Source organism: Streptomyces sp. NPDC050528 (assembly GCF_044457795.1).
Lineage (GTDB): Bacteria > Actinomycetota > Actinomycetes > Streptomycetales > Streptomycetaceae > Streptomyces.
The window spans coordinates 172147-229183 of record NZ_JBITHH010000006.1 but is presented as its reverse complement, the minus strand read 5'-3'; the positions used below and the strand labels follow the sequence as shown (position 1 = coordinate 229183).

Here is a 57037-nt window from a genome sequence, read left to right as displayed (position 1 = left end):
CGGCACCGCGTCCGCCCTCTCAGGAGTCCTCTCGGACGAGGGCCTGCACCGCATCGAGCGCGACGCCGACCTGCCCCGCACGGAGGTCGGCGACGACGTCGCGGTCGGCGAGTACGTGGCCGCACGCCTGGGCCGCGAGGTCGTAGACCGCCTCGTCGAACCCCTCCTGGGCGGTGTCTACGCGGGCGACGCGTACCGCATCTCGATGCGCTCGGCCGTCCCGCAGCTCTTCGAGGCCGCGAAGACACACGACTCCCTCACCGAGGCCGTCCGGGGCATCCAGGAGCGCGCCGCCGCCGCACAGCAGACCGGCCCGGTCTTCATGGGCATCCAGGGCGGAGTGGGCCAACTCCCGCTCGCCGTCGCGGAGTCGGCACGCGCGCGGGGCGCCGAGATCCTCACCGGAACACCGGTGACGGAGCTGCGCCGCACCGGGACATCGGGCTGGCGGGTCGTCGCCGGAGACCGCGTGCTGGACGCCGACGGAGTGATCGTCGCCGTCCCCGCCCCGGTCGCCGCCGAGCTGCTGCGCCCCGAAGCACCGGGCGCCGCCGCCGAGTTGGCCGCCGTCGAGTACGCCTCGATGGCTCTGATCACCCTCGCCTATCGCCGCGCGGACATCGAACTCCCCGAAGGCAGCGGCTTCTTGGTGCCCCCGGTCGACGGCCGCACCATCAAGGCGTCCACCTTCGCCTCCCAGAAGTGGGGCTGGATCGCCGACGAGAACCCGGACGTGCTGGTCCTGCGCACCTCGGTGGGCCGCTACGGCGAGACGACGATCCTGGAGCGCGACGACGCCGGCCTGGTCGACGTCTCCCGGCACGACCTGCGCGAGGCGACGGGCCTGGACGCCGAGCCCCTCGCGACCCGCGTCACCCGCTGGACGGACGGCCTGCCCCAGTACCCGGTGGGCCACCACGCGCGCGTGGCCCGCATCCGCGACCACGTGGGCAAGCTCCCCGGCCTGGCGGTCTGCGGCGCGGCGTACGACGGCGTAGGCATCCCGGCGACCATCGCGAGCGCGTACGCGGCCGTGGAGCGGCTGACCGGTGACCCGGTGCCGAGCGCCTCCGGCGGAGCGGGAGAATAGCCCCATGAGCGACGACGCCCCCACCACCGAGTCCGGCCGTGTCCCGAACAAGGGCAAGCTGGCCAAGGACCTCAACGAGGTCATCCGCTACACCCTGTGGTCCGTCTTCAAGCTGAAGGACGTACTGCCCGAGGACCGCGCCGGATACGCCGACGAGGTCCAGGAGCTGTTCGACCAGCTCGCCGCGAAGGACGTGACCGTCCGCGGCACGTACGACGTCTCGGGCCTGCGTGCCGACGCCGACCTCATGATCTGGTGGCACGCCGAGACCGCCGACCAGCTGCAGGAGGCGTACAACCTCTTCCGCCGCACGAAGCTCGGCCGCGCCCTGGAGCCGGTCTGGTCGAACATGGCGCTGCACCGCCCCGCCGAGTTCAACCGCTCGCACATCCCGGCCTTCCTGGCCGACGAGACCCCGCGCAACTACATCAGCGTGTACCCGTTCGTGCGCTCCTACGACTGGTACCTGCTCCCCGACGAGGACCGCCGCCGTATGCTCGCCGACCACGGCAAGATGGCCCGCGGCTACCCCGACGTCCGAGCCAACACGGTCGCCTCCTTCTCCCTCGGCGACTACGAATGGCTCCTCGCCTTCGAGGCCGACGAGCTCTACCGCATCGTCGACCTCATGCGCCACCTCCGAGCCTCCGAGGCCCGCATGCACGTCCGCGAGGAGGTCCCCTTCTACACGGGCCGCCGCAAGGACATCGGCGACTTGGTAGCCGGCCTCGCGTAGTCGTTTTGTCTTTAGGGGCGCGGGGCTGTGTCGATTTGCGGCTCCGCCGCGTGGGCGCGACCAGCCCCCACCGGCCGGCAGACTACTTACTACCTGACCGCGCAGGACTAGGCTTCGGCTCCTGATGCGGCGCGCAAGCCGCACGCCGCTCAGGCAGCCGCCCCTCCAACAGATACGCGTCCAAGTACCCGTTGACACACTTGTTGGACCCCCCGGCGATCCCATGCGTCCCCGCATCCCGCTCAGTCACCAACACCGAGCCGGACAACCGCCGTTGCAACTCCAACGCCCCGTCATACGGCGTAGCCGCATCCCGCTCAGCAGCCATGATCAGCACCGGCGGCAACTCACCAGGACCGGTCCGCACATCGAGGGGCTGCTGACGCGGCGCGGGCCAGTACGCGCACGGCAGATTCATCCACACGTTGTCCCACGTCTCGAACGGCGCCACCCGAGCAAGCCGCGTGTTGTCCCGGTCCCAGACACTCCACTCGGTAGGCCAGGCCGCGTCATTGCACTCGACGGCCGTGTACACCGCGTTCCCGTTCTCCGCCTCGACGGCCGCCCCCGGCGTGGGCCCGGCTTGCTGGATCAACAGCTTCGGATCGCCCTTCAGATACGACGACAAGGCAGCCGCACTGTGCGGCCAGTAGTCGTCGTAGTACCCGGCGGACAGAATCGCGCCCTGCAACTGCGCAGGACCCACCTTCCCGCCCGCGGGCTTCTCCGCGAGCCGCGCCTCCGCCTTGCGGTAGCTGCCGAGGACCTTCTCCTCCGTGTCACCGAGCCCGTACACGTCGTCGTGCTTGGCGATCCACTCCCGGAAATCCGTCCAGCGGCCCTCGAACGCGGCCGACTGGTCGAGGTTGTTGCGGTACCAGATCTGCTCGGGGTCCGGGTTCACCGCCGAGTCGAACACCATCCGCCGTACGTGCGAGGGGAACAGCGTCGCGTACAGCGCCCCGAAGTAGGTCCCGTAGGACGCGCCCATGAACGTCAGCCGGTCCTCGCCGAGCGCGGCGCGCAGGACGTCCAGGTCGCGGGCGTTGTTGAGGGAGGTGTAGAAGCGGAGCTTGCTGCCGGAGCGCTTGGCGCAGCCGCGGGCGTAGGACTTGGCCTCCGCGATGCGTTCCTTCTTGTACGACTCCGAGGGGTAGGTCGGTGACTGCGAGGGGGCCTTGAAGAAGTGCTTGGGGTCCTCGCAGGACAGGGGTGCCGACTTGTCGACTCCGCGTGGGGCGTAGCCGACGAGGTCGTAGGCCGACGCGATGCGCTTCCACTCGGGGAGCATGCCGATCAGCGGGAAGTAGAGGCCGGAGGCGCCGGGGCCGCCGGGGTTGTAGACCAGGGAGCCCTGGCGGGGGACTCTGCGCTTGCTGTTGTGCGGGTCCTTGTGGGTGGCGCGGGCGCGGCTGACGGTCAGTCTGATCTGCTTGCCGTCGGGGTGCGCGTAGTCGAGCGGGACGGAGACGGTTCCGCACTCCATGGTGCCGGGCAGGTCCTGCGCGTCGGGGCACTTCCCGAAGGTGATGCCCGCCGACCGGGCGTGCGCGGCGGCGAGCGCGGTGCCGGTCGACTCCGCGGCGCCCGGGGCACTGGTGGCCGGGGCGGCGGCGAGGGTGGTCAGGAGCAAGGACCCGGCGGCCGAGTACAGGGCGGCGGCTCGCATGGTGGGGTATCCCTTCGGAGCACGGCAGCAACAAAAGGGATGTTTCGTTCGGCTGTTGGCGAAGGCAAGCACCGACGGGCGGTGTCGGCCCCAATGACCCCCGTGCGCCCCCGGGGAGCGCCTTCACGCTGTGGTCAGCGGCGCCACTCGTCGAACTGGCCGCGGTACTGCTCACGATGCGCGAACGCCGCCCGCAGATCCGGCTCGCCGACCGCGCGGATACCGCGTACCGCGACGGACGTCAGATACATACGGTCGTCCCCGCCGCCCGCGTGCCGCGCCAGCGTGCCCAGCAGCCGCTGACCGGCCGGGGAGGCCCAGCGCGAGTACGGGTGCACCTCGACCCGCGCGATGGCCAGACAGCTCAGCGTGAGGGCCAGCGGCAGCCCGAACCAGAGCGCGACCAGCCCCCGCGGCATCTCGGCCCCCGGCGTCAGCAGCGCGACCGCGCCCAGCGCGAGCACGACGAGCGCGGCGGCCCGCACCTGCCGTACCCCGGACGCAACCGTCGTACTGCTGCCGTCCGGTACGGCCAGACCCGCGTCGACGAGCCGGTCGGCGACGTCGCGGACCGCGTCCGTGGCCGCCGCGGTGGCCCGCACCGGGCCGATCCGGGACTGGCCCTCGGGCCCGATCGCGCCGATCACCGACCGCTCGATGGCGTCCCGGCCGCGCGGGTCGACGACGGTCGCCCAGCCGGTGTGCGCGAGCAGCAGCCGGTGCTGCCGCGCCATGGAGACCAGCGTCAGATCGGCGACCCGCGCGGGACCGCCGGACAGGAACGCAGCCTCGTAGAGCGTCAGATCATGTCCCGTGCCCGCGTCGTCCGCGTCGACGGCCGCCGCTCGCACGGCGGCCAGGCACAGCCGCGTGCACGCGGTGCCGGCGACGGCCCAGGCCAGGAGCAGAAGAAGGACCCAGAACATGCCAAGTTTCTATGCCAAAGGCCCAGTGCGACGCCATGCCTTGTTCACAATCCGGACGGAGCGTTGTCGGTATGTGACGTTCCGAATGTCCGGAAACGGACCACGGCCGAAACGGTTCTACGGCTGCGCGGACGGCTGGGGGCTGGAGGCGGCCGGCGGGAGTGTGTAGGTCGGCGAGACCGACGGGGCCAGCGGGACCACCTGACCGGGGTCTGCCGCGGCGGAGACGCTGGGCGCCGGCGAACTCGACGCCGCCATGTCCCGGGCCAGCTGGGCGAAGTCGACGTACCCGGTGGCCTCCAGGACCTTGATGTGGTCCAGGACGGTCGTGTTCGCGTCGTCGGCGAGGGCGCGGACCAGGGAGTTCTGCGTGGTGGCACGGACCTGCGCGACCACCGTGAAGACCCTGCCGTGCGCGAGGCGCAGGATGTTGGCGAAGTCGCGGTCGAAGTTCACGCCCTGCGCCGCGTTCAGCGTGGCGAGCCACTGCTGTTGCTGCGCGTTGGGCTGGTTGGGCAGCGGCACCCCGAGCTGCGCGGCGACGTCCCGCACCCGCTCGTCGAGGAACGTGTGGCCCTCGATGAGGTGCTGCCCCGCCGTCCGTACGGCAGCGGTCGTGCCCTTCTCCTCGGCCTGCTGCCCGGCCGGCAGCTCCCAGAGCCCGGCCAGCCGGACCTTGGTGACGAAGTCCCGGTCCAGCGCGGACAACGGCCCGTACCGCGTCGTCACGGTCTGGTCGCTGAGCACGTTGGCAGCGGTCGTCCCGGACCGGTCGGCGTAGGACCAGACCGGGAAGATCAGCGCGGCCAGGGTCGCGGTCAGGCCCATGACGATGACGCCGGTGCCACTGAATATCCCTCGGCCCTGTACGGGGGGTCGCGGTCTCATGGGGTGCCTCCTGTTACGGCACCGCACGGGAGTGTGCTTTTCGTGCGCCTCTCGTGCGGGACCGCAATATTACTGTGGAGTCACTGTCACCTTCCAAGGCCCCTGGTCGGCGCCGCCCGAGCCCCTAACGGCGCAGCAGCACCCGCCGGGTGGCACGCGCGAGCCGGACCGCGGGCCGCGTCGAACGCGGGACGGGCCCCGACCGCTCCAGCCACCACTCCCGCAACTCCCGCCGCACCTCCGCGTCCTCGGGCCCGCCCGACAGCAGCAACTGCCCGGCGAAGTCCAGCGCGTCCCGCCGGTAACCGCCGGTCATCGGGTGCGAGTGCGCGTACGCGAGGAACGCCGGCCGGTACAACTCCCCAAGAATCTCCGGCAGTTCGGGAGCCACCTTCGCCACGACATCGGCCCGCTTCACCCCGAGCGCCCGCGCCTGCACACCGAGCCGCACACGGTCGAACCCGTCGGGGACGGGGGTCCCGGCGACCAGGGCGGAGAGGAGGGCGGTCTGGCCGAGGGCGAGGCGTTGGCGGGCGCAGTCGGAGATCCGGGGTGCGGCCGGGGGAGCGAGTGCCGGTGCCGGTGGTTCTACGGTCCGTACGGCCTGCGCTTCCCGCACCCGCACCCTGCTCGCGGCCGACCGCGCCCACCCCTTGGTCAGCGCTCCCTGAATCGCCTCCAACTCCCGCTCCAGCTCGGCCGGTTCGGGGAAGTTGTCGTCGCGCTCCAGCAGCACGCCGGGCGGGGAGACGCGGGACGCGAGGTCGGTCAGGATGGCGAGGACCGGGGCGGGGACGGGGTGCGCGTGGGTGTCGTGCCAGACGCCGTCGCGTTCGACGCCGCCCGCGACATGGACGTACGCGATGGCCTCGACGGGGAGTTCGGCGAGGGCCTTGGCCGGGTCCTCGCCGCGGTTGACGTGGTTGGTGTGCAGGTTGGCGACGTCGATGAGGAGCCGTACACCGGTGCGGTCGGCCAGGTCGTACAGGAACTGGCCCTCGGTCATCTCCTCGCCGGGCCAGGCGAGGAGCGCGGCGATGTTCTCGACCGCGAGCGGGACGGGCAGGGCGTCCTGGGCGATGCGGATGTTCTCGCAGAGCACGTCGAGGGCGTCGCGGGTGCGCGGTACGGGCAGCAGGTGGCCGGCTTCGAGGAGCGGGGAGGCGGTGAGGGGGCCGCCCGCGCGGACGAACGCGATGTGCTCGGTGACCAGCGGCGATCCCAGCGCCTCGGCCCGTTCGGCGAGCGCCGTCAGCCTGGCCTCGTCCGGGCGGTCGGCGCCGCCGAGGCCGAGGGAGACGCCGTGCGGGATCACGGTCACGCCGCGTTCGCGCAGCCGTAGGAGGGAGTCGGGGAGGTGGCCGGGGCAGACGTTCTCGGCCACGGCCTCGACCCAGTCGATGCCCGGCATGCGTTCCACGGCGTCCGCGATCTCCGGCCGCCAGCCGATGCCTGTTCCCAGTCGCTCCATCGTCCGTCCCCGTCCTCCAGGAAATTCATCAACTCCGTAGGGCCGCTGTTCCGGCGTGACGGAGGTATCGCCCCGGCGCCGGGCCCCGAACCCCGCTCGCGTCACCTTCAGAGCAACATTTGAGGTTCGGGGAGCGGTCTCCTAGCCCAGGACGCCGTTCGAGTCGACCGGATCCGGGCGGCCGGTGTTCACCGTGCCCGGTGCCGCCGGGGACGGCCGCGAGGTGGTCCGGATGTTCGGGCTCGCCTCGGCCACGGGGGCCGAGGGCGCCACCTGGCCGGGCGCCGGCGCGGCGGGGCCGGTCGGGCTGGCGGTCGAGGCGTTGGCGATCTCGTTGGCGATGGCGTCGAAATCGACCCGGCCGGTCTTCTCCAGCACCGTGATGTGGTCGAGCACGGTCTGGTTGGCGTCCGAGGCGAGCTGCCGTACGAGCGTGTTCCGCGTGGTGTTCCGTACGGCGCCGATGGCCGGGAAGATCTTGCCGTGCGCGGCGCGCAGCAGGTTGGCGAACTTGTACTCGTACTCGGCGCCGGTCGCCGCGCTCATCTCCCGCAGCCAGCCCTGCTGTTGCTCGTTCGGCACGTTCGGCAGCGCGACCCCGAGCTGGGCCGCGATGATCCGCACCCGCTTGTCGAGGTCGGTGTGGCCGACGATGAGGTGGTCACCGGCCTCCTTGATCGCCTGGCTGGGCGCCCGCTCGATCGCCTGCTGCCCGGCCGGCAGCTCCCACAGCCCGGCCAGCCGCACCCGCACGATCAGATCCCGGTCGGCGGCCGTCAACGGCCCCCACTCGGTGTTCACGGTGCCCGCCGCCACGTTCGCCTGCCCGGTACCCGCCCGGTCGGCGTACGACCACACGGGAAAGACGAGGGCACCGGTGGTGGCGAAAATGGTGGCGATGAACACAGCCGTACCGTTGATACGACGCATGGGAGCCTCCCGGGGGAACCAACTGGTCGTTGGAGAAGTTGACGCGTGGCCAGTGCCAGGAGGTACGCGCGGGCATGTCCCCTTGTTCAAAGGGAGGTCGGCTTTGCTCAAAGGGCAGGCAAAGGAAGCGAGTTCGGCAGCCCTTCGCCGGTCCTGTCGTCAGCCCTTCGTCGGCCAGTCCTCCGGCGTCCGGCCCAGCAGTCGCAGCGCCTCGTCGAGCGGGCCGGCGTCCGGCGGTATGTCGAGCGGCGGGGCGAAGGCGAACTCCGGTCCGCGTACGGCCGGTTCGATGGGCACCAGTCGGGCCACCACCAGGGCGATGTCCAACACGTCGTCCGACAGGTCCAGTTCTACGCCGAGGGTGGCGGCGACGTCCCAGGCGTGGACGACGTAGTCGATGAAGTGGAAGCCGATCGCCGTCCGGCCGGGGAAGCTCGCGCCCAGCTCCGGCAGCGCGAACTCCCGCCCGGTGGCGCCGGGTTCGGCGAACGCGGCTAGGACGGCGGTGGCCGCCGCGCGATGCGTCCGGGCCGGCTGGCTCATGTCCTCGGGCTCCCGCCAGTACGCCCTGTCCTGACCCGCTCCTCGCGCGGCGGCCGCGAACCCGTGGTGCTGCGCGGCCATGTGCGCCACGAGCCGCCGCAGGTCCCACCCCGCGCAGGGGGTGTCCCGCTCCCAGTCCTCCTCCTGCGCCAACTCCACTACGCGCAGGGCCTCGTACACGGCGATTCGGTCGAGCTCGACGATGTCCGTTCCGGTGGTGGTCATGAGGCTTGAGCCTAAAACTGTGCGAACGGTCGTGCTACTTGTTTTCGGCCGAAGTGGGGAGAGGGGAAAAGCGTTGGGTGCGGGGAGGTGAAATGCCGTGTATGTCAGGTGACTTGGGGGGCCGTCGAAGGATCCGTGGCCGCACATCGAAGCCGGGCCGCTATGCCGACGCGGGCCCGGCGGTACACGGTCTCCTCGTCGTGCAGTACGGAGAACGCGTTGGACGTCTCCATCAATGCGACGATCTCGAAGGCGAGTTGGGGTATGTCGGTGTCGGCCCGCAACTCGCCGGAGTCCCGGGCCTCGGCGGCCGTCCGCTCCACGAGGGCCATCCAGTCGCGCTGCGCACGGACCATCGCGTCGTGCACCGGCCCGGAGCGGGCGTCGAACTCGGCGATGACCCCGTAGAAGAAACAGCCGCCGGGGAAGACCCGTCCCCGCGAGTACTCCAGCCACAGCTCGCACAGCCGCCACAACCTGCCTACGCCGACCGGGACTTCGGCGGCGGGCCTGATGACCTTCTCCGTGTAGATGCGGGCGGCCTCGCGCACGGTGGCCAGTTGCAGCTCCTGCTTGGAGCCGAAGAGCGCGAACACCCCGCTCTTGCTGAGCTGAAGTTCGGTCGCCAACCGGCCTACGGAGAGCGCCTCCAGGCCCTCCACGGAGGCTATGTCGACGGTGCGGCGCAGGATGAGCCGCCGGGTGCGGTTGCCCCGCTCGACCCGGCCGTCGAGTCGTGTCATCGGCGCATCCCCGTCAGGTGTCCTTGTCGCTCCGCCCGCTCTCATGGTGGTCCACCCTAAGCAACACGGGGGAAACGGACCCTTCTTAGGATGCGGCACGTGCACCTGATCGTCCTGGACGCCCCCACCGAGTGGAGCCGCTTCGCCGAGGGCTCCGTCGAACGCCGCATGCTGCTCGCGCTCGGCGACCACCTCGGCACGCCGCTGCGCCCGAAGCCGCTCATGCTGCCCGACGGCAGCCGGGTCGAGGTCGAGGGCATCGACGCCGCATGCCGCGTGCTCGTCCAACTGGTCGGCAATCAGGGTGCGTACAAGCCCGCCTACCGCAACAAGGTCATGGCGGACATGTTCAAGCTGCTCTGGCTGCGGGAGTCCGTGCCGACCGCCGAGCGTGCGGTGCTGCTGGTCAGCGAGCTGATCGTGCAGGCGCTCGGCGGCTGGGTGGCGCGGGCCGCGGCCGACCTCGGGATCGAGATCCACGTCTTCGACGGCAGCGCGGTCGCTCCGCTGCGATCTTCCGCGAAGCCAGACGTAAAACGCCCGTAACAGTCAACTGCGCCGACCCGAAACACAATCTTCCTACGGTCGGGGGCACCTAAGCGGATTTCCGCGTGGCAGTCAGTCGCACTCGCTACGCACGCTCTCCGACTTCCAGGATCGGGCACTTGTGCCCGCGACATGGATGGGAGCGTGAAGGTGACTGGTACGCCAGCACTCGAACTGCGGTCGGTACGACGGGTCTACGGCTTCGGGTCCACCGCGACCACGGCCCTCGACGACGTCCACCTGACGGTGCCGTCGGGCCGTTTCGTCAGTCTCATCGGCCCCAGCGGCTGCGGTAAGTCCACCCTGCTGCGGCTCGTCGCGGGCCTCGAACAGCCGGACCTCGGCGAGGTGTTGGTGCACGGGGTGACGCCGGCGGAGGCGTGCGCGGCCAAGATGATCGGCCTTGTGCCGCAGAGCCCGGCGTTGCTGCCCTGGCTGTCCGTTCTGCGCAACGTCACGCTGCCGCAGAAGATCAACCGGGGTGCGGGGAAGCGGCGTGAGCGCATCGCCGACTTCGCCGAGCGGGAGACGGCGGTTCCCGACATGGAGGAACTCCTCGTCAAGGCCGGGCTCGGCGACGCCCTGCACAAGCTTCCGGCCCAGTTGTCCGGCGGCATGCGCCAACGCGCCGCGATCGTGCGGGCGTTCGGGCTGCAGCCGGATGTGCTGGTCATGGACGAGCCCTTTTCGGCGCTGGACGAGTTCACCCGCGAGAGCCTTCAGGACCAACTCCTCGATCTGTGGGAGGAGTTGCGGACGACCGTGCTGTTCGTCACCCACTCCGTGTCCGAGGCCGTACGGCTCTCCGACACCGTCGTCGTCATGGCGCCCAACCCCGGTCGCATCGTCGAGAGCATCGATGTCGATCTGCCTCGGCCCCGCGGTGAACGGCTCTTCGGAGAACGGCGGTTCCACGAGTACGAGGACCTGGTTCGAGAGCGGCTGCGGCGCGCGTGGAGCAGTGAAGCGGCGTGAGTGGGGGCGTGAGGGACGTGACCGTTGCCGACGAACGCACCACGGAAGCTCCGGCGGGCGGGACGACCGGCAGGGCCGGGAAGCGGCCGCCTGTCGAACCGTCCCGGTTCAGTCTGAAGCACCCCAGGTCGCGGATCGCGTGGGTTCGGCCGGCCGTGTGGTTGCCGCTTGTCGTGATGCTGGTGCTGCTGGGCGGGCTGTGGCATTGGGGAGCTGAACAACTTCCGTATTTGCTGCCGCCGTTGTCCGATGTCGGTGGTTCGCTGTCCGATCAACTCGGTTACTACGTCCACAACGCGCTTGTCACTCTTGGTGAGGCTACGGCCGGGCTGGGGATGGGGTTCGTCGGGGCGTTCGTCCTCGCGGTGCTGACGAGTGAACTTCCGTTGGTGCGGCGGGCGGTGATGCCGATCGCTGTTGTTCTCAATGTGACGCCGTTGGTTGCCATTGCGCCGGCGCTTGTCGTGGCTTTCGGGTTCGGGCTCATGCCCAAGCTGATCATCACTGGGCTGATCTGTTTCTTTCCGATTCTCATCAACACGGCTACGGGGTTGCGTTCGGTGCCGCAGCAGGTGTTGCAGGTGTATCGGACGATGGATGCGAGCCGGGTTGAGTTGTTGTGGCATGTGCGTGTGCCTCATGCTCTGCCGTATCTCTTTGCCGCGCTGCGGATTGTCTTTCCGCTGTCGATCATTGGGGCGGTTGTCGCGGAGATGTCGGCGTCCGGGTCTACGGGGGGACTGGGTACCGCGATCAGCGTTGCCTCCTCCATGAATCAACTTCCTGTTGTTTACGCCTCGATCCTCGTGCTCGCGGTGATGGGCGTGCTGTTGTTGCTCGCGGTGACTGTCGTTGAGCGGCGTGTGCTGCATTGGCACGACAGTACGGATTGAGCCTGACAGCACGGTTTTTGTCTGCGGGCCGGTGGGGGCTGGTCGCGCAGTTCCCCGCGCCCCTAAAAGGGGCGCCTGTCTGGGCCCTCGTTCATCAATTCACCGGCTCTTCAGCCAGTTTGGAGTCCGCTCATGCCTTGCTATCGCCTCACCAGATCTGCCCTCGTCGCCGCCGTTATGGTGCTCGGAGTCGCCGGATGTGGATCCGGGTCGGACGACAGTACGTCCGCCGGTTCGGCAGGTTCCGCTATCTCTGCGAAGCGGTGTGCGGAGAACAAGGCTGCCGGGAAGATCACGTATCTCTCCGGGTATCAGTTCCAGTCCTCCGTCTCGATTCTTGAGTACATCGCGGCCGCCAAGCTCGGCTACTTCAAGGACCTTTGCCTCACCGTCGATCTCAAGCCCGGTAGCGGTGACACCGCGCAGAACACCAAGCTGCTTGCCGGTGGGCAGGCGACCGTGTCTGCGATCTCCGAGCAGGATCTGATCCAGGCGCAGGCCAACGGGATTGACATCAAGGGGATTTCCTCTTACTCGAATGCCGGGCTCGATATTTTGATGACCAACAAGGACATCACCGATCTGACCCAGTTGGACGGGAAGGTTGTCGGGCACAAGGGGTATGTTCCCGCTGCCGTTGAGGCGATGTTGGTCAAGGCTGGTGTGAAGTGGGACTCGCTCAAGTTGGTCAAGGAGGGGTACGACCCCTCTGTGCTGCCGCGTAAGCAGGGTGGTCTTGAGGCGCTCACCGGGTTCATTTCCAACGAGCCGAATCAGCTGAAGGCGGCCGGCAAGGACGTCACCGTGTGGAAGCCGGTCGACTACAAGATTCCTAGTTCGATCGGGGCGATGGCGGTCAACCCGGCGTTCGCCAAGGCGCATCCGCATGCCGTCGAGGACATTCTGCGGGCCGCGCTGCACGCGTACGCGTACTGCTCCGCCAGTGAGGCGCACATCACCGAATGCGTTGGGTACGCGGCCAAGTTGTCCGGGCCGACCTACGACAAGAAGCTGAACGCGACGATCTGGAAGACCGAGACGCAGGTCGTCAAGGAGAACCCGACGCCCGGGCAGCCGCTGGGCGGTGTCGATCCCGACAACGTGACCCAACTCGTCGCCATGCTGCACCAGTTCAAGATCGTGCCGAGCAGCGTGACCGCGGCCAAGGCCACGGGGTGGTTCGACACCTCGTTCGTCAAGGACATCTACAGCGGCGGCAAGCTCGTCTGGCCCGCGCCGTAACAACGCAAGAAGCCCGCAGAGCCGTAGAAAGGTCCGTGACGTGCCCGCGAAAGAGTATGGAATCTTCCTTCCCATCGGGAACGGCGGCTGGATGCTGTCCACCACCGCGCCGCATCCCGAGGCGACCTACGCGTACAACAAACGTGCCGCCGTGCACGCGGAGAGCATCGGGCTCGACTTCGTGATGTCGATGGCCAAGTGGCGTGGTTTCGGCGGGAGTACGGACCACTGGGGCCGTTCGCTGGAGTCGATGACGATGATGGCGGCGCTCGCCGAGGCGACCAGTCGGGTCAAGATCTGGGCGACTCTGCACGCGAACGTCCACAATCCCGCGATCGCGGCGAAGATGCTCACCACGCTTCAGGACATCTCCGGTGGTCGCGCCGGGATGAACATCGTGAACGGGTCGTACGCGGGGGAGTTCGAACAATTCGGGGACTGGGACCCGGAGTTGAGCCACGAGGACCGTTATCGGATGACGGAGCTGTGGACGGAGGCGGTCACGCGGCTGTGGACCGAGGACTCCGTCACGCTGCGCACGCCGTACTTCGACCTCGTCGACTGCGAGTCCCGGCCGCATCCGGCGAGCCGGCCGACCCTCATCAGCGCGGGGCGGTCCGAGGACGCGCGGCGGTTCCAGGCGCGGTACGCCGACGGTGCGTTTCTCGCCGCCGACAGCCTCGACGACATGCGGTCGCTCTCGGCCGACGTGCATGCGCGGGCGAAGGCCAACGGCCGTGTCTGCAAGACGTATTCGATGCTCACCGTCGTCCAGGACGACACCGACGAACTGGCCGTCAAGAAGGTCAAGGAGTGGGGTGTCGGCGTCGACCGCGAGGCGCTCGCCCATATGCGGCACACCTGGGGCGTCCCCGCCGATCAGGCCCGCGCCTGGGCCGACGGCGCCGACGGGGAGGCGGCCTTCCAGACGCCGTATGTCGCCGGCAGTGCCCGTACGGTCACCGAGCACATCGAGTACATCGTGCGGGAGGCCGACCTCGACGGACTCATGCTGATCTTCCCGGAGTACGACGAGGACATGCTGCTGTTCGGCGACACCGTACTGCCCGAGCTGCGCGCCCGCGACGAGGTGGCGGCCTGATGTCCGACCTGCGGGACAGACAACTCGCCCAGCTCACCGGGCCGTTCAACGGGCCCGCGCTCGTCGTGGTCGACGTCCAGCGCGACTTCGCCGACCCTGAGCGGCTCGGGGCGTACGGCCTGACGGACGCGGCGCTGGAGACCCTGGAACGGACCGTCACCCGGATCGCCGAACTCGTCGACACCGCGCGCTCCGCCGAAGTGCCGGTCGTTTGGGTCGAGTTGGGCAGCGACCCGGCACGGCCCTGGCGGTCCAGCAACTGGCTGCGCGAGGGCGACTACGACGCACCCATGAGCCCGGACGAGCCGTGCCGGGTGGGAACGGTCGGCGCCGAGTGGTATCAAATGCAGCCGAAGGAAGGGGAGTTGCGGGTCGTCAAGCGCGGTTACAGCGGCTTCCTCGGCACCGATCTCGACGCGCGACTGCGCGCCGCCGGCCACGACTGGCTCACCGTCGTCGGTCTGACGAGCGAGTGCTGTGTGTACGCCACCGCGCAGGACGCCGTCCAACTCGACTGGCCCGTCGTCGTACCGCAGGACACGACGACCGCCTACGACCAGCACGTCAACGCCGCCGCCCTGTTCCAACTGGGCCTCAACGTGGCCGTATTGAGCGACGCCGACGAAGTGGCCGAGCTGTGGAAGAAGGCCGCGCGATGACCGGAATGCACATCGGCTACGACCTCTCCTTCACCCACACCGAGGGCGCCTGGGCGCGTCAAGGCTCTTGGATCGGGCGGGACTTCCCGGACGTCCGGATGTTCATGGAGCTGGCGCAGACCGCCGAACGCGCGGGCGTGGGGCTGCTGTTCTTCGGTGACGGCAGCGGTATCCCCAGCACCTGGCGGGGCAGCATCGCACCGGCCGTGGAGTGGGGCATCCAGTGGCCGCGCCACGACATGGCGCCGGTGATCGCCGCGATGTCCACGGTGACGGAGAAGGTCGGCTTCGGGCTGACGTACTCCTCGACGTTCATGCATCCCTTCTACGTGGCACGGCTGTTGAACTCGCTCGACCATGTGACCGGCGGCCGGATCGCCTTCAACGTGGTCGCCTCGACGCGCGGCGCGGACGCGGCCAACTACGGGTTCGCCGAGCTGATGGACCACGATCTGCGGTACGAGCGGATGGAGGAATTCGTCGACGTCTGCCGGGCGTTGTGGGACTCCGTCGCGCCGGACGCCATCGTCCGCGACCGCAGCACCGGACGGTTCGCCGACCCCGCGAAGGTGCACCCCATCGACCACGACGGGCGTTTCTTCACCGTCAAGGGACCGCTCGCCTCCGTACCCGGTCCGCAGTACCACCCGCTCATCGTCCAGGCGGGCAACTCGCCCCGGGGCATTGCCGCTTCGGCCCGTTTCGCCGACCTCGTCTTCGGCTTCGGCGGCAACCTCGCAGGGCAGCAGCGCCACCGCAAACTGCTCGACGAGGCCCTCCTCGCCGAGGGCCGGGACCCCGAACACGTCGGCATCCTCTGGGCGACCCAGGTGATCGTCGGCCGCACGAAGGCCGAGGCGTCGGCGCGGTGCGAGGCGGTGCACGAGTTCTGGAACGAGGAGGCAGTCGCCACCTACCTCTCGCACAACGCCGGCTACGACTTCTCGACGCTTCCGGCCTCCTTCCAACTGGGGGAGCTGCGCGACGAGTTGGCCGCCGCCAACGCGAGTCCCGCCGGGATCGTCGGCTCGCTCGTCACGGAGTTCGGCGCGGACCACACCATGAGCCGTAGCGATTTCTTCGAGCACGGGCGGGGGAGGGCGACGGGGGTGGACCACAGCATCGTCGGCGATCCGGCCGCCGTAGCGGACGCGTTGGAGGAGAACTTCGACGCGACGGGAGCACGTGGTGGCTTCATGTTCTCCAGCCCGCTCGCCATGCCCTCCGGCTTCGCCGCGATCAGTGAGCTGCTGCTGCCCGAATTGCGTCGTCGCGGTGCGCTCGCGCCGGCGTACCAGGGGCCAACTCTCCGCGAGAACCTGGCAGTTTGATATGCCCGCGGTGAGTGTGGGCAGGGAGGAGGGTGCGGGCGCGCGGCGTGACTGGCTCGCTCTCGGCAGCCTCTGCACCGGGTTCTTCATGCTCCTGCTGGACAGCACGATCACCTCGGTCGCGCTGCCGTCCCTCATCACCGGACTGCACACCGACGAGACCGCCGCGATGTGGGTCAACAGCGGCTATCTCATCGCCTACGCCGTGCCGTTGGTCGTCGCGGGGCGGTTGGGGGATCGCTACGGGCATCGGCGCGTCCATCTGGTCGGTCTTGCGGCCTTCACGCTCGGGTCGCTGCTGTGCGCAACGGCCGCCTCCATCACGGCACTTGTGGCATGGCGGGTGGTGCAGGGCGTCGGTGCCGCGCTGATGACACCGCAGTGTCTGACGCTCATCAAGGCGTTGTTCCGGCCGCCGCGTCTTGCCATCGCGCTCGGTGTGTGGGGTGCGGTGGGTGGAGCGGCGGTGGCTGTCGGGCCGTTGCTGGGCGGGTTCCTTGTCGCCGCCGGAGGTTGGCCCGCTGTGTTCTGGGTCAACGTGCCGGTCGGGGTTGGTGCGTTGGTGGCCGTGGCCGTGTTCGTGCCGGTGCTGCCGCGGCAGGAGGCGCGTATCCCGGTGTGGGCGATCTGCGCGAACGCCAGCGGGGTCGGTGCGCTGGTGATCGGTATCCAGGGGACGGATGCGGCGTCGAGTGGTGAAGTGCTGGGCGTGCCACGGTGGTTGCTCGTCGTCGTGGGTGTGGTGGTCGTCGCGGCGGTGGTGTGGTTTCAGCGGCGCGACGGTCAACGCGCCCTGGTGCCGGTCGAGTTGTTGCGCAGCCGGGGGTTCGTCGTCGCGGCCTGGGCCGGTGCCGCCGCTGCCTTCTGTTCCGGGTCGGCGATGATTCCGCTGATGCTGTACCTCCAGCGGGAACGCGGGCTGGATGCCGGCGCCGCTGCCCTCACCCTCGTACCGATGGGCGCGGTCTGCCTGTTGGGGGCGCCGGTGTCGGCCCGGCTCAACAACGGGATCGGGGCCCGCGCGGTCGCCGTCATCGGTTCCGGCGCCCTTGTCCTGTCCATCGGGACGTCGGCGGTGCTCGTCGCCACGGACGCGCCGATCTCCGCACTGACCGCCACCTTCGCGGTGTACGGGGTCGCCAACTCCTTTGTCTGGTCGCCCCTTTCAATCGCCGCGGTGACCTCGGTCGGGCCGGACGAGGTCGGGGCGGCGTCCGGAACCTTCAACGCCATGAAGCAACTTGGGGCGGTGCTCGGCAGCGCGGTGTGCGCGGTGCTGCTGGCCGGGCACGGCTACGCGGTCACGCTCGGCGGGCTCGCGGCGGTCGGGGTGCTCTGCCTCCTCGCGTGCGCACTCCTGCGGACCGAGCCTCCCGGCAACGGGCCCCTGTCGGTGTCCGCCGCGCCACAACTACCCACAGGAGTCGCGTGATGAAGCCTGACGAGGTCTCATGAGGCCCGATGCGGACGGGGGTTGCACGATGACGGCAAGCGAGGGCATGGCAGGCCTGGAGGATCTGGACGGCGTCACCTCGGATCCCGGGGAGATCACGAGGGCGTTCTCCGGGTTCCCGTCGGGCGTCGCGGCCCTCGCCGCGCGCGTCCACGGCGAGCCGACCGTCATGATCGTCTCGTCGTTCGCGGTCGGCGTCTCCCACAACCCGCCCATGGTCTCCTTCGCCGCCCAACACACCTCGACCACTTGGCCGTTGCTGTCCCGCGCGCAGACCATCGGCATCTCCGTCCTGGGCGAGGGGCACAGCGACAAGGCCCGCCAACTCGGCTCCCGCAGCAAGGCGGCCCGCTTCGCCGACCTGCGCACGGTGGAGGCGGAGTCCGGCGCGATCTTCCTCGACGGTGCGCCGGTGTGGCTGGAGTGCGTCGTGGAGCACCGTTATCCCGCCGGGGACCACGACATCATCGTGCTGCGGGTGCTGGCGATGCGGTCCGACGACGAGCGGAGTCCGTTGGTGTGGCACCGAAGGACCTTGAAAATGCTGGGTAGTTGAGGTGCTTCACCTTGGGGAGGGGCTTGTGGCGGGCGGCCTGCGCCGAGTCCGCCGTAACCGCTCGGGAAGTGGCCTGCGGTAGTCGGGCAGCAGACGTTGGGCGAGGAACGCGGACTTCAGGAAGGCGCGGACGGCACGCTCGCGGCGAGGGGAGAGCCAGCCGATCCGGTGGAGCCGGCAGACCCGCTCGCCGGCCAGATACCGGGTCAGGTCTCTGCCGAACGCCCGTAAGGGGATGGGGAACCAGTACTCGGCGAAGAACTCCATCATCGCGGTCGCCACGCGGTGGCCGGACTCCGTCTCCTCGTAGGGCCGGGACTCAAACTTCAGGGCGAACTCGGTCATCGCGTCCCAGTCCTCGGGGAACGTCTCGTCGGCCAGCGGGCCGGATTCGCGCTCCAGGAGGCGGAAGAGGGTCTGCGCCCAGCGATGCCAGGCGGTCTTCATGTTCTCGCTCGTACCGGGCAGGCCCAGCGAGGTCTGCAGACGGTCGGCGGACGTGGCCAGCAGGACCAGGGGATAGACGAAGTCGTCGACGTCGTCGAAGTTGCCGGGCAGGTGCGGTGTCGCACGGGCGATCGCCAGGTGGATGCGGTTGAGCCGCTCGGCGGCCTCGCGACCCGCGGCGCTGGACAAGCCGTCCACCATCCAGGCCATCAGGAACTCGTTGCCGTCCTCGAAACGCCGCCGGGGTCTCGTCTCCAGCTTCCCGGTGTGGGCCAGCGTGGCGGCGCCGAAGCCGGGCTGCATCATGCGCATCGTGCCCGGATAGACCATCATCGCCAGCGCGAACTCGGGGACGCGGTGGCCGACGTAGAGCGAGATCATGCGCTCCCAGTCGGTGTCCGGGTCCATCCGGGCCAGTTCGCGGTCGACCCACTTGTAGCCACGGCGCACACCCTGACTCACGGTCGTTTCCCCCTCGTGGACTTTCAGAAGGGGGACGCTCCGGCGGGGCTGTCCGATGCCACGATCCGTCGTGATCTGAGTCACCTCGACCTCGCCTCGGCCTACCTCGACGTCACCTCGACCGTGAGTCAGGGTGTGCGTCGTGGTGTGAGTCATGGGTCTCCACCCGAGGGTGGAGCCGCTGAATCAGCCCGTGGGTGGTGGTGGTCGACGCAGGTCGGGGCGCAGCCTTGTGCCATGGGCTCACTACATTCCGCACTCGTCGCTCTCACCGGCATCTGTGTCGCGATCTTCGTCGTGGCCTGGATCGCGGGCGCCGTCTACTTCGGCGTGATGAGCGGGTCCGGGCTGAGCGGCTGGGCGCGCGGCCTGCGCCGCACCCTGCCCCGGCGGGTGCTGCTGTTGGTGGGCGCCTATGCCTTCTCCCTGCTGATCAGACACTCCCCGGACTCCTTCTGGCACCACCTCCAGTACTGGCAGCCCGAGCTGGCGATCCTGGGTGCGGTGCTCGCCGTCGCCTCCACCGCCCTGCTGCTGTGGGCCCGTTGGGTGCTGGGCGTCATGTGGGCGAGCATCCCGCTGGTCCACGAACACCACGAACTGCGCACCGAAGGCCCGTACCGAATAGTGCGGCACCCCATCTACACCGGGCTCCTCGGCCTGGTCCTCGGCGGGATGCTGGCCTGCGGCTTCGGCGTATGGATCGTGTTCCTGGCCGTGGCTGTGCCGTGGTTGCTGCGCCGGGTGCGCACAGAGGACGGGATGATGGCCGGGCAGTTCGGGGCGGCCTACGACGCCTACCGCGCCCGCGTTCCGGCGCTGATCCCGTGGACCCGGCCCGGTCGGGTCGGACCCCGGACCGTCGACAGCCGGTAGGGGTGGTCCGGGTCGGTCGTGTAGTTGTCACCGGTGTCAATTTCCGCCCCAAGAGCGGGAGTTGACGGGGTCACCTGTCGGATTGCTGTCATCCCGGTGCCACTGTTGCCCATGTCCACAGCTCGTCACTAACGTGCTCATGGAGATTTCAAAGGGAAATCTGATGGAGGGTCTGCAATGCCCCTGCCAGAACGCCCGGCCACGTGTCCTCGGCCCTCACGGCGACCGCTCCCGCATCGCTCTGTCCGCCGACGAGGCGCGACCATTCCGGCTGACCGGCTGACCGGCTGACCGGCTGACCGGCTGACCGGCCGCCACTGACGTGCCCGTGGGCTGTGCCCCTGAGCCGTCCTTCCTCCCCCCCCAGCTGTCACCCCCCACCCTTCTCCAGGCATGTCCCCGCCCGGAGCAGAAGGAGAGTTCCGTGAACTCCACGCACAGTGAGCCTCTGGATTACCTCGTGGTCGGTGCCGGGCCCGCCGGGCTCCAGCTCGGGCAGTTACTCCAGGCGGCCGGGCACGGATACCGGATCCTGGAGAGCGGTCACGCCCCCGGCACGTTCTTCGGCACCTTCCCCCGCCACCGCAAGCTGATCTCCATCAACAAGGTCCACAACGGCACCGACGATCCCGAACTGAACCTCCGGATGGACTGGAACTCCCTGCTGTCCCCGGACCCGGACCTCCTCTTCGGTCGTTACAGCAAGCGCTACTTCCCGCACGCCGACGACCTGGTGCGCTATCTCGCCGACTTCGCCGAGACGTTCAAGCTGGACATCGCCTACGACACCCGGGCGGAGCGGATCCGGCGCGACGAGGACGGCTTCACCGTCACCGATCAGCACGGTCACGAACACCGCGCCCGTCGGTTGATCATGGCCACCGGACTGACCCGGCCCAACACCCCTGACATCCCCGGCATCGAGACGGCCGAGGACTACTCCGTGGTCTCCGTGGACCCCGAGGACTTCATCGACCGACGTGTCCTGATCATCGGCAAGGGTAACTCCGCCCTGGAGACCGCTGACAACCTTGTCGAGACCGCCGCCGTCATCCATGTCGCCGGCCCGCACTCCATCCGCATGGCCTGGAACACCCACTACGTCGGCCATCTCCGCGCGGTCAACAACAACTTCCTCGACACCTACCAACTCAAGTCGCAGAACGCCCTGTTGGACGGAAACGTACTGTCCGTCGAGAAGGACCCCGACGGCATGTACCGCGTCCGCTTCAGCTTCTCCCGGGCCAATGAGGTCGTGAAGGAACTGCGCTACGACCGGGTGATCGTCTGCACCGGATTCCGCTTCGACGCCTCGGCGTTCGACCCGGCGAGCAGTCCCACCCTGGTCATCGACGACCGCTTCGCCGCCCTCTCCCCGGCCTACGAGTCGGTGAACGTGCCCGGCCTCTACTTCGCCGGAACGCTCATGCAGCAACGCGACTTCAAGAAGTCCACCGGCGGCTTCATCCACGGCTTCCGGTACGCCGTACGCGCCCTGAGCCGCATCCTCGACGAACGCCATCACCAACAGCCCTGGCCGCAGCGGCAGTTGGAGAGTGACCCGGCCGCGCTGGCCGACGCCGTGGTGGCCCGGGTCAACCGCAGCTCGGCACTGTGGCAGCAGTTCGGCGTCATCGGGGACCTGATCGTCACACCGCCCGGCGAACCGGCCCGGTACCACGAGGAGGTGCCGGTCGCGTACGCCCACGAACGCCAACTCCCCGACAGCGGCGACTACTTCACCGTCTCCCTGGAGTACGGCCCCGACCACGACAAGGTCGACCCCTTCGACATCACCGTGCGCCGCACCGCCCAGAACTCGGTCGACGACGCCTTCGACGCGGCGTACCTGCACCCGGTGATCCGTCACCACGGCGGCGGTGGCGGTGAACTTCTCGGCACCCATCACATGGCCGAGAACCTGGAGAACCATTGGGACGACCCGGAGGTCCACCACGCCCCGCTGGCCGCGTTCTTCGCCCGCGAGCTGGACCGTCGGCCGACTCCGACTCCGGCTCCGGCGGGGCGGTGAGCGGCGTGCGGTACACCGTCCGCGACTTCGAGACCGTGGCGCGCGCCGAACTGGACCCCGTGTACGCCGACTTCATCGCCGGCGGGGCGCGGGACGAGATCACCGTACGGGCCAACGAGGCGGCGTTCGGGCGGCTGCAGTTGCTGCCTCGGGTGCTGCGGGGGAGTGCCGAACGGGAGTTGGGCATCAGCTTGTTGGGCAGCCGGGCGAGCCTGCCGGTCCTGCTCTCCCCGACCGCCTTCCACAAACTGGTCGATCCCGAAGGGGAGTTGGCGACCGCCCGGGCCGCGGCCGCCGCCGGCGTGATCATGATCGTGGCCATGGCGTCCACGGTGGCGGTGGGCGAGATCGCCGACGCGGCGCGCGCGGCCGGCGACGACGTGTCCCTGTGGTTCCAGCTCTATATCCAACCCGACCTGGACATCACCGAGGCGCTGGTGCGGCGGGCCACCGACGCGGGGTGCACCGCACTGGTCGTCACCGTGGACTCCCCGGTGCTGGGCGCGGGCGAGCGCAACCGGCGCAACGGCTTCCACGACCTGCCACCCGGCCTGCGCTGCGAGAACCTGGTGGACCTGCGCGACGGAGAGCGCGGCCACGTACGCCAGATCGCCATGTCCCCGGAGCTGAACTGGGAGCACGTCGACTGGCTGCGCGGCATCACTTCCCTGCCCATCCTGCTCAAGGGCGTCCTGCACCCCGAGGACGCCCGGCTCGCGGTCCGCCACGGGGTCGACGGGCTGCTGCTGTCCAACCACGGCGGCCGCCAACTCGACACCGTCCCGGCCACGTTGGAGCTGCTGCCCGAGATCCTCGCCGCCGTCGAGGGCCGCATCCCGGTCGTGCTGGACGGGGGAGTCCGGCGCGGCACCGACGCGGTCAAGGCACTGGCGCTCGGCGCCTCCGCCGTGGGCATCGGCCGGCCCGTGATGTGGGCGCTGGCCGAGGGCGGCGAGAAGGGCGTCCGGCGTCTCCTCGAACTCCTGCGGGACGAACTCGACGACACCCTCGCCCTGTGCGGGGCGTCCGGACTCGCCGACCTGACACCCGACCTGGTCCGGACGCCCACATGGGGTCCCCTGCCGGGTCCGGCCGTGCCGCCCGGGGCGGACCGACGATTCGGCGGGGTGGTCGCATGAGCCCCACCGCTTGGCTCGTCATGGTCCTGGCCGTGATCCTGGTGGCCGGTCTGCCCTACTGGCTGCCCAGGATCGTGATCGCGCTGCGGGTGCGGATCTTCGCCTGGGTGGGCGGCGAGGAAGGGGTCCGGGCTCCGGGCAGGGAGGTGCCCGCCGAGGAGTTCAAGAAGGTGTACGGGCATCCGGCGGCCAACGGCCGCAGCCGGGGCGCCGCACTCTCCGACCTGTTCTGGTACTGGCTCGCGCCGGGCCCGGAGGTGCACCAGGAGCACCTGGAGCCGGGTCCGCGCTACGACGACGTGGCCCGGACCACCCGGCAGATCCTGGCCGGGCTGTCCAGGGAGCAGTGGACGGAGCTGGTCGGCCGCTGCACCCGCCGGGTGCTCGACGAACTCGACGGCCACGCGCGTGTGCAGCAGGTCAGACTGCGCGACCTGATGATGCCGGTCTGGGCCGAGGTCTACTACGAGGTGGTCTTCCGCGCACCCTGCCCACGGCATGTCCGGGACCTGATCACCGGCAACGCGGACGACGTGGTGAGCGCCCTGAAGTGCACCCGCCTGCGGCACATGGACCGCCGGGCCCGCCTCACCGCCCACCTGCGGGACCGGCTCGCGCACGATCCGCCGCCCGGTCCGCTGCCGACGACACTCACCGCGCGCGAGCAGGCGTACTACCTCCAGGGCACGTTCTTCAACACCGCGGTCGTGCAGATGTCGGAGGCGATGGCCCACCTCCTGCTGGCCCTCGCGGCACACCGCCCGGTCCAGGACCGACTGACGGCCGGCGAGGCGGACCCGGACTTCCTGGACGGGGTCATCAACGAGACGCTCCAGCACTTCCCGCTCTTCGGAGTGGCCCACCGGATCACTTCGGGGGAGATCCCCCGGGACGGACGCGACCCCATCCCGGCCGGCTCGGTCCTGCTGTTCAACTACCCCGAATACCAAGGATCCGGGGCCGCCCCCTTCGACCCGGACCGATGGCTGAACCCGGGCACCAGACCCTCCGCCTTCATCCCGTTCGGGGTGACCGCCAATCGTCCCTGCCCTGCGCGCGGTTTCGCCGTCCTCACCATGCGGGTCGCCGCCGAAGAGGTGCTGCGCCGCTTCCGGTTGGACTCCTCGGTGGAGCACACCCGGTCCCTGCCCAGCCGCGGTCCCTGCCTGCTCGTCGCGCGCACCGGAGCCGGGGGTGCCCGGTTGCGGACCCGGCTCGCGGTGATGCGTCTCGCCGACAGCTGGGAGGGCGTCTGGCGCAGCCTCGTCCAGCTCGTCCTCGGCAGCTACATGGTGTGGGACGCGCGGCGCCAGGGCCTGTGCAGGAACTACTTCGCCGCCGCGCCCGGCGGCTCCGCCACCTCTGTCCCAGCCGGCCGTTGAGAGGACCGAGACCATGACTCCCGTGGAGCTCGCTCCCGCCTTCTTCCTGGCCGTCGTCGTGATCCTGCTGACCTGCCGTCTGGTCGTCCTGCTGGCGGGCCGCTTCGGTCAGCCGCCCGTGGTCGGCGAGATGATCGCCGGCGTACTGCTCGGCCCCTCCCTGTTCGGGCTGGTCGCCCCGGGGGCCTCTGCCCACGTCTTCCCGCCCGAGCTGAAGCCCGTGCTGTACGTGGCCGGCCAGATCGGTCTGGTGGCCCTGATGTTCGGTGCCGGTTACGAGTTCCGGGCGCACGCGGGACGCGGCCTGGCCGGCACCGCCGCCGCCGTCTCCTCGGCGGGGGTGGGGATCCCGCTGGTCCTGGGTGTAGGCCTGACCCTCGTGGCCCACGGCCATGTCGGCATCTTCGTCGACGGGGTCTCGGTCTGGGTGACGGCGGCGTTCGTCGGCGTCGCGCTGGCGATCACCGCCTTCCCGATGCTGGCCCGGATCATCACCGAACGCGGGCTGGCCGGTTCGCGGTTCGGTTCACTCGCCCTGGCCTCCGGTGCCACGGACGACGCCGTCGCCTGGATCATGCTGGCGGGCGTGCTGAGCGTGGCCTCGGGCAAGGTGCGCCCCATCCTGGAGGCCGTCGGCGGCACCCTGCTCTTCGTCGCCGTACTGCTCCTGCTGGGGCGCCGTCTGCTGGCCTGGGTCGTGAACCGCCCCGGCCTCGGCGACGACACCCGCCTCCTCTTCACCGTCGCCCTGCTGTTCTGCGCGGCCTGGTTCACCGACATCAGCGGCCTGTACTCCGTGTTCGGGGCGTTCTGCGTGGGGATGGCCATGCCGCGCGGCGAGGCGTCCGAACGGCTGGTGCGGACCACCCAGTCCGTGACCCAGGTGGTGTTCGTGCCGATGTTCTTCACCTACTCCGGCCTGAACACCCGCTTCGACGTCTTCTCGGACCCGCCTGTGCTCGTGTTCGGGGCGGCCGCGGTCGTCCTGGCGGTGATCGGAAAGTTCGGCGGTTGCTGGGCTGCCGCCCGGCTGCGCGGCGAACCCGGCCCGGTGGCCGTCCGGGTCGGCGCCCTGATGAACGCCCGCGGTCTCATGCAACTGATCGCGCTCAACATAGGCCTGTCGGCCGGCATCGTCAGCGAGGAACTGTTCACCGCACTCGTCCTCGTCGCCCTGGTCACCACGGTCATGACAGTCCCGGTACTGAGCCTGCTGGACCGCCGCGACGCCAGATCCCAGGTGTCAGCGGAGGCACCCGAGGGCGAGGAGGAGGTGGCGGCGGCGCCGAGTTGAGCGGGCGGATGCGGATGTGAGGTGCCGGACGGAGTGGCGCACCGGGCACGAGTCCGACGCCGGGATCGTCACGCCGAGGGGTTCAACGCCTGCGCGGCGCCGAGAAGTTCGACGATCGCGCGGCGCCAAAGGAGCGCCGGCCGACCAGCCGTCGCCCCGACCGGGCACCCCCGACACGGCCGTACGTTTTCCACAACGGGCCCTGCAGGCAACTCAGTTGCGCTGCCTCAGCCTCGTCGCCTCAGCGCCGGATGTTCCGTCACGACGGTCGCCGAGCCCGGCGCGATCTCCGTGAAGCCCGCGTCCTTGACCAACGGCAGCCCGCTGGCGGTGAGTTCGGCCCACCGGGCGGGGGCGGCGGTGCGGACCGAGAGCGGGAAGCCGGCCTCGCGCCAGGCGGTCCGCTCCTCGTCCGACAGTTCCCACCAGGCGAGTTGGGCGCCGTGGCCGGTCTGGGCCATGGTCTTGCCGGCGGACATGTCGAGGTCGGGGTTGAGCCAGAGCACCGGTGCCGTGGGGTCCGTGTCGGCCGGCGGTTCGGGGTCGTCGAGGTCGGTGCCGGAGACCTGGAGCCGGGCGAGGTCCTTGGGCCAGCCGTCGAGCGGAACGGGCGGGAAGACCCGTACCTCCGCGGACTTGCCGGTCACGGTGATGCCCGGCAGCGCCTCGGCCCGCCGCCACTCCGCCCCGCGCGCCCGCCGGACCACCTTCCGGATCCGCGCGTCCTGCCAGTCCCGCATGACCTGCGCCCACTCCCCGTCCCCGACGGCCCGCTCATCACTCAGGATCGTCAGCACAGCCCGAGCGGCCGTCTCCAACGCGTCGGTACGGGCCGGGGGAGCGTCCCGCTCGATCCGCACGACCAGAGGCAGCACGAACTGCGGAGCCTCATCACGCACGGTGGGCTCATTGAGAAAGGGGTCGGCGCCGTCGCCGGAAACGGTGGAGTCACTGATCACCCCCATAGTCTGCCAGCCAAAGAAACGGCTCCTGGAAGCACCGCCAAGGGGCCGCACCCCAGGGGCGCGGGGAACTGCGCGACCAGCCACAACGGGCCCGCACCCGCAAACCACCCACCACCCCCACGGCGGTCACGCGAGAAGATCGACCGCCGCTCACCCCGAACAGGCGGTGCGCTGTGCCTCCTGCCACTCGCAGACGGGGCACAGCGTGATCCCTTTGTGCGACTCCGGGTACTCGGTCGGCTCCCGGCACAGCACACACTCCGCGTACGCCGGCGCCGGCTCTTCGTCGCTCATGCGACCAGCGTACGAGGAGTGCACGACCCTCAGTCGACCTCGGTCGACCTCAGCGGTGCCGGCCGGTGGCCCCGATCAGCTCGGAGACCTTCACGAACCGGTACCCCTTCTTCCGCAGCTCGGGCACGATCATGCGGACGGCACGCTCGGTCGCCGGGGCCGCGCTGCGCGTGCAGTGCATGACGACGACAGAGCCGGGCTTCACCCCCTCCAGCACCTGTTGGGCCACCGCGTCCGAGTCCGTCGCGAACGCGTCCCCGCTCACCACGTCCCACTGCACCGCCGTGACACCGACCGCGCTCAGCGTCTTCAGCGCCCGCCGGTCGTAACACCCGCCGGGGAAGCGGAAGTAGGGCATCGCGTTCGGCACGCCCGCCTTCTTGAAGGCGGTGTACGCCCGCTCCACATCCGCCTTCATCCGGTCCGGGGCGACGGTCGGCAGGCCGTAGCAGTCACCGGTGAAGGCGTAGTGGCTGTAGGAGTGGTTGGCGATCTCGAACTGCGGGTCGCGTCCGATGGCGCGGGCCTCGGCCGGGTACTCGTCCGCCCACCGCCCCGTCATGAACACGGTCGCCGGCACCTTCAGCGTGCGCAGCGTGGAGATCAGCTGCGGATTGTCGAAGTGCTCGCCCTTCGCCGCGCGCGGCCCCTCGTCGGCGGTCATGTCCGCGTCGAAGGTCAGCGCGACGGTCTTGCCGCCCGCCCGCGGACCGTTCTTGAAGACCGGGGCCAGACCGGCGGGACCGGGCGCGAGCGTGGGCGGCCGCGACACGGCGGCGGTGGGCGCGCTGGGCGCCGGACGGCTGGCGTGGGGCGCCGAGGGGGCCCCGCAGGCGGTGAGCGCGGCGCCGAGTGCACAGGCGGCGGCGACTCGTCGTACTCGAATGGTCACCGAGCGAACGTAACGCAGTAAAGGGGATTATTCGGTTATATGCACACCTTGAGGCTCTTGCGTCCCCTGGCCTCCCCACGTCTGGCGGATTCCCTGCGTCTGGTGGTTTCCCTGCGTCTGGCTGATTCCCTGCGTCTCTTGAGCCAGGGCCAGTTCCGACCGGACCAGCTCCAACAGCCGCCCCACCCAGTTGCGACCCCGGTCGTCGTGTTCGTCGAGCCAGAACGGCGAGTCCGAGTAGCCGGTGTAGCGAATACGAGCGTCCCCCGTGCCGAGCAGCACCGCCCCGAGTTCCGGATGCTGGGTGAACTTGGCCCGCAGCAGGTCGGCCATCACCGCGAGCCGCAGCCCGGTCCAGCCCTCCCGCCGTACGACCCCGCCGCCCCGCTCCTGCGCGTCCCGGCCGGAAGGCGCCTCGCGGATACGGGCGCGGTCGGCGGGGTCGGCGGCGGACAGGGCCCAGTAGCCGTGCAGGACGGACGCGTACGTCTCGCCGCCGTACGCGATGGGCGCGGGGAACTCGTTCCGCAGCATGAACAGGCCCGGCTCGGCCGGCCAGCCCCGTGGGTAGACGCCCTGGTGCGAGGTGACGGTCGCCCGCCCGGCCGTGACCGGGTCGTCGGCGTGGAGCGCGGCCCGCCGCTGCTCCGCCGCCGCGATCGCCTCGGCCTGACGACGGAAGTAGTCCAGTCCGCGCTCGTGCATCTCCGCGGTCACCAGAGGGCCGTCCCCGTCGACGTGCGCGCCCACATCGGTGAGGAGGATCCGCAGCGGACGGTCCTGGAGGTCCATGTCGCCGAGCACGAAGACGCGCAGATGCTGCGGTACGGCGAGATACGCCGCCCGCAACAGCTCCCGGTTCGCCTCGCTCGGCTCCCGGGCGTAGCGCCCCGCGGCGTCCCAGCAGCGCCGTGCGGCGGTCGGCCGGCCGTTCAACTCCTCGATCCGGTCGGCGACTTCGAGCAGAAAACTCTCCGGGGTGCGCGGCTCGCCCCACCGGGACTCCCACTTCGACCGCTCATCCACCTTGACGGGAGTGTCGGGAGGCGTCAGCGCGAGGCGACCGGCGTCCAGCAGCCTCTTCAGGCCGGGCAGATCCATGCCTTCGTCGCACACGACGGTCCCGTCGGCGTACAGGACGAGATCGTCGACGTGGTACTCGCCCCTGAAGTCGCCGCGCCGCCAGACGTGGCACCAGACCCCGTCGATCCGCTCCCCGTCCACCGTCCGATACGTCGGTCCCCGCCATGCCATGGGTGAACCGTACCGGCCCCCGCTCAGCCCGAACTCAGCAGCTCCTCCCGGCACTTGGCCACGTCGAAGTCCGCCTTCGGATACTGCGGATCCAGTGCCGTCAGGTGGTCCAGGAGGAGGCGGCTGATCGCCCAGTTGCGGTACCACTTGCGGTCGGCCGGGATCAGGTACCAGGGGGCCTCCGGCGGGGAGCAGCGGGTGAGGGCGATCTCGTAGGCCTGCTGGTAGGCGGGCCACAGGGCGCGTTCCGCGATGTCGCCGGGGTTGAACTTCCAGTGCTTGTCGGGGTTGTCGAGGCGTTCGAGCAGGCGGCGCTGCTGCTGGTCGTAGGAGATGTGGAGGAAGCATTTGACGACGGTCACGCCTTCGTCGGTCAAGGACTTCTCGAAGCGGTTGATCCGGCCGTAGCGGTCGTTGATCTCGCGGTGCGGGGCGAGTTCGCGGACGCGGGCGATGAGGACGTCCTCGTAGTGCGAGCGGTCGAAGATGCCGATCTCGCCGGGGTGGGGGAGGGCGCGTCTGATGCGCCAGAGGAAGTCGTGCTTGCGTTCCTCGGGGGTGGGTGCCTTGAAGGCGTTGATCCGGCAGCCGGAGGGGTTGAACAGGCCGATGACGTGCTTGACCGTGCCGCCCTTGCCGCTGGTGTCCATGCCCTGGAGGACCAGGAGGAGCCGTCGGCCGTCGCCTGCCGTGCTCGCTGCCCAGAGGCGTTCTTGCAGGTCGGCGAGGTGCTCGCCCATCCGGGCGGTGTCCTTGAGGCCGGCTGCCTTGTCGGCGGGGCCGCCGGGGGTGGCCGCGGCGTCGTAGGAGGCGAGGTCGACCGGGCGGCCGGCGGGGACGCGCAGGAGGTCGGCCAGGGGGAGCGCCTTGCCCTGCGCCTCCTTTTCCCCGTTCTTGCGCTTCGCGCCCTTCTTGGCCATGGGGCACCTCTTCCGGTCGGCTCCCTCGATCCTCCGGCGCGGGGGCCGTGCCCGCCAGTCAGCGGGCGGGCGTCAATGGTCCACGGCGGGCGGTGGCGCGGGAGGCTGCTGTTGGGGTTGCGCGCGTTCCAGGAAGCGCAGCAGCTCGACCGGGAAGGGCAGCACCAGCGTGGAGTTCTTCTCGGCAGCGACCGCCACCACCGTTTGCAGCAGCCGGAGTTGGAGCGCGGCGGGCTGCTCGGACATCTGCTCGGCGGCCTCGGCGAGTTTCTTCGAGGCCTGCAACTCGGCGTCCGCGTTGATGATCCGGGCCCGGCGTTCGCGGTCGGCCTCGGCCTGGCGGGCCATCGAGCGTTTCATCGTCTCGGGCAGCGATACGTCCTTGATCTCGACGCGGTCGATCTGCACGCCCCAGCCGATGGAGGGGCTGTCGATCATCAACTCCAGGCCCTGGTTGAGCTTTTCGCGGTTGGAGAGCAGATCGTCGAGGTCGCTCTTGCCGATGATCGACCGCAGCGAGGTCTGCGCCATCTGCGAGACGGCGAACCGGTAGTCCTCGACCTTGACGATCGCGTCGGTCGCGTCGACGACCTTGAAGTAGACGACCGCGTCCACCCGGACCGTCACGTTGTCGCGGGTGATGCCCTCCTGCGCGGGGACGGGCATCGTCACGATCTGCATGTTGACCTTGCGGAGCTTGTCCACGAACGGGACGACCATGGTGAAGCCGGGTGCCCGCACCTCACCGGCCACCTGCCCGAGGCGGAAGACCACCCCGCGCTCGTACTGCTTGACGACCCTGGCCGCCGCAGCGACGTACACCACGCACGCGGAACCGGCCGCCGCGCCCGCCACCAGCAGTTCCTGGAGCATCCTGACCCCCTCGTCGAGAGGCCGTTCTGTCTGCTCCTGCAAGGGTATGCCCGGTGCCTGCTCCGGGGCCACGATCATCCCGGAGCAGGCACCGACGCCGCTACTTCACCGCCGGGATCTTCGCCTCCGTGACCTTCACCGGCTCGGTACCGGCCGCGCTGTGCCGCTCGGCCCAGTTCTCCAGGGCCGTACGGCAGGCGTGGTCGAGGTGGTGCAGGCCGGAGAGGTGCAGTTCGACCGGGCGGTCCTGGGGGAGCGCCTCCAGGCTGTCGAGGATCTTCGGCAGCCGCAGGAAGGTCGCGTTGCCCGAGAGGTACGCCTGGACCGGGCCCGCGCCCTTGTCGACGACCTCCATCTTGATGTGCGAGGCCTCCCATGCGGTCTTCGCGACGGCCAGCGCGAGGCCGATGAGGACGCCCTCGAACATGCTGACCGCGACGATCGACAGCGCCGTGACGACCAGGATCAGCGCCTCGCCCCGGTGCTCGCGCCACAGCGACACGATCTCCCGGACCGGGATGAGCTTGGCGCCGGCGTGCACCAGGATGCCCGCCAGGGCCGGGATCGGGATGTACGCGAGGACGTCCGGCAGCAGCGCCGCGAACAGCAGCAGCCAGACGCCGTGCATGACCCGGGACGCCTTCGTCCGCGCGCCCGCCTGCACGTTCGCCGCGCTGCGCACGATCACCGCGGTCATCGGCAGCGCGCCGAGCATCCCGCACAGCGCGTTGCCCGCGCCCTGCGCCACCAACTCCTTGTCGTACTCGGTGCGTTGACCGGAGTGCAGCCGGTCGACCGCCGCCGCGCTGAACAAGGACTCGGCGGACGCGATCAACGTGAACGCGACGATCGTGCCCAACATCCCGACATGTGCCAGCTCACCGAACGCACTCAGCGGCGGCGGCTGCAACGAGCCCAGCAGCCCCTGCACTTCGACCGTCGCCACCGGCAGCCCGAAGACCAGCGCCGCGAGCGTCGCGAGTCCTACGGCGGCCAATGGGCCCGGCACCGTACGGACCTTGGCCGGCATCCGCTTCCACAGCACCAGCACGGCGATGGTCGCGGCGCCGAGCGCGAGCGAGGCCAGCGCCTTCGTGTTCCCGACGGCGTCGACGAGCGCGCCGGGCAGCTCGGCTATCTTGTCCAGCCCCGAGGCGGGGGCCTTCGCCCCCGCCACCGAGTACAACTGCCCGGCGATCAGCACAAGTCCGATGCCGGCCAGCATGCCCTCGACGACCGAGACCGAGATGGCCCGGAAGTAGCGGCCCAACTTCAGGACGCCCATGCCGATTTGGAGGACACCGGTGGTGAGCACGATGACTCCGAGGGCGGGCAGCCCGTACTCCCGCACCGCCTCGAAGACCAGCACGGTCAGACCGGCGGCGGGCCCGGACACCTGGAGGCTGCTGCCCCGCATGAGTCCGGTGACGATCCCGCCCACGATGCCGGTGACCAGGCCGAGTTCGGCCGGTACACCGGAGGCGACGGCCACGCCCACGCAGAGCGGGAGCGCGACCAGGAACACCACGAGCGAGGCCGCGAAGTCCTGCCGTAGATAAGGGAACTTGGCCTTTTCGTTGTTCTTCTTCAGGTCCATGGCGCTACTCACAGGGCCTCGAACTGGTCGGTGTCCGCGCTGTGTTCGAGCACGGCACCGGTGTGCACCTCGTAGTACCAGCCGTGCACCCGCAGCCGTCCGTCCGCCAACCGCCGCTCCACACAAGGGTAGGAGCGCAGGCGCAGCAGCTGGGCGAGCACGTGGTTCTGCACGGCTCCGGCGACCGTCGGGTCGGCGGTGTCGCTCGGGGCGGGTTCGTCGGCGGCGTGCGCGAGCCAGTCGCGTACGGCCGGGACGGCGGCGAGGTCGTCGCCGCGCACCAGGGCGCCGACGGCGCCGCAGTGGGAGTGGCCGCAGACGACGACGTCCTGGACGCCGAGCACCTCCACGGCGTACTCGATGGTGGCCGCCTCGCTGGTGGGGTTGCCCGAGGCGTAGGGCGGGACGATGTTGCCGGCGGTGCGCAGCTCGAAGAGCTGGCCGGGGCGGGCGCCCGTGATCAGGGCCGGGACGACCCTGGAGTCGGAGCAGGTGATGAACAGCACCTGCGGGGACTGGCCTTCAGCGAGTTTGGCGAACTCCTCAGGGCGTTGTCCGAACGTACGGGCGTTGTCGATGAGGGGCTGCATGACGTGTTTGTTCCTCCTGGCGCGCCCTCTGGGCGCGTCGGGCTTGCATGACAGTGTGCGTGGGGGACTTGACTGCCTGCTCTGCTCTCAGCAGCGGAAGACCTGAAGTGCCGCCGGAGAGTGCGCTGTCGAGGATCTCGATGTGCGGTGCAGCGCCGTGCCGGGCGCCACCGATGTGCGTACGGCCGCCGGGTCCTCGGTGAGGAGCGGGCGTTCGGGTGTCTCGGGTCCGCAGTCGGCGGAGCGGTAACGGTCGCGCAGGCGGAGCGGGACGGTGGGCGTCCCGGAGGCGCCGCAGTCGCGGAAGGTGATCGTCTCGGCGCGCAGGGCCTTGCCGCTGAGCTTGAGCCCGGGCTGTGCCTTGGCCTCCGCATGACGCGCTGTGTGCGCGGGTGCGAAGGATTCCGCGGATGCGAAGAACTGAAGGGCGAACAGGACGGCAGTGAGGAGCATCACGACGGTCCGAGCCGTCTTACCTCGGAACATGCGCCCCCCTTCAGCCAGTTCGCGTGCCTAGTACAGACCAAGGCCAGGTCAACGGCTGGTCAAGAAACACGGTAGCCCAGCGAAGTTGTTTGCAGGGTTAACGCAGCGTTTCCGATGCAAGAGAGCGTGAAAAGCGCGCCTGGGCTGGCGTGAACTAGGCGGTTTCGACGAGGCTCTTGGCGTCCCGGGCCAGCGCGGTGAGGCGGGAGATCGCGCGGAAGTACTTCTTGCGGTAGCCGCCGTTCAGCATCTCCTCGCTGAACAGCCGGTCGAAGGGCAACCCCGAGGCCAGGACGGGCACTTCACGGTCGTAGAGCCGGTCCGCGAGGACGACGAGCCGCAGGGCCGTCGACTGGTCGGGTATCGGCTGGACGTCGGTGAGGCAGACGGCCTTGAGGTCGTCGGTGAGGGCGCCGTAGCGGCTGGGGTGGACCTTGGCGAGGTGCGCCAGGAGGTGCGGGAAGTCGTCGAGCGAGGCACCGGCGGTGGCGTACGCCGCCTTCGTCACCTGCTCGTCGGTGAACGGGGCCGGGGCCTCCGGCAGGCCGCGGTGGCGGTAGTCGTCGCCGTCGATGCGCAGCGAGCGGAAGTGCGCGGACAGACCCTGGATCTCGCGCAGGAAGTCGACGGACGCGAACCGGCCCTCGCCGAGCTTGCCCGGCAGGGTGTTGGAGGTGGCGGCGAGTGCCACGCCGGCGTCGACCAGCTTGCCGAGCAGGGTCGACACGAGGACGGTGTCGCCCGGGTCGTCCAGCTCGAACTCGTCTATGCACAGCAGGCGGTGACCGGAGAGCGTCTTCACCGTCTGCTGGAAGCCGAGCGCGCCGACCAGGTTCGTCAGCTCGACGAAGGTGCCGAACGCCTTGAGCGCGGGCTCGGCCGGGGTCGCGTGCCACAGGGAGGCGAGGAGGTGGGTCTTGCCGACGCCGTAGCCGCCGTCCAGGTAGACACCGCGGGGCCCTGCCGGGGCCTTCGTCTTCGCCTTGCCGAAGCCCAGGAAGCCGCGCTTGGCGGTGCCGGCCGCGTGCGCCCCGCCGAGTCCGGCGGCGAAGGTCTCCAGGACGCCGACCGCCTCGGTCTGGCTGGGCTGGTTCGGGTCCGGGATGTACGTGGCGAAGCGCACCGAGTCGAAGCGCGGCGGCGGCACCATCTCGGCGACCAGCCGGTCCGCGGGGACGTACGGCTCACGGGCGCACAGGGACAGCGGGGCCGCGTCTGCTATCGGGCTGATCCCGGAGGCGGCGGAGGAGGACGACACGGTTCACCACTCTAAGGGCCGTGCCACACTGCACGACATGCGACGCCTGTTCCCTGTGACCGACGAAACAGCAGCCCAGGCCTCGAGCGGGGCCCCTGATGCGCGTGGGACGGACCGGGAGTGGGGGCTTTCGGACCTCGCGGAAGCGTACGCCCACCCCGCCGGGAACGCCCCCTGGCTGCGCGCCAACATGGTGTCCACGCTCGACGGGGCCGGTCAGCACGAGGGCCGCTCGCAGCCCATCTCCGGGGACGCCGACATGCGGATCTTCGGCACCCTGCGGGCGCTCGCCGATGTCGTGGTCGTCGGTGCGGAAACGGTACGCCAGGAGGGCTATCGGCCCGCACGCGCGCGTGCCGAGTTCGCGGACGCACGCGCGCGTGCCGGGCAGGGACCGGCCCCCGTGATCGCGGTCGTCACCGCGAGCCTCGATCTCGACTTCTCGCTTCCGCTTTTCACCTCGCCCCTGGTGCCGACGCTGATCCTGACGGGCGCCCAGGCGCCGTCGGACCGGGTCGCGGCCGCGGAGAAGGCGGGCGCCCGGGTGGTGGTCGCCGGTGACGGCGCCGGGGTGGATCCCGCACGGGCCGTAGCGGCGCTGGCCGAGCTGGGGCACATCCGGCTGCTGACCGAGGGCGGGCCGCGGCTGTTGGGGCAGTTCGTGGCCGCCGGGGTGCTCGACGAGCTGTGTATGACGCTCTCGCCGATGCTCGTGGCGGGGGAGGCGCAGCGGATCTCCGGGGGGCCGTCGGTTAAGGTTCCCCAGCGCTTCGAACTGGTGTCCCTGCTGGAAGAGGCCGGGTTCCTGTTCGGTCGCTACCGTCGGTCCTGAGTACGGGCGGAATGATCCGTTCCGTTTGTCTTTCGACGGGCACACTAAATCCGGCAGTACCCGTGCGATCACGGGGCAGGATGGTTTCCGCAGGGCCTGGCAGGCCTACGGAGGAGAGAGGGCCCGCGGGTCCTCGAAGGAGAAAGGGCGCCTGGTGTTCACAAGCGTACTGATGATCGAGAAGGCCCTTACGTCCGCCGACGTGGAGTTCGTCACCACCTTGCACGGTGACGAGACCGTCTCCTTCCACGTGTTGCTCCAGCCCCGCGGCGACCAGGCTGACCGCCTGCTGCGGGCCATCGACGACGTCGCGCTGGGCGAACTCGACGAGGCGGCACACGAGCGGGAGACCCCCGAGGGCAAGGACGCGGCGGCCCTCGGCACGCAGGCTCTGGAGGTGTCCCTGGCGGCCCTGCACGCGGCCGGCAGCGAGGCGCAGGGGCGGCTCATCGAGGACCACCCGCTCGACGCGCTCAAGACCCTCGTGGACGAGATCGGCGCGGACGAGGTGATCGTGCTGACCGATCCCCACTACGTGGAGGAGTTCTTCCACCGCGACTGGGCCTCGCGCGCCCGTCACAAGGTCGGCGTACCGGTGCTGAAGCTCTTCTCGCACAGCAAGGAGTAGCGCTCGCCGGGACGGCCGACGGGTGTCCGTGATTGTCGGTGGCACCGCATAGGCTTGCCGCTGAACGTCCGCCGTACCCGTACAGAACCAGCACGCACAGGGAGACACACATGGCACCCGGCCTTCCCACCGCCATGGACCGACCGCACTTCATCGGCATCGGCGGGGCCGGGATGTCGGGGATCGCCAAGATCCTCGCGCAGCGCGGGGCGAAGGTCGCGGGCAGCGACGCCAAGGACTCCGCGACCGCCGACGCCCTGCGCGCCCTGGGCGCCACCGTGCACATCGGACACGCGGCGGAGCACCTCGCCGACGACGCCACCTGCGTGGTCGTGTCGTCGGCGATCCGCAAGGACAACCCCGAGCTGGCCCGCGCGGCCGAGCTCGGCATCCCCGTCGTCCACCGCTCGGACGCGCTGGCCCGCCTGATGGACGGCCTGCGCCCGATCGCCGTGGCCGGCACGCACGGCAAGACGACCACCACGTCGATGCTCGCGGTGTCGCTGACCGAACTGGGCCTGAAGCCCTCGTACGCGATCGGCGGCGACCTGGACGCCCCGGGGTCGAACGCGCTGCACGGCGACGCCGAGATCTTCGTCGCCGAGGCCGACGAATCGGACCGCAGCTTCCACAAGTACGCCCCCGAGGTCGCGATCGTCCTCAACGTGGAGCTCGACCACCACGCCAACTACGCGTCCATGGAAGAGATCTACGAGTCCTTCCAGACCTTCGCCGACCGGATCACCGAGGGCGGCACCCTGGTGATCTCGGCGGACCACGAGGGCGCCCGGGAGCTCACCCGACGGGTGCCCGACTCCGTGAAGACGGTGACGTACGGCGAGGCCGAGGACGCCGACGTCCGCATCCTGTCCGTCGTCGCGCAGGGCCTGAAGAGCGAGGTGACCGTCCTCCTGGGCGGTGAGGAACTCACCTTCACGGTCTCGGTCCCCGGCCGCCACTACGCCAGCAACGCCGTCGCGGCCCTCGCCGCGGGCGTCGCGCTCGGCATCCCGGCCGCGGAGCTGGCGCCCGCGCTCGCCGCGTACACCGGCGTGAAGCGGCGCCTCCAGCTCAAGGGCGAGGCGGCCGGCGTCCAGGTGATCGACTCCTACGCCCACCACCCCACGGAGATGAGCGCCGACCTGGAGGCGATGCGCGCGGCGGCCTCCTCCGCGCGGCTGCTGGTGGTCTTCCAGCCCCACCTCTTCTCCCGCACCCAGGAACTCGGCAAGGAGATGGGCCAGGCCCTCGCCCTCGCCGACGCGTCGCTGGTCCTGGACATCTACCCGGCCCGCGAGGACCCGATCCCCGGCATCACCAGCGACCTGATCATCGAGGCCGCGCGCGCCGCGGGCGCCGACGTGACCCCGGTCCACGACAAGGCCGACGTACCCGAGGCCGTCGCGGGAATGGCGAAGCCCGGTGATCTCGTTCTCACCATGGGAGCGGGCGATGTGACTGACCTCGGCCCGCGGATCCTGGACCGTCTCGCGAAGTAAGGGGCTGAGCTGCATGTCGTACGACGTCGAAAAGCCGGACGAGGAATGGCGCGCGGAGCTGAACCCGGCCGAGTACGCGGTGCTGCGGCAGGCCGGCACGGAGCCCGCCTTCGTCGGTGAGTACACCGACACCAAGACGAAGGGCGTCTACTCCTGCCGGGCCTGTGGCGCCGAACTCTTCACCTCCACCGAGAAGTTCGAGTCCCACTGCGGCTGGCCGTCCTTCTACGACCCGAAGGACACCGACGCGGTCGAACTGATCGCCGACCGCTCGCACGGGATGGTGCGCACCGAGGTGCGGTGTGCCCGGTGCGGGTCGCACCTCGGGCACGTCTTCGAGGGCGAGGGCTATGCGACGCCCACGGACCAGCGGTACTGCATCAACTCGATCTCGTTGCGGCTGACCCCGGACGAGAGCTGACACTCCGCTGAAGGGGCCGCGTCAGGCCTTGGCGCCGGCCAGGCCACTGGTCACCACGATCGTGGCCACGGCGCCGGTCCTGGTGCGGCCCAGCCAGACCACACCGCCCGACTCCGCGGTGAACGTGACGAGATCCGCCTGCCGGGTCTCGTCGCTCACCCGCTCGCAGTCGTCGGGCAGCCGCTCGGTCTCGCGCTCCACCGGGCTGAGATTCACGAATGTGCGGAACGGCGCGACCAGGGTGGGCCACGCCTCGGCGTCGGCGAAGCAGCCGATGTTGGCATCGGAGAAGAAGCGGACCTCTTCGCCCGGCTGAAGCCGGTCGAGGTCGTCGTGGATCCCCAGGCCCATCTCCCACCCGGCCACGGGTTCGTCGCTCAGGCGTATGCGGGTCGCCGCGCACTCGATGCCGTCGAAGTGCTCGCCGAAGAACTCGTACGGCCCCGCCGTCCAGGCGATCTCCACCGGGTAGGTGCCCGGTGGAATCCGCTGGGCCAGCTCGCGCGGGGGCTCCGTCGGCGAACCGTTCTCGTAGTCCATGACCTCGTCGTCGTGCCACGGCGCGTCCACGATCAGCCGGCCGCTGGGTATGCGGATCGTGGTCAGCCGCTCAATTCCCGTGACCACGACCGGCGTTGACGGGTCGTCATACACCGTCCCCAACTGCGCGCCGGGCGTGAACGCCGCCTCCAGATACCGGACGGCCTCCGCACCGGCGGCCAGCCGGGCGTCCCCGGTCCACTCCATGTCCCGTCCCTCCCCCGACCGCCCGGCCATCCGGACGGTCAAGGAAAAAGGTACGCGGGACCACTGACATCGAGCCGACCGCACCGACATCGCACCCAGCGCTACGACCCGGTCGTCCCGAAGGTCACCCGGTAGTAGCAGGCCCCCTTGCACGGCATCGTCGCCCCGTCGTCGAAGGCGTACGCATAGGCGTAGGGCGCCGCCCGCTTGAAGACCTGGGTGTAGTCGACCGGCCACTTCGACGGGACGCAGTTGTCGCGGCCCGCCCAGGCGCCGCGACAGCAGTACGTGTCGCCGCCGAAGGCCGCGCAGGGCGGCTTGCAGCCGACGACCTGGCCGCCCGACACCGCCCGCATCGCGGTGGGACAGTCGACGTCCGAGGTGCAGACGCCCTTGTAGCAGCCGCTGGAGCCGACCGGGTCGACGGTCGTGGTGTGCGAGATGTTGATCCACATCGGCAGGTTCGAGCCGTCGACCATGCTCACGTCGTAGAAGTCCATCCCCGCGTACGCGTCGAACGTGAACTCCCCCAGTGTGGTGGGCGGGTTGGCGCCCTCGCACACGCTGGTGCAGTCGCCGGTCGCGCAGTGGCCGGCGGCCGTGGAGGTGCAGCCGGTTCGGCCCCAGATGCGGCCGCCCCAGTTGTTCGCCACGGTCACCGACAGGCTCTGGCCCGGGGCGAGTCGGCGGCCCTGTGGGTAGACGGCGGTGTTGGTGACGACCGCCCAGACCGTCTTCGGGGTGCGGTTGACGACCGTGATCAGACGCTTGCCGGCGGGGGCGGTCGAGGGCTGGTCCGGTGCCGGTTCGTCCGGCTTGGCGGTCGGTGCGGGCGTGCTCTTCTTCGACGCGGTCGCCTTGGGGGAGTGCGAGGCCGAGGGCGACGGGGAGGCCGAGGCGCTGTGAGCCGGGGAGGGCGAGGCGCTGGGGGACGCGGCCGGACGCGCGGCCGTGTCCTGGTGGGCCGTCGTGCGGGTGCCGTCCGTTCCGGAGGGCGTCCACACGCTGTAGGCGATCAGCACGGTGGCGGCCGTGGCGAGGGCGGCAGCCCCGACGTACCACCAGCGTCGGCGGTGCAGCCGTGGGCTCGCGCCGAGTCTTCTGCGTCCTCGTGCCATGGTCCTCGCGCCTTCCCGATGCTCTTCGGATGCGGTCCGGATGTGGTCCGGATTCGGTCCTGCCTATCGGTGACCTGTTCGGCGACGGCCCGACAACATAAATTCGGACGCGACCGGCTGATTTCTTTTGCCGTCCTGTTTTCTGTAGTCCTTGCGCGCGTCGGCGGTCTCCGAATCAGGGACACGTCACGGCCGGACCACACGCGGAGGAACGAACGCAGATGACCGAGAAGCCCAGGAGTGGACCCGACGCGGGCGTGGTGACGGCCGCGTGCGCGGGTGACCGGCAGGCCCTGGATCACCTGCTGACGCAGTGCCTGCCGCTGGTCTACAACATCGTCGGCCGGGCCCTGAACGGTCACGCCGATGTTGATGACGTCGTACAGGAGACGCTGTTGCGCATGGTGCGGGGGCTGCCGAAGCTGCGGGATCCCGCCGCGTTCCGGTCGTGGCTGGTGGCGATCACCATCAGGCAGGTACGGGACCGTGAGCAGATACGGGCCGCCGATCGCGACCGCAGGGCGCATCTGGAGGACGCGGAGGCGATCACCGACCCCGCGCTCGACTTCGCCGGACTGACCATCCTGCGGCTGGGGTTGACCGAACAGCGCCGTGAAGTCGTCGAGGCCACACGCTGGTTGGACCCCGACGACCAGGAACTGCTGTCCCTGTGGTGGCTGGAGGAGACCGGCGAACTCGAACGCGCCGAACTCGCCGGTGCGTTGGGCCTCTCCGACCGGCACGCCTCCGTCCGCGTGCAGCGCATGAAGAAGCAGATGGAGGTCTCCCGGGTGGTGGTGCGGGCCCTGGCCGCCGCGCCCCGCTGCGCGGAGCTGGAGGAAACGGCCTCGACCTGGGACGGCACACCAAGTGCCTTGTGGCGTAAGCGGTTTGCTCGACACATCCGTGGGTGCGGGGTGTGCCAGGGACTCGATGAGGGACTGCTTCCGATGGACCGGCTGCTGAGCGGGCTCCCGCTGGTGGCCGTGCCGGCGGGACTTGACCCGGCCCGGGTGCTGAACGCCGTTATGGGGGAGGGGAGTTCGCCCTCGCCGGCGGACCAACCCGCGCGGTCCGCGCACCGGGGCCCGCGTCGGCGACACGGGCGCCGGTCCGGTCGTACGGGCAAGCAGGTGGTGGGTGGTTCGGCGGCGGTGGCTGTCGCGGTGGTGGCGGCGCTGGTCGCGCCCCGCCTCAGCGGGGGTTCCTCTTCTACGACGGCTGAGGCATCGCCCGCTCCGGTGGCCAGCGTCACTCCGAGCCCCACGCCGTCGGCCTCTCCGAGCACGTCGCCGAGCGCGTCCCCGACGCCGACGCCGAAGGCCAAGCCGAGTCCCTTGCCCTCGAAGCACACCGCCGCCGTGCCCGTGCACATCGCCTCCGGTGCCAAGAAGGGCGTCGGGGTGTGGTCGTTCGGCGGGGTGAGCCAGGCGCTCGCCGCGAGCGGGGCGAACTGGTACTACACCTGGTCCACGCAGCACTCGGGGATCACGACACCCTCGTCGGGGTCGTTCGTGCCCATGATCTGGGGAGCGAAGTCCGTCACCGACTCCTCGCTGGCGCAGGCCCGGTCGTACGGGCCCTACCTGCTGGGGTTCAACGAACCGGACATGGCACAGCAGTCGAACATGACGGTCGAGCAGGCGCTGGAGTTGTGGCCCCGGCTCATGGCGGCGGGCAAGATCCTCGGCAGCCCGGCGGTGGCCTACGGCGGTGACACGGCCGGTGGTTGGCTGGACCGGTTCATGGCGGGGGCGAAGGCGAAGGGCTACCGGGTCGACTTCATCACGCTGCACTGGTACGGCGGTGACTTCCGTACCCCGCAGGCCGTCGAGCAGTTGAAGGCGTACCTGGCCGCGGTGTACGAGCGCTACCACAAGCCGATCTGGCTCACCGAGTACGCGCTGATCGACTTCTCCCAGGGGACCCGTTTCCCGACCGCGCAGCAACAGGCGGATTTCGTCACCGCGTCCACCAAGGCGCTGGACGGACTGCCGTATGTGCAGCGCTACGCGTGGTTCGGGCTGGGCGCCGATCCGGCGAAGCCGAGCAGCGGTCTCTTCACGGACGGTACGACGACGACCGCGGCGGGCCGGGCCTTCCAGTCCGCCGACTGATCCGGCCCGGCCGCACGCGGAGTCAGGGGCTCACTCCCCAGGTGATGCGGTAGCCGCACTCTCCGGAGCAGGTGAGGACGCTGGTCGCGTCGTCGTTGACGTAGGAGTAGGCGAAGGGTTCGGCCTTCTTGAACACGGCCGCCGAGTCGACGGGCCAGGACGAGGGGACGCACTGGGGGCGCGCCGCGTAGGCGCCTGTGCAGCAAGTCTTGTCCGTCTTGAAGACCAGGCAGGCGCTCAGACAGGCCGCGACCCGGCCGCCCCGAAGGCGCTGGAGTTTGGCGGGGCAGGTCGCGTTGGCGTCTCGGGTACAGCCCGCGGCGGAGCAGCCGTTCGCGTCGATCTTGTCCTGGGACGAGCCGCCGTAACTGTTGATCCACATCGGCAGGTTGTTGCCCTCGACCAGGCTGACGTCGTAGAAGTCCATGCCGTTCCAGGCGTTCAGGTTGAACTCGGCCAGCGTGGAAGGGAATTCGCCCCAGGTCGAGCCGCACTGGAAACGGCCGCAGTCCCCGGTCGTGCAGTGGCCGGCCCCGGCTGCGTCGAAGGAGCAACCGGTGCGCGCCCACACCCGGACGTCCCAGTGGTCGGGGACGGTGAAGCTGAGGCTCGCGCCGGGCTTCAGCACCCAACCCGTCGCCTCCACAGGGTGTTTGGGGTCCGCCGCGATCGCGGGCCAGATCGTCCGGTCGAGGCGGTTGACGAGGGTGACGGTCCGCTTGCCGGCGGTCGCGGCCTTCGGCTGACCGGCCGCGCGGGACGGCGAGGCGCTCGCCTTGGCCGGCTTCCGTGCGTCGGGGGTGGGCGAGGGGGAGGGCGTGGCGCGCGGCGATGACGTCGTCGTCGGCGACGGTCCGGGGAGGGACGGGGTGCGGGCAACGGCCGTATCGTGCGCGGACGTTGGACCGGCGACCGTACGGTCTCCCGGGGTTCCCGGCTGCGCGCGGGCCAGCAGGACGCCGGTCACCACGGCGAGGCAGGTCAGGAGTATCGCGGCGGCCACACCTACCTGTCTGCGTACCGGGCGGGGCCGGCGGGGCGCACGGCGGTGGCCCACCGTGGATCGTGCGCGCCCTTGTCGGCGGATGGACAACCGGCAACGAGGCATGTCTCAACACTCCTGTCCGTTCCCACGCTCCGCCGCGCGGCGATCCGGGCGGCGGAGTCTTCCGTATGGGAGACCGGCGCAGGCCCTGCCGGACAACGGAAACGGGACCGGCAATCCGCACGCCGCCGTGATGGTGAGCAGTGCTGGTCATAAGTCGGTCAGAAGTTGGCACCTTGGCGACGAGTAATCCCCCGTACATTGCGGCAGCGGGGCCGAAGATCATCTGATCGGCCCGGGGGTCCGGACATCCGCGACCCCGATACCCGCGATCCTGTTCAGAAATTGCTCTGGAGACACACCGATGAAGATCGCCAAACGTCTCATCCTCACCACCGCGGCCGTCACCGCCGTGGTCGCCGGCACGCTCGTGAGCGCGACCGTCGGCCAGGCCGCCACCCCGCAGCCGCCCGTCCGGCTCGGTGTCACCGTGCCCGACGCGCTGAAGGTCCCGGACGGCAACACGCTCACCGGCGTCTTCTCCGCCGCCGGCGTCCAGACCTACACCTGCACCAACAGCGCCTGGACGCTGCTGGAGCCGGCCGCCACCCTGTGGGCCAAGAACGACCGCACCAAGCGTCCCGTCGCCCTGCACTCCCGCGGCCCGGTCTGGGTGTCCACGGTGGACGGCAGCGCGGTCAACGGCTCCGCGATCGCCAGCTCGCCCAAGACGGGCGCCATCCCCGAGCTGCTGGTGAAGGCCACGGCCACCCGCGGCACCGGGACGTTCGCCGACGTGTCCTACGTCCAGCGCCTCAACACGACCGGCGGCGTCGCGCCCACCACGGCCTGCACCGGCACCAGCACGGACCAGGTCAGCGTGCCGTACACCGCCACGTACGCGTTCTACAAGCCCGCCAAGTAGTCCGCTAGGCGGCGACGGCAGTGGCCCCGGGAGTCCCGGGGCCACTGCCGTGTGCTCGCCGGAACTGTCGCGGACGGGGCCCTCAACTCCCTTGCTGCGGCTCCTGTTCGGCCCTGATCCGGCCGTGCACCTCCCAGTCCCACACCGTCTCCCGCACCTCGTCCAGCGCCCGGGCCAGATGCCTGCGGTACGTGCTGAACGCCAGATTGAGCTTCCGCGCCACCGCGTCCTGCGTGGACGTCGAGTGGTATGTCAGCGTCAGCACGTCGTGCAGATGCCGGGTCCGGGGATGGGCGTTCAGCCGCTGTACGGCCTTGCCGATCACGTCGCGCAGCGCGGTCACCGGGTCGCCCTCGCTGAGTTCCTCCACCAGCCGGCTGCGCAGCAGCGCGTTGTCGGCGAGCCCGCCGGGGTCGAGCCAGCCGCGCAGCGCCTCGCGGACGGCGGCGTCCGACTCCTCCCGACTCAACGAGGTGAGACGGGACTTGGGCTTCGCGGCCGTCACCGCCGGTGCCCCGCCGAGCAGACGCGCGTCGATGCCCTCGGCCCATTCCTCCACCCGAGCCGCCCGCCAGTCGTGGCAGAACAGGCCGTACCCGCGATCGGCGTGGACGGTCCGGCGGGGCGGCTGGAACATGCCCAGGTATGTCATCAGCGGCGCCCAGAACTTCGGTTCGGCGCTGACGAAGCAGGACCAGGCGCAGTGCTTGGCGCGCAGCAGCTCGAAGACGATCCGCGTGCGCACCGCGTCCCACGCCCGCGAGGGGCGGTGATGGTGTTCCGCGTGCACCATGAACCGCGCCACACCGAGGTGTTCGCCCTGGCGCGGGGGAGTCATCGAGGAGACCAGCTCCCACGCCTCCGTCAGCACGGGGTCGGCCGCCCGGGCCTCGTCGTCGAGCGCGTCGATCCGCAACCAGGCCATGAATCCCAGGAGTTGACCCGAGTCGCAGTCCCGGTGGACGTGGAACGCCTCGGGCTGACGTCTCAACCAGTAGGAGACCGTACGGGCGTTGTGCTCGCCCTCGACCTTGTGGGTCAGCTCGATCAGCGCGGGGACGTCCTCCGGGCGCATGGGTTCCTCGTGCACGGCCGCCTCGTCGCGGGCGCCCTGGAACTCCCTCAGCCATTGGGCCCGGGAGACGATGTGGTTGAACTCCCTTGCCGCGCGCAGGGCTTCCTTCTCCGGAGCGTTGCGGACGCGTTCCACCAGGTGCCGGCGGACCGTGCGGTGCATGGCCTTGTAGCGCTCCGGATCGCGCCAGCGGAAGTCGCTGTCGAGCGCGTCACGGACGACGTCGTACGGGCACACCCCGAAGGGGCCCGACTTCATGAACGACAACTGCCGTAGCCAGGCGAAGAGTTCGGTGGCGTCCTCGCCCGGGAGTGCCACGCGCAGCAACTCCTCGGTGGTGTCGGCGACATGGCCGCACACCTCCAGCGCCCGCCGGTGCGCGGGCGAGGGCGGTCTGCCGACGATGTGGGTCAGCAGGCGGTCGACGACCGTGCGCAGCGGGGCCCAGAAGACCTCGTCCGTCGAGGAGTTGTCGTGGGTCGCCGCTTCCGCGACCAGGCGCAGGGCGAGCGGATGGCCCGCGGCGAATCGGAGGAGCGACGGGTGCAGGGCGGGGTCCGCGCCCTGCGAGGTGAGCAGGGTCGCCGAGTCCGCGGGCCCCAACTCCCGTAGCGGCACGACCTGGAGGACCTCGCTCCACGCGAGGTCCGCCTTCCAGAGCGGGTCCGGTGCGTGCCGTCCGGCGACGACGACCAGGGCGCCGGCAGGTAACCGCGGCAGGAAGCGGTCGCGTATCCACTCCTCCATGTCCCGGTAGCGCTCGAAGTCGTCGACCAGCAGGACAGCGTTGTCGCGGGCGAAGACCTCGGCGGTCGCCTCCTCGAAGGCCGTCGGCGAGAGCTCGACCGTACGGGCGTCGACACCGACGACCGGCCGGTCCGCGGCGCGTGCCTCCGCGGCGAAGCGCTGGAGCAGCGCGCTCTTGCCCATGCCGCCCGGGCCGTGCAGCACGATGACCATCGGAGCGTCGGGTTCGCCGGCCAACGCCCGCCGGAACAGGGCGAGTTCCTCGCGCCTGCCGACGAAGTTCTGCAGGCGGGCGGAGGCCAGTCTGTCGGCCAGCAGGCCGGCGGAATCGTCCTTCGCCATGCCGTTCCCCTCCCCGGAGTCGCCCGCTTCGGGCCGCTGCGAAACCTACCGGGTCGGGCCGGGCCATGGCGCACGGCCGGACCTTACGCCGGTCTTACGGGCAACGGGACCGATCACCGGCCGGGCGTCCTAAACCTGGGAGGGGGCCGTCCGTGGAAACACCCGCCGACCCGCTTCTTTGTCCTATTCGTGCTCGTTGAGGAACGCAGAAGGGTCCGTAGCCCTCCTTCTGTGTGAAGGAAACAGCACAGGCAAGGAAACCGGGGACTGAGTGGCATGGGTTTGACCAGCGAGACTACCGTTTATGTGGTGGCGGCCGTGGCTGCCGTCTGCGTGGCGCTGCTGGTCTGGGTGTGGCCGCGGCTCGCCAGTCCGGGCGTGCGGCACGTGCTCGGGCGGCTGGCAGCCATTGGAGTGACTCAGGTCACCATCATCGCGGCGTTCGCGTGCTGGCTGAACTCCTCGTACCAGTTCTTCGGATCGTGGGGCGAGCTGTTCGGCAACGTCGACACCGCCCCCGTCGGCGTGACCCAGGCCGCCGACCACAACGGTGACGGCTCGATCGGCGGTGTCTCCGTGAAGGGGGCGCTGGTGCAGCCCGCCGGCGACGAGCAGCTGAGCCGGGTCAGCGGACTGCCCACCGGCAATCCCGCGGTGAACGGCAAGGTGGAGTCCGTGAAGGTCATCGGCCGCCGTACGGGAGTGGTCGACCCGGCGTTCGTCTACCTCCCGCCGCAGTACTTCCAGAAGGCCTACGCCCGCCAGCGCTTCCCCGTGGTCGTCGCGCTCAGCGGCTACCCGGGCAGCATCTTCAACCTCGCGCAGTATCTGCGGGTCTCGCAGACCGCCGGGCAGCTGCAGAAGAGCGGGCAGATGCAGCCGACCATCATGGTGATGATCCGGCCGACGATCGCCCCGCCGCGCGACACCGAGTGCGTGAACGTCCCGGGCGGCCCGCAGACCGAGACCTTCCTCGCCAAGGACCTCCCGCAGGCCCTCAAGTCCGTCTACCGGGTGGGCCACGACGCCAGCGCCTGGGGCGTCATGGGCTACTCCTCCGGTGGCACCTGCGCCCTGCAGCTGACGATGCGCAACCCCCACGTGTACACGACGGCCGCCGCGCTCTCGCCCGACTACAGGATCAAGGACGACCCCACCACCGGCAACCTCTTCGGCAGCGGTCTCGGCCGGGTGAACCGGGTCAACGGGCATGACCTGATGTGGCGGTTGAAGCACCTGCCCATCCCGCAGGTCTCCGTCCTGGTCGCCGACAGCAAGCACGGCGAGCGGGGCTATCCGCAGACCGTCGCCTTCATCAAGGCCGTCAAGGCGCCCATGCGCGTCGCGTCGATCCTCCCCGAGTCAGGCAGCCACAACTTCCCCACCTGGGTGCGGGAGATGCCCGCGTCCCTGAAGTGGATGAACCAGCAACTCACCTTCCCCCAGGACGTCGTGCCCCGGCACATCCCCAAGAAGAAGGGCAACAGCTCCGTGCGGGCGGAGGCCACCGAGTCCAAGAAGCCGACCGCCGGGGCCCACAAGTAGCGCGCGGCGGCGGTCACTTCCCGTTGCTACGCCCCAGCGTTCCGGGCAGTTCGCCCCGCCGCCGGATGCCCAACTTCCGGTAGGAACTGGTGAGATGGGTCTCCACCGTGCGGCGGGCCAGGTGCAGCAGATCGGCGATCTCGGTGTTCGTCCGGCCGTCGGCGGCCAGTTCGGCGATCCGCCGCTCACTGGTCGTGAGCGACCGGGAACCGGTACGGGCGGGCGCCGAGCGCCGGGCCCCGCTCTCGCCCAACGCCCCTTCTGCCAGGGCCCATTGACGCGTCGCCCCCAGCCGCTCGGCACGCTCCGCGGCCTCCCGCAGACAGGCCCGGGCCCGCCCCCGCTCCCCGGCCGCCGTCAGCCCACGGCCCCGCACGATCAGCGCCGACACCAACTCGCCCTCCGTCCCCACCGGCCCGTCCCGCAGCAGTCGTACGGCCTCCTCCGCGAGCTCCAGACCGCGCCGGCCGCCGGTCGCCGCGGCCAGGACGCGCAGTGAACGGCCCACCGTGCGGGGCGTGTTCCACACCCGGGCCAGCCGCAGCTCCTCCTCGGCCAGTGCGATGGCCTCCCGGGGACGGGCGAGCGCGATCCGGCACTCGGCGGCCGCCGTGCGCCACGGGGTGACGACTGGGCTGACCACCTCACGGGCCGACTGCCGACGCCCGCACTCCAGAAAGTCGTGCAGCGCGCCCGCCGTGTCGCCGGTCGCGGCGCGCAGCACTCCCCGCGCGTAGAGAAAGCGGTTCAACTCCCAGGAATCGGGCGCCGACCGCAGATCGAAACCGTCCGCGAGCCGCAGCGCCCGCGCCTCCTCACCGGTCGCCACGAGCGACAGCAGCACATGGGCCTGCCGGTTGGAGGGTCCGCTGCGCGCCCGGTCGCGCGGGCACGGGTCCGTCAGCAGCCGCGCGTGCTCACCGCGCGCGGCCAGGATGTCGGCCCGTACGTTGACCAGCGCCTCGTGCATCGGGTGCAGCACGTCGGGCCGCTGACCCACCAGTCCGCGCTCCACCAGCCGTTCCGCTTCCGGGAGTTCGTCGGCCCACTGGGCCACGGCGGCGGCCGTGCCGATCAGGAACGGCTCGGTCAGCGGATCGGCCGGCTGCGCGAGCAGTGCCCGCATCCGTCGCATCGCCTCCGCGGCCGAGGTCAGCCCGGCCGTCGCCGCATGCCGGACGACCAGCGCGTGACCGGCCGTACCGACCAGCTCCGGCGAGTGCTCGGCGGCGTCGCACAGCCACTGGTACACCTCCTTGCGCACGGACTGGTCCTGTTCGGACAGCAGCACCGAGGCGGTCTGGAGGGTGCGGATCAGGTGCGGACGGTCCGTCAACTCGTCCTCCACCGTGCGCAGTACGTCCACGGCGGCCACCGTCCGGCCCCGGCCGGCCAACGCCGTGCCGAGCGCCACCGCCGCGCGCACGGTGTCCTGCGGCGCCCCCGACAGCCGTAGCGCCTCGCTGAGGCGGGGGATGCCGGCCGAGGTCGTCTGCGCTTTGTACTCCAAGGAGCCCAGTTCGGTGAGGAGTTGCTGTCTGCGGGCGTCCGGGAGTGGTTCTTCCAGGACGCGGCGCAGGAAGGCGGCCGCGTCGGACGTGCGGCCGTCGCGCAGGGCGAGCGAGGCCGCCTCCTGGAGTGCGGTCGCCGTCCAGGGCGCGCCGACCGGGTCGGACAGCAGCAACTGCCGGGCCACCGTGTCGGGGGAGACGCCGTGGCGCTGCATCGTCTCGGCCGCCGCCGCGTGCGCGGCCCGCCGCCGGGCCGCGGGGACGCCGGTGAGCACCGCGTCGCGCAGGAGGGGGTGCGCGTAGCGTGGACGTCCGTCGGGGTCGGGGCGCAGCACCCCGAGCCCGGTCATCGCGGTGAGCCAGCCGGACACTCGCGCCGGGTCGGCAGCGGCCAACTCGGCGATCACAGCCGCCAGTTCGTCGGTGGGGCAGGTGTCGTGGCCGCTCGGCAGCTGCTGCGGGACGTCACCGTCCCAGCCTTCGTCCAGCGCGGCCAGCGCCCGCGCGACCTCGCCGGTGGCCGGGCCCGCGCTGTCCAGCCACCAGGACACGGCCGCCGGATACGCGCCCGGGTACAGCGCGGCGGACGACGTCGGCACGCTCGCATGCCGTCCGGCGCCGAGGTCGTCGAGCAGGGCCCGCAGCAACAAGGGGTTGCCGGCGCCCGCCCGTACGCAGTCCTCGACCCACGGCTCGGGGGCGTCCGGGTGGGCCGAACTCACCAGCTCGGCGGCCGAGTTCGCGGTCAGGGGACCGAGCGTGAGGGTGCGGACCAGGGCGGGCGACAGGGTGTGGGTCAGGCCCGGGGCCGCTGGATCGACGTCGTACTGGCTGCGTTCCGTGACGACCAGCAGGATCCGTAATCGGTCGACGTGCCGGGCGGACTCGACCAGCCAGCGGTGCGAGGCCGGGTCGGCGAGATGGACGTCGTCCACCGCGATCAGCAGCGGGGCCCGGTCGGCGTAGGAGCGCAGCACCCGCCGGAACAGCTCGGCGCTCGCCCGCTCGTCGCCGGCGAACTGTGCGTCGCCCAACTCCGGTACCGGGGACATCAGTTGCAGGACGGTGGCGTACGGGCTCGCCTGGTCGCGGGGTGAGCAGCGGGCCCGTAGCACCCGCATGCCGTGCGCCTGCGCGTCCGCCACGGTGGCTTCCAGCACGGTCGTGCGGCCCGTCCCGGTGGCCCCGCGCAACAGCACCAGCCGGCCGGCACCGGCCCGGGCCCATGCGGCCTCCGCCGCCAACAGCCGTGTCGCGTCCCGGTGTTCGGGTGGTGTCCCGGACGCTCCGGCGTCAGGTGTCGACCCCGTCATCGCGGTCCTCCTCGTATCCGTCTTACCCGTGGTGCCGGTCGCCGCCGCTGTCCTGGCCGCTCACTCGCTGTGGTCCGCCGTACGTCCGATCTCGTGGTGCTGCTCGTGGTGCTCCACGATTGTGCGCGCCCCACCCGCCCCGTGAGGGTGAGGAGTACACGGCCGCCACCAGTGCAACTGGGGTGGCACGTAAGTGGATTCGAGGGAGAACGTTGCTCAGCTCATCGCGGCCCGCACACCCCGGTACGGCCGACTCCGGAGACCGGATACCCGTGGCGGTGCACGCCCCGGACCCGATCTCCCGCGAGGGAGCCCTCAGCCAGCTGCGCAGATACCCGGAGATCGACCTCCGCGAGGAGAACGACACCGGTCCCGGCAGAGTGGCCCTGTTCATCGCCGACACACTCGACGAGACCGCGCTCACCCGGCTGCGCCGACTGGTGCGCAGCGAGGGCGGGCGGGCCGTGCTCGTCGTCGGGGCGCTGCGCGAGGCCGAGTTGCTCGATGTGATCGAGTGCGGGGTCGGTGCCATCGTGTGGCGCGAGGAGGCGACCGCGCAGCGCCTGGTGCAGGCCGTGGTCGCCGCGGCGCGCGGTGACGGCGACCTGCCGGCCGATCTGATCGGCCGACTCGTCGAACAGGTCGGCACGCTGCACCGCAGCGCGGCGGGCCGGTCCGGAGGACACCCCTCGGGGCTCTCGCCGCGTGAGGTGGACGTCCTGCGGCTGGTCGCCGAGGGGCTGGACACCGGAGAGATAGCCAGCAAGCTCTCCTATTCGGAACGCACCGTCAAAAACGTCATGCACGGGCTGACCACACGCCTTCACCTGCGCAATCGGGCGCATGCCGTGGCGCATGCCCTTCGGGAAGGCTACATCTGACCGAACGGGCACTCGAAGGCGGACACGCGGGCAGCGTGTCGTGCCCTGTCCCCGTCCCCAAGGTGCTTGCGGGGAACGGCGGTTGGGACGGCACGATCGGGGGACGGCCGACAGGGGCGTATCGGGCGCCGACGCGGACCGCGGGGCACGACAGCACGGCAGGGCGGGAGTTCGGCGGTGATCCACGAGGTGGACGAGGTTCTCAAGGACCTGATCGGCGGCGGCGCACTGGCCGGTTCGGGCATCGAGGTCTCCTTCGACGCCCCGACCCGCGACTGGGCGGCCCGCCGCAACACCCCCACGATCAACACCTACTTGTACGACATCCGGGAGGACGTGCACCGCCGCCAGCGCGGGCATGTCGCCGTGCGCGACGAGCGGGACGTGGTCGTCAAACGCCGCCAGCCGCCGCGCTGGTTCCGGCTGTCGTATCTGGTGACGGCGTGGACGAAGCGGCCGCAGGACGAACACCGGCTGCTGTCCGCCGTGTTGTCGACCCTCATCCCGCGCGAACTGCTCGCCCCCGACGAACTTCCGGGTTCGCTGCGTCAGTTGGGCCTGTCGGTGCCGATCTCGGTGGCCGGCATCCAGACCGAGTCCCGTTCCCTCGCGGAGATCTGGTCCGCCCTCGGCGGCGAACTCAAGCCGTCCCTCGACCTCGTGGTCACCGCGCCCTTCCTGGCCTACCCCGAGTACGACGCCGGCCCGCCTGTCACCGAGGGCGCGGCGGTCCGCGTGAGCGGCCTCGACGGCACCGAGCCTGGCGTGGAGGAACGCGCGCACCGTCCGCGCCAGGTGGCGGCGGTACGGGAGGCGCGGGAGGTCGCCCGGCGCAAGAAGGCGCCGGGGACGCCGACATGACGGTCACGGATGATGCCGGGGACGTCGATGTGGCGGTGACGGGCGGGGCGAGGGGCGCCGACACGGCCGTCACGGACGGCGCGTCGGGCTTCGCCGCCGAGCCGGAGACCGATGCCCTCCTCGCCCGGCTCGGTCGTCTCCGCGAGCGCGTCGCCCTGCTCGTCGACCGGCGGTCCGCCGTCGACCCCACGGCCACCGACCCGATGCGCGGCCTCTACCTCCCGGAAGAGGCGGTACGGCACCTGCTGCTCCGCTCGCCCGAACCAACGCCACCCGCACCGGAGTTGGCGCCCAGCCCGGCCGACCGGCTCGCCGCCCTGCGCCTGACCGACCTCGACACGGCCCTCCTCCTCATCGCCCTCGCCCCCGACCTCGACCGCACCTTCGAGCCCCTCTACGGCTACCTCAACGACGACGTCAGCCGCCGCCGGGCCACCGTCGGACTCGCCCTGGACCTGTGCGGCGTACCGGCACACCAGGCCGAAGGCCGGGCCCGGTTCCTTCCGGCGGAACCGCTGTCCGCCCTCGGCCTGCTCACCGTGGAGGAACCCGAACGCCCCTTCCTCAGCCGCTCGTTGCGGGTGCCGGACCGGGTCGTGGCGCATCTCCTCGGCGACGACACCCCGGACGCCACCCTCACCGGGTACCTCCACCCGCTGCCGGTGCCGAGCGTGTCGTACGAGGGACAGGAGACGGGCGGGCAAGAGCCGGGCGGAGACGAGGAGTTCAGCGTCTTCGTGGACCGGCTGGGCGCGCTGCTCGCCGAAGGTCCGCCCCTCGCAGTGTATGTGAGGGAGCGTCACGAGGGCGACGGGCTTGTGTGCGTGGCAGCCGCGTTGCATGCGGCGGGGGTGGGCGCCGTGCGGTTCTCCGGGCCCGTCGAGCGGGTGCCGGAGCTGTTGCGCGAGGCCCGGCTCAGTGGCCGTGCGGTCGTCGTGGGCGGGCTGTCCGATCAACCCGGCGCGCTGGTACGGGCGTTGACCGATGCCGTCGATGTCTCCGTGCTGATCGCGGGCGCGCGGCCGTACGACCCGCAGTGGTGCGAGAGCGATCCGCTGATCCTGGAGGCGCCCCGGCAGCGGGCCGCGGCGGTGCGGGCCTGGACGGACGCCGTCGGTGAGCAGCGCGGGTTCGACGTGCGGGCGACCGTCGCGCCGTATCACCTCGGCGCCGACCGCATCGCGCGTGCGGCTCGGGCGGCACGGGGGCTCGCGGCGTTCGACGGCACCCCGATGACCGCCGCCCATCTGCGGCTCGCGGCGCGGCAGCAGTCGGCGTCGGGGCTCGAACAGCACGCCCGGCGGATCAGGCCCGCCGTGGACTGGCGGGACCTGGTGCTGCCCGAACGGTCCCTGACCCAGTTGCACGAACTCGCCCTGCGCGCCCGGCATCGCGACCGGGTCCTCGGTGACTGGCGCTTGAGTGCGGGCGGCGGCCGGGGGCGTGGTGTGCTCGGGCTGTTCGCGGGGGAGTCCGGTACCGGCAAGACGCTGTCGGCGGAGGTCGTCGCGGCCGAACTAGGCCTGGATCTCTATGTCGTTCAGCTGTCGTCGATCGTCGACAAGTACGTCGGCGAGACCGAGAAGAACCTGGAGCGGATCTTCACGGAGGCCGACCGCACCGACGCCGTGCTCCTCTTCGACGAGGCCGACGCCGTCTTCGGCAAGCGGTCCGAGGTGAAGGACTCGCACGACCGGTACGCCAACATGGAGAGCGCCTATCTGCTCCAACGGCTGGAGTCCTTCGACGGGATCGCGCTGCTCACCACCAACCTGCGCGCCAACATCGACGAGGCGTTCACCCGGCGGCTCGACCTGGTCGTCGACTTCCCGTTCCCGGACCCGGCGCAGCGGCTCGCGCTGTGGCGGCACGGCCTGACCCATGTGCCGAGCGTGCCCGACCTCGAACTCGGGCCGCTGGCCCAGGAGTTCGAGCTGGCCGGCGGTTCCATCCGCAGCGCGGTCGTCACCGCCGCGTACCTCGCCGCCGGACGCGGGGACACGGTAACGGCGGCGGACCTCCTCGAAGGGGCCCGCCGTGAATACCGCAAGGCGGGGCGGCTGGTGCCGGGAGAGGGCAGCTGGTAGCCACCCCGCCTCGCGGGTCGATCAAGAACGGCCGGTCGTCAACCGCCGGTCGTCAGAGGTCAGTTCGGCACCGTCAGCCTGATCGCGACCAGCCAGTGGTTGTTGTCGAGGGTGCCCGAGAAGCCGTACTCGGGCCGGGGCTTGGTGCAGTTCTGCGGGCTCCAGTCCCAGCCGGAGTTGCGGACGATCCAACAGAGCTGACCACTGCCGATGTTGTTCGCGAAACCCGTCACGTACGCGGCGCCCGGCTTCGCGCTGCCGATGTAGTTGTCCTTGCCGTCGGCGATGATGGCCGTCCATCCCGAAGGCTGGTACTTGCCGTAGCCGTTGGTCGACGCGGGGTCGTGGATGAAGGCGTTCGCGGCCGAACCGGCGGTCCCGGAGACCGCGATGTTCACGGAGAGGATCTGCTCGTCGTCGGTGGAGGTGGCGGCCGTGGCGCCGTCGCACTCCGGGGCCTGCCAGCCCTTGCCGCCGATGTAGATCCGGTAGCAGACATGGCGTCCGGAGTCCTGCGCGGCCAGCTTGTTCACGGCCGTCGCCGCCGTCACGGGCTTCGGCTTGGCGGACGGCTTGGAGTCCCCGCCGCCGCCCGATCCGCCACCCGCCGCGGCGGCCGTGGAGGTCTCGGCCGCCGGGGGCGCGCTCGTCACCACGGGTGAGGGCGGCGGGGGCGCGGCGCTCAGGGTGGGGCTGGGCGCGAGCGTACTGACCCCCGCGTCCTTCAACTGCTCGGTGGCGGCGGTCTGCACCTGCGGCTTGTACGCGATCCACAGCATCACGAAGGTGAGCGCGAGCGCGGCGAGGACACCGAGGAACGTGGCCAGCCAACGCGGCAGGAAACCGCGCTGGAGGTAAGTCCCCTCCACGGGAAGGGGGTTGGCGCCGGACCGCAACACGCTGAGCGTGTACGGCCGTTGCTCCTTCGGCCCGAACCAGATGATCTTCCGGGGCTTCAGCGACGCCTTGACGAAGGCGGCCCGGCCCGGCTCGATCTGCACATTGCCCGGGTGGATGTCGTACGACAGCTGGTCGCCGTTGTCACTGCCGCTGATCGACGCCGTCAGCTTGGTGTTGCCCAGGTTGTCCACGGCGAGTTGGGGGCGGCCCCGGAAACGGCCCTTGACCGTCGGCGGCACCAATTCCGCCCGCACCTCCGTGAACGGGGTGATGGTCAGATTGCCCTCGGGGACGGTGACCGCCTCCGGGTGCTCGGTCGGTGTGATCCGCACCGCGTACGGGTTCGGGCCCGCCGTCGCGTCCGGGGTGCGCGGCGGCGAGAACGTCAGGTCGACCGTGCCCGTCGTGCCCGGATAGAGCCGCAGCGTCTGCGGCTCCACAGCGGTCCAGGGCGCGATGCTCCCGACCGGCTCGAAGCGGTACTCGTCCACGACGTCGCCGGTGTTGCGCAGCCGCAGCCGCACGCGGGTACTGCTACCGGGATCGACGGTCGCGGACGCTGGCTCCAGGGAGGTCCACAGACTCATGTGCCGACGCTACGACGGATGGTGAGGGCGCGTCAGGAGTCGCCGGGGCAACAGGAGTTGCCCAAAAGGGCCGCCCGGCAAACCCCCCACTGCCCCCGCAGCGACGGCGTCCATCGCAGTGTGCCGCCCCTGGCCGCGCTGTGGAGTGCCCCTGAGGGCAAGGAAGTTGCCCCAAGGCAGGCACTCGGGGACGTTTCGGCGGCGGGGTCGCGCGCGTGACGCTTGAGGGCATCCTGTCTCGTACCCCGAGGAGAGCAGAGCATGCCGTCCTACCTGTCGCCCGGCGTCTATGTCGAGGAGGTGGCCAGCGGCTCGCGCCCGATCGAGGGAGTGGGCACCTCGGTGGCGGCCTTCGTGGGCCTGGCCCCGACCGGTCCGCTGAACGAGCCGACCCTGGTGACCAACTGGACGCAGTACGTGGCTGCCTTCGGTGAGTTCACCGACGGGTACTACCTCGCCCACTCCGTCTACGGCTTCTTCAACAACGGCGGTTCGGCCGCCTACGTCGTCCGCGTCGGCGGCACCGCCGAGGGCACCTCGGCCGAGTCCAACTCCCCGTCCGCCGTGACGGGTTCGGCCGCTCCGGCCGCGCTGCCGCCCGGCGAGCCGGCCCAGCTCGGCACCTTCGCCGTGACCGCTCTGGCGCCCGGCGACCTGACCGTCGAGGTGGCCGACGCCGAGGGCGAAGGCCCCGCCGAACGCTTCCGGCTGGTCGTCAAGGACGCCGGCAAGGACGTCGAGAGCTTCGACGTGACCGCCAAGAAGGGCGGCCGCAACTACGTCGTCACCCAGGTCAAGGAGCGCTCCAAGCTCATCGCGGTGACCGAGGCCGCGCCCGCGGCGCAGCTGGCCCGCCCGGAGAACCAGACGGTCGCCCTCGCCGCGCCCGCCTCCGCCCCGGCCGCACCCGCCGTACCCGGCAAGGGAAATGACACCGCGTCACATCCCGGCCCGGCCACCTACCTCGGCGACTCCTCCGACCGCACCGGCTTCGGCGGTCTGGAGGCCGTGGACGAGATCTCCATGGTCGCGGTGCCCGACCTGATGGCCGCCTACCAGCGCGGCGCGATCGACCTGGAGGCTGTCAAGGCAGTCCAGTTGGGCCTGATCGCGCACT

Annotated in this window: 51 protein-coding genes (2 of these 51 running past the window's edge); 27 read left to right on the top strand and 24 right to left on the bottom strand. The window is 70.5% G+C overall.

Annotated features, from left to right (window positions below):
* Positions 1-1090, top strand: partial view of a protoporphyrinogen oxidase gene (hemG, locus tag ACIBK4_RS22535; RefSeq protein WP_398996802.1) — the 3' portion only. The gene continues 341 nt to the left of window position 1, outside the view; only the last 1090 of its 1431 coding nucleotides appear in the window; its start codon lies off the left edge, out of view; it ends in the stop codon at positions 1088-1090.
* A gap of 4 nt (positions 1091-1094) precedes the next feature.
* Positions 1095-1826 (top strand): hydrogen peroxide-dependent heme synthase, encoded by a 732-nt coding sequence (gene hemQ / locus ACIBK4_RS22530; RefSeq protein WP_201050709.1) that lies wholly within the window; start codon positions 1095-1097, stop codon positions 1824-1826.
* Between the two features lie 82 nt (positions 1827-1908).
* Here hemQ and ACIBK4_RS22525 read toward each other — a convergent pair whose 3' ends face one another.
* The 7 genes from ACIBK4_RS22525 to ACIBK4_RS22495 all read right to left on the bottom strand — a co-directional run bounded on the left by ACIBK4_RS22525 (position 1909) and on the right by ACIBK4_RS22495 (position 9266).
* Positions 1909-3495: an alpha/beta hydrolase gene (locus ACIBK4_RS22525; RefSeq protein ID WP_398996799.1), complete on the bottom strand. Its 1587-nt coding sequence runs from the start codon at positions 3493-3495 to the stop codon at positions 1909-1911.
* 134 nt (positions 3496-3629) lie between these two features.
* Positions 3630-4421 carry a TIGR04222 domain-containing membrane protein gene (locus tag ACIBK4_RS22520; RefSeq protein WP_398996797.1) on the bottom strand — a complete coding sequence of 264 codons (792 nt, stop codon included), beginning with the start codon at positions 4419-4421 and terminating at the stop codon, positions 3630-3632.
* A gap of 117 nt (positions 4422-4538) precedes the next feature.
* Positions 4539-5309, bottom strand: a complete 771-nt coding sequence (locus ACIBK4_RS22515) for a DUF4142 domain-containing protein (RefSeq protein ID WP_398996795.1) — start codon at positions 5307-5309, stop codon at positions 4539-4541.
* A gap of 124 nt (positions 5310-5433) precedes the next feature.
* On the bottom strand, positions 5434-6780 hold the full coding sequence (locus ACIBK4_RS22510; RefSeq protein ID WP_398996793.1) for a DUF692 domain-containing protein: 1347 nt from the start codon (positions 6778-6780) through the stop codon (positions 5434-5436).
* A 141-nt stretch (positions 6781-6921) separates the two neighbouring features.
* Entirely contained in the window at positions 6922-7710 is a 789-nt protein-coding gene (locus tag ACIBK4_RS22505; protein ID WP_398996792.1) for a DUF4142 domain-containing protein, read from the bottom strand.
* A 159-nt stretch (positions 7711-7869) separates the two neighbouring features.
* Positions 7870-8478 (bottom strand): TIGR03086 family metal-binding protein, encoded by a 609-nt coding sequence (locus ACIBK4_RS22500; RefSeq protein ID WP_398996790.1) that lies wholly within the window; start codon positions 8476-8478, stop codon positions 7870-7872.
* 104 nt (positions 8479-8582) lie between these two features.
* Positions 8583-9266 (bottom strand): TetR/AcrR family transcriptional regulator, encoded by a 684-nt coding sequence (locus tag ACIBK4_RS22495; RefSeq protein ID WP_398996788.1) that lies wholly within the window; start codon positions 9264-9266, stop codon positions 8583-8585.
* Between the two features lie 45 nt (positions 9267-9311).
* Between ACIBK4_RS22495 and ACIBK4_RS22490 the strand changes: the two genes are divergently transcribed.
* From ACIBK4_RS22490 to ACIBK4_RS22450, 9 genes are all read left to right on the top strand, one after another.
* Positions 9312-9767 carry a hypothetical protein gene (locus tag ACIBK4_RS22490; RefSeq protein ID WP_398996786.1) on the top strand — a complete coding sequence of 152 codons (456 nt, stop codon included), beginning with the start codon at positions 9312-9314 and terminating at the stop codon, positions 9765-9767.
* A 150-nt stretch (positions 9768-9917) separates the two neighbouring features.
* Positions 9918-10742, top strand: coding sequence for an ABC transporter ATP-binding protein (locus ACIBK4_RS22485; protein ID WP_398996784.1), 825 nt, complete (start codon positions 9918-9920; stop codon positions 10740-10742).
* Positions 10743-10759: 17 nt separating this feature from the next.
* On the top strand, positions 10760-11635 hold the full coding sequence (locus ACIBK4_RS22480; protein ID WP_398996782.1) for an ABC transporter permease: 876 nt from the start codon (positions 10760-10762) through the stop codon (positions 11633-11635).
* Between the two features lie 132 nt (positions 11636-11767).
* Positions 11768-12877, top strand: coding sequence for an ABC transporter substrate-binding protein (locus tag ACIBK4_RS22475; RefSeq protein WP_398996780.1), 1110 nt, complete (start codon positions 11768-11770; stop codon positions 12875-12877).
* 40 nt (positions 12878-12917) lie between these two features.
* The gene (locus ACIBK4_RS22470; protein ID WP_398996778.1) at positions 12918-13979 is read left to right on the top strand and encodes an LLM class flavin-dependent oxidoreductase; all 1062 of its coding nucleotides are present in this window, start codon (positions 12918-12920) and stop codon (positions 13977-13979) included.
* Positions 13979-14638, top strand: a complete 660-nt coding sequence (locus ACIBK4_RS22465; RefSeq protein ID WP_398996776.1) for a cysteine hydrolase family protein — start codon at positions 13979-13981, stop codon at positions 14636-14638. Before ACIBK4_RS22470 ends, ACIBK4_RS22465 begins: the two co-directional genes overlap by 1 nt.
* Positions 14635-15969, top strand: a complete 1335-nt coding sequence (locus ACIBK4_RS22460) for an NtaA/DmoA family FMN-dependent monooxygenase (RefSeq protein WP_398996774.1) — start codon at positions 14635-14637, stop codon at positions 15967-15969. The genes ACIBK4_RS22465 and ACIBK4_RS22460 overlap by 4 nt, the downstream gene beginning before the upstream one ends.
* 10 nt (positions 15970-15979) lie before the next feature.
* Complete coding sequence (locus ACIBK4_RS22455; RefSeq protein WP_398996772.1) at positions 15980-17401, top strand: MFS transporter; 1422 nt, start codon at positions 15980-15982, stop codon at positions 17399-17401.
* Positions 17402-17450: 49 nt separating this feature from the next.
* Positions 17451-17978 (top strand): flavin reductase family protein, encoded by a 528-nt coding sequence (locus ACIBK4_RS22450; protein WP_398996770.1) that lies wholly within the window; start codon positions 17451-17453, stop codon positions 17976-17978.
* A 6-nt stretch (positions 17979-17984) separates the two neighbouring features.
* On the opposite strand, the gene ACIBK4_RS22445 is transcribed toward ACIBK4_RS22450, so the two are convergent.
* The gene (locus ACIBK4_RS22445; protein WP_398996768.1) at positions 17985-18887 is read right to left on the bottom strand and encodes a DUF2236 domain-containing protein; all 903 of its coding nucleotides are present in this window, start codon (positions 18885-18887) and stop codon (positions 17985-17987) included.
* A 237-nt stretch (positions 18888-19124) separates the two neighbouring features.
* On the opposite strand from ACIBK4_RS22445, the gene ACIBK4_RS22440 reads away from it, so the two are divergent.
* From ACIBK4_RS22440 to ACIBK4_RS22420, 5 genes are all read left to right on the top strand, one after another.
* The gene (locus ACIBK4_RS22440; RefSeq protein WP_398996766.1) at positions 19125-19763 is read left to right on the top strand and encodes a methyltransferase family protein; all 639 of its coding nucleotides are present in this window, start codon (positions 19125-19127) and stop codon (positions 19761-19763) included.
* A gap of 424 nt (positions 19764-20187) precedes the next feature.
* Positions 20188-21795, top strand: coding sequence for an NAD(P)-binding domain-containing protein (locus ACIBK4_RS22435; protein ID WP_398996764.1), 1608 nt, complete (start codon positions 20188-20190; stop codon positions 21793-21795).
* A 5-nt stretch (positions 21796-21800) separates the two neighbouring features.
* Entirely contained in the window at positions 21801-22934 is a 1134-nt protein-coding gene (locus ACIBK4_RS22430) for an alpha-hydroxy acid oxidase (protein WP_398996762.1), read from the top strand.
* Entirely contained in the window at positions 22931-24316 is a 1386-nt protein-coding gene (locus ACIBK4_RS22425; protein ID WP_398996760.1) for a cytochrome P450, read from the top strand. Before ACIBK4_RS22430 ends, ACIBK4_RS22425 begins: the two co-directional genes overlap by 4 nt.
* Before the next feature lie 13 nt (positions 24317-24329).
* Complete coding sequence (locus ACIBK4_RS22420) at positions 24330-25610, top strand: cation:proton antiporter (protein ID WP_398996758.1); 1281 nt, start codon at positions 24330-24332, stop codon at positions 25608-25610.
* Positions 25611-25837: 227 nt separating this feature from the next.
* Here ACIBK4_RS22420 and ACIBK4_RS22415 read toward each other — a convergent pair whose 3' ends face one another.
* From ACIBK4_RS22415 to zapE, 10 genes are all read right to left on the bottom strand, one after another.
* A complete protein-coding gene (locus tag ACIBK4_RS22415) occupies positions 25838-26575 on the bottom strand; it encodes an aminoacyl-tRNA hydrolase (RefSeq protein WP_398996756.1) in 738 nt (245 codons plus the stop codon).
* Positions 26576-26725: 150 nt separating this feature from the next.
* Positions 26726-26869: a hypothetical protein gene (locus ACIBK4_RS22410; RefSeq protein ID WP_393031453.1), complete on the bottom strand. Its 144-nt coding sequence runs from the start codon at positions 26867-26869 to the stop codon at positions 26726-26728.
* A 49-nt stretch (positions 26870-26918) separates the two neighbouring features.
* Entirely contained in the window at positions 26919-27761 is an 843-nt protein-coding gene (locus ACIBK4_RS22405) for a polysaccharide deacetylase family protein (RefSeq protein ID WP_398996754.1), read from the bottom strand.
* Positions 27762-27788: 27 nt separating this feature from the next.
* Positions 27789-29015 (bottom strand): NADAR family protein, encoded by a 1227-nt coding sequence (locus ACIBK4_RS22400; protein ID WP_398996752.1) that lies wholly within the window; start codon positions 29013-29015, stop codon positions 27789-27791.
* A gap of 23 nt (positions 29016-29038) precedes the next feature.
* On the bottom strand, positions 29039-29935 hold the full coding sequence (locus ACIBK4_RS22395; RefSeq protein ID WP_398996750.1) for a PPK2 family polyphosphate kinase: 897 nt from the start codon (positions 29933-29935) through the stop codon (positions 29039-29041).
* Positions 29936-30007: 72 nt separating this feature from the next.
* Complete coding sequence (locus ACIBK4_RS22390) at positions 30008-30808, bottom strand: slipin family protein (RefSeq protein WP_318019404.1); 801 nt, start codon at positions 30806-30808, stop codon at positions 30008-30010.
* 100 nt (positions 30809-30908) lie between these two features.
* Positions 30909-32405 (bottom strand): SulP family inorganic anion transporter, encoded by a 1497-nt coding sequence (locus tag ACIBK4_RS22385; RefSeq protein ID WP_398996747.1) that lies wholly within the window; start codon positions 32403-32405, stop codon positions 30909-30911.
* A gap of 8 nt (positions 32406-32413) precedes the next feature.
* Complete coding sequence (locus tag ACIBK4_RS22380; RefSeq protein WP_266773566.1) at positions 32414-32995, bottom strand: carbonic anhydrase; 582 nt, start codon at positions 32993-32995, stop codon at positions 32414-32416.
* 87 nt (positions 32996-33082) lie between these two features.
* Positions 33083-33481, bottom strand: a complete 399-nt coding sequence (locus ACIBK4_RS22375) for a hypothetical protein (protein ID WP_398996745.1) — start codon at positions 33479-33481, stop codon at positions 33083-33085.
* A gap of 154 nt (positions 33482-33635) precedes the next feature.
* Entirely contained in the window at positions 33636-34739 is a 1104-nt protein-coding gene (zapE, locus tag ACIBK4_RS22370; protein ID WP_398996743.1) for a cell division protein ZapE, read from the bottom strand.
* A gap of 37 nt (positions 34740-34776) precedes the next feature.
* On the opposite strand from zapE, the gene ACIBK4_RS22365 reads away from it, so the two are divergent.
* From ACIBK4_RS22365 to msrB, 4 genes are all read left to right on the top strand, one after another.
* The gene (locus tag ACIBK4_RS22365) at positions 34777-35571 is read left to right on the top strand and encodes a pyrimidine reductase family protein (RefSeq protein WP_398996740.1); all 795 of its coding nucleotides are present in this window, start codon (positions 34777-34779) and stop codon (positions 35569-35571) included.
* Between the two features lie 154 nt (positions 35572-35725).
* Positions 35726-36199: an indole-3-glycerol phosphate synthase gene (locus ACIBK4_RS22360; RefSeq protein ID WP_199811090.1), complete on the top strand. Its 474-nt coding sequence runs from the start codon at positions 35726-35728 to the stop codon at positions 36197-36199.
* A gap of 110 nt (positions 36200-36309) precedes the next feature.
* Positions 36310-37698: a UDP-N-acetylmuramate--L-alanine ligase gene (gene murC / locus ACIBK4_RS22355; RefSeq protein ID WP_398996738.1), complete on the top strand. Its 1389-nt coding sequence runs from the start codon at positions 36310-36312 to the stop codon at positions 37696-37698.
* Positions 37699-37711: 13 nt separating this feature from the next.
* Complete coding sequence (gene msrB / locus ACIBK4_RS22350; RefSeq protein ID WP_201050724.1) at positions 37712-38119, top strand: peptide-methionine (R)-S-oxide reductase MsrB; 408 nt, start codon at positions 37712-37714, stop codon at positions 38117-38119.
* A gap of 21 nt (positions 38120-38140) precedes the next feature.
* Here msrB and ACIBK4_RS22345 read toward each other — a convergent pair whose 3' ends face one another.
* Both ACIBK4_RS22345 and ACIBK4_RS22340 read right to left on the bottom strand, forming a co-directional pair.
* A complete protein-coding gene (locus ACIBK4_RS22345; RefSeq protein WP_398996735.1) occupies positions 38141-38866 on the bottom strand; it encodes a DUF4241 domain-containing protein in 726 nt (241 codons plus the stop codon).
* A gap of 101 nt (positions 38867-38967) precedes the next feature.
* Positions 38968-39984: a thaumatin family protein gene (locus tag ACIBK4_RS22340; RefSeq protein WP_398996733.1), complete on the bottom strand. Its 1017-nt coding sequence runs from the start codon at positions 39982-39984 to the stop codon at positions 38968-38970.
* Between the two features lie 221 nt (positions 39985-40205).
* On the opposite strand from ACIBK4_RS22340, the gene ACIBK4_RS22335 reads away from it, so the two are divergent.
* Positions 40206-42101 (top strand): sigma-70 family RNA polymerase sigma factor, encoded by a 1896-nt coding sequence (locus ACIBK4_RS22335; RefSeq protein ID WP_398996731.1) that lies wholly within the window; start codon positions 40206-40208, stop codon positions 42099-42101.
* A gap of 22 nt (positions 42102-42123) precedes the next feature.
* On the opposite strand, the gene ACIBK4_RS22330 is transcribed toward ACIBK4_RS22335, so the two are convergent.
* Complete coding sequence (locus ACIBK4_RS22330) at positions 42124-43104, bottom strand: thaumatin family protein (RefSeq protein ID WP_398996729.1); 981 nt, start codon at positions 43102-43104, stop codon at positions 42124-42126.
* A gap of 406 nt (positions 43105-43510) precedes the next feature.
* Between ACIBK4_RS22330 and ACIBK4_RS22325 the strand changes: the two genes are divergently transcribed.
* Entirely contained in the window at positions 43511-44071 is a 561-nt protein-coding gene (locus ACIBK4_RS22325; protein ID WP_398996727.1) for a DUF3455 domain-containing protein, read from the top strand.
* 82 nt (positions 44072-44153) lie between these two features.
* On the opposite strand, the gene ACIBK4_RS22320 is transcribed toward ACIBK4_RS22325, so the two are convergent.
* A complete protein-coding gene (locus tag ACIBK4_RS22320) occupies positions 44154-46235 on the bottom strand; it encodes an AAA family ATPase (protein ID WP_398996725.1) in 2082 nt (693 codons plus the stop codon).
* A 276-nt stretch (positions 46236-46511) separates the two neighbouring features.
* Between ACIBK4_RS22320 and ACIBK4_RS22315 the strand changes: the two genes are divergently transcribed.
* Positions 46512-47780, top strand: a complete 1269-nt coding sequence (locus tag ACIBK4_RS22315) for an alpha/beta hydrolase (RefSeq protein WP_398996723.1) — start codon at positions 46512-46514, stop codon at positions 47778-47780.
* A 13-nt stretch (positions 47781-47793) separates the two neighbouring features.
* On the opposite strand, the gene ACIBK4_RS22310 is transcribed toward ACIBK4_RS22315, so the two are convergent.
* Positions 47794-50604 (bottom strand): AAA family ATPase, encoded by a 2811-nt coding sequence (locus ACIBK4_RS22310; protein WP_398996720.1) that lies wholly within the window; start codon positions 50602-50604, stop codon positions 47794-47796.
* Between the two features lie 212 nt (positions 50605-50816).
* On the opposite strand from ACIBK4_RS22310, the gene ACIBK4_RS22305 reads away from it, so the two are divergent.
* From ACIBK4_RS22305 to ACIBK4_RS22295, 3 genes are all read left to right on the top strand, one after another.
* Positions 50817-51485, top strand: a complete 669-nt coding sequence (locus tag ACIBK4_RS22305) for a LuxR C-terminal-related transcriptional regulator (protein WP_398996718.1) — start codon at positions 50817-50819, stop codon at positions 51483-51485.
* A gap of 177 nt (positions 51486-51662) precedes the next feature.
* Positions 51663-52346, top strand: a complete 684-nt coding sequence (locus ACIBK4_RS22300; protein ID WP_398996716.1) for a DUF4255 domain-containing protein — start codon at positions 51663-51665, stop codon at positions 52344-52346.
* Entirely contained in the window at positions 52343-54433 is a 2091-nt protein-coding gene (locus ACIBK4_RS22295) for an ATP-binding protein (protein ID WP_398996714.1), read from the top strand. Before ACIBK4_RS22300 ends, ACIBK4_RS22295 begins: the two co-directional genes overlap by 4 nt.
* Positions 54434-54492: 59 nt before the next feature.
* Here ACIBK4_RS22295 and ACIBK4_RS22290 read toward each other — a convergent pair whose 3' ends face one another.
* Complete coding sequence (locus ACIBK4_RS22290; protein ID WP_398996712.1) at positions 54493-55920, bottom strand: hydrolase; 1428 nt, start codon at positions 55918-55920, stop codon at positions 54493-54495.
* 261 nt (positions 55921-56181) lie between these two features.
* On the opposite strand from ACIBK4_RS22290, the gene ACIBK4_RS22285 reads away from it, so the two are divergent.
* On the top strand, positions 56182-57037 hold the 5' portion of the coding sequence (locus tag ACIBK4_RS22285; RefSeq protein WP_398996710.1) for a phage tail sheath family protein. It continues 737 nt past the right edge of the window; only the first 856 of its 1593 coding nucleotides appear in the window; it begins with the start codon at positions 56182-56184; its stop codon lies off the right edge, out of view.

Bases quoted from the DNA above. Each gene is read 5' to 3' on its own strand.
- ACIBK4_RS22460 (WP_398996774.1), top strand. From the start codon at position 14,635: ATGACCGGAATGCACATCGGCTACGACCTCTCCTTCACCCACACCGAG.
- ACIBK4_RS22450 (WP_398996770.1), top strand. From the start codon at position 17,451: ATGACGGCAAGCGAGGGCATGGCAGGCCTGGAGGATCTGGACGGCGTC.
- ACIBK4_RS22500 (WP_398996790.1), bottom strand. From the start codon at position 8,478: ATGACCACCACCGGAACGGACATCGTCGAGCTCGACCGAATCGCCGTG.
- ACIBK4_RS22520 (WP_398996797.1), bottom strand. From the start codon at position 4,421: ATGTTCTGGGTCCTTCTTCTGCTCCTGGCCTGGGCCGTCGCCGGCACC.
- ACIBK4_RS22295 (WP_398996714.1), top strand. From the start codon at position 52,343: ATGACGGTCACGGATGATGCCGGGGACGTCGATGTGGCGGTGACGGGC.
- ACIBK4_RS22465 (WP_398996776.1), top strand. From the start codon at position 13,979: ATGTCCGACCTGCGGGACAGACAACTCGCCCAGCTCACCGGGCCGTTC.
- ACIBK4_RS22390 (WP_318019404.1), bottom strand. From the start codon at position 30,808: ATGCTCCAGGAACTGCTGGTGGCGGGCGCGGCGGCCGGTTCCGCGTGC.
- msrB (WP_201050724.1), top strand. From the start codon at position 37,712: ATGTCGTACGACGTCGAAAAGCCGGACGAGGAATGGCGCGCGGAGCTG.
- ACIBK4_RS22315 (WP_398996723.1), top strand. From the start codon at position 46,512: ATGGGTTTGACCAGCGAGACTACCGTTTATGTGGTGGCGGCCGTGGCT.
- ACIBK4_RS22495 (WP_398996788.1), bottom strand. From the start codon at position 9,266: ATGAGAGCGGGCGGAGCGACAAGGACACCTGACGGGGATGCGCCGATG.
- ACIBK4_RS22385 (WP_398996747.1), bottom strand. From the start codon at position 32,405: ATGGACCTGAAGAAGAACAACGAAAAGGCCAAGTTCCCTTATCTACGG.
- ACIBK4_RS22440 (WP_398996766.1), top strand. From the start codon at position 19,125: ATGGGCTCACTACATTCCGCACTCGTCGCTCTCACCGGCATCTGTGTC.
- ACIBK4_RS22400 (WP_398996752.1), bottom strand. From the start codon at position 29,015: ATGGCATGGCGGGGACCGACGTATCGGACGGTGGACGGGGAGCGGATC.
- ACIBK4_RS22380 (WP_266773566.1), bottom strand. From the start codon at position 32,995: ATGCAGCCCCTCATCGACAACGCCCGTACGTTCGGACAACGCCCTGAG.
- ACIBK4_RS22475 (WP_398996780.1), top strand. From the start codon at position 11,768: ATGCCTTGCTATCGCCTCACCAGATCTGCCCTCGTCGCCGCCGTTATG.
- ACIBK4_RS22505 (WP_398996792.1), bottom strand. From the start codon at position 7,710: ATGCGTCGTATCAACGGTACGGCTGTGTTCATCGCCACCATTTTCGCC.
- ACIBK4_RS22365 (WP_398996740.1), top strand. From the start codon at position 34,777: ATGCGACGCCTGTTCCCTGTGACCGACGAAACAGCAGCCCAGGCCTCG.
- ACIBK4_RS22325 (WP_398996727.1), top strand. From the start codon at position 43,511: ATGAAGATCGCCAAACGTCTCATCCTCACCACCGCGGCCGTCACCGCC.
- ACIBK4_RS22510 (WP_398996793.1), bottom strand. From the start codon at position 6,780: ATGGAGCGACTGGGAACAGGCATCGGCTGGCGGCCGGAGATCGCGGAC.
- ACIBK4_RS22410 (WP_393031453.1), bottom strand. From the start codon at position 26,869: ATGAGCGACGAAGAGCCGGCGCCGGCGTACGCGGAGTGTGTGCTGTGC.
- murC (WP_398996738.1), top strand. From the start codon at position 36,310: ATGGCACCCGGCCTTCCCACCGCCATGGACCGACCGCACTTCATCGGC.
- ACIBK4_RS22335 (WP_398996731.1), top strand. From the start codon at position 40,206: ATGACCGAGAAGCCCAGGAGTGGACCCGACGCGGGCGTGGTGACGGCC.
- ACIBK4_RS22290 (WP_398996712.1), bottom strand. From the start codon at position 55,920: ATGAGTCTGTGGACCTCCCTGGAGCCAGCGTCCGCGACCGTCGATCCC.
- hemQ (WP_201050709.1), top strand. From the start codon at position 1,095: ATGAGCGACGACGCCCCCACCACCGAGTCCGGCCGTGTCCCGAACAAG.
- ACIBK4_RS22340 (WP_398996733.1), bottom strand. From the start codon at position 39,984: ATGGCACGAGGACGCAGAAGACTCGGCGCGAGCCCACGGCTGCACCGC.
- ACIBK4_RS22525 (WP_398996799.1), bottom strand. From the start codon at position 3,495: ATGCGAGCCGCCGCCCTGTACTCGGCCGCCGGGTCCTTGCTCCTGACC.
- ACIBK4_RS22420 (WP_398996758.1), top strand. From the start codon at position 24,330: ATGACTCCCGTGGAGCTCGCTCCCGCCTTCTTCCTGGCCGTCGTCGTG.
- ACIBK4_RS22415 (WP_398996756.1), bottom strand. From the start codon at position 26,575: ATGGGGGTGATCAGTGACTCCACCGTTTCCGGCGACGGCGCCGACCCC.
- ACIBK4_RS22490 (WP_398996786.1), top strand. From the start codon at position 9,312: ATGCGGCACGTGCACCTGATCGTCCTGGACGCCCCCACCGAGTGGAGC.
- ACIBK4_RS22345 (WP_398996735.1), bottom strand. From the start codon at position 38,866: ATGGAGTGGACCGGGGACGCCCGGCTGGCCGCCGGTGCGGAGGCCGTC.
- ACIBK4_RS22395 (WP_398996750.1), bottom strand. From the start codon at position 29,935: ATGGCCAAGAAGGGCGCGAAGCGCAAGAACGGGGAAAAGGAGGCGCAG.
- ACIBK4_RS22320 (WP_398996725.1), bottom strand. From the start codon at position 46,235: ATGGCGAAGGACGATTCCGCCGGCCTGCTGGCCGACAGACTGGCCTCC.
- ACIBK4_RS22310 (WP_398996720.1), bottom strand. From the start codon at position 50,604: ATGACGGGGTCGACACCTGACGCCGGAGCGTCCGGGACACCACCCGAA.
- ACIBK4_RS22375 (WP_398996745.1), bottom strand. From the start codon at position 33,481: ATGTTCCGAGGTAAGACGGCTCGGACCGTCGTGATGCTCCTCACTGCC.
- ACIBK4_RS22425 (WP_398996760.1), top strand. From the start codon at position 22,931: ATGAGCCCCACCGCTTGGCTCGTCATGGTCCTGGCCGTGATCCTGGTG.
- ACIBK4_RS22515 (WP_398996795.1), bottom strand. From the start codon at position 5,309: ATGAGACCGCGACCCCCCGTACAGGGCCGAGGGATATTCAGTGGCACC.